The sequence below is a fragment of the Streptomyces sp. NPDC056373 genome (assembly GCF_042262425.1).
Taxonomy (GTDB): Bacteria; Actinomycetota; Actinomycetes; order Streptomycetales; family Streptomycetaceae; genus Streptomyces.
In genome coordinates this window covers 1-57,013 of the sequence record NZ_JBHJPX010000016.1, presented here as the reverse complement: position 1 = coordinate 57,013, position 57,013 = coordinate 1, and the positions used below count along the sequence as shown (strand labels likewise).

At 72.0% G+C, this 57,013-nt stretch carries 48 protein-coding genes (1 of these 48 cut by a window edge); 23 read left to right on the top strand and 25 right to left on the bottom strand.

All coding sequences use genetic code 11. The features are described from left to right. On the top strand, positions 1-979 hold the final stretch of the coding sequence (locus ACFCXS_RS30285; protein WP_376646540.1) for a phosphocholine-specific phospholipase C. It extends 1,073 nt beyond the left edge of the window; 979 of the gene's 2,052 nt are visible here — the last part of the coding sequence; the start codon falls outside the window, past its left edge; its stop codon occupies positions 977-979. On the opposite strand, the gene ACFCXS_RS30280 is transcribed toward ACFCXS_RS30285, so the two are convergent. Together ACFCXS_RS30280 and ACFCXS_RS30275 are read right to left on the bottom strand one after the other, a co-directional pair. Next, positions 966-1,916: a hypothetical protein gene (locus tag ACFCXS_RS30280; RefSeq protein ID WP_376646539.1), complete on the bottom strand. Its 951-nt coding sequence runs from the start codon at positions 1,914-1,916 to the stop codon at positions 966-968. The two genes, ACFCXS_RS30285 and ACFCXS_RS30280, sit on opposite strands and share 14 nt — an antisense overlap. Further along, entirely contained in the window at positions 1,913-2,776 is an 864-nt protein-coding gene (locus tag ACFCXS_RS30275) for a phosphatase PAP2 family protein (protein WP_376646538.1), read from the bottom strand. The genes ACFCXS_RS30280 and ACFCXS_RS30275 overlap by 4 nt, the downstream gene beginning before the upstream one ends. Positions 2,777-2,943: 167 nt before the next feature. On the opposite strand from ACFCXS_RS30275, the gene ACFCXS_RS30270 reads away from it, so the two are divergent. Then, positions 2,944-3,552, top strand: a complete 609-nt coding sequence (locus tag ACFCXS_RS30270) for a TetR/AcrR family transcriptional regulator (RefSeq protein ID WP_376646537.1) — start codon at positions 2,944-2,946, stop codon at positions 3,550-3,552. 111 nt (positions 3,553-3,663) lie between these two features. Here ACFCXS_RS30270 and ACFCXS_RS30265 read toward each other — a convergent pair whose 3' ends face one another. Beyond that, the gene (locus tag ACFCXS_RS30265; protein ID WP_376646536.1) at positions 3,664-4,866 is read right to left on the bottom strand and encodes a DUF2510 domain-containing protein; all 1,203 of its coding nucleotides are present in this window, start codon (positions 4,864-4,866) and stop codon (positions 3,664-3,666) included. 560 nt (positions 4,867-5,426) lie between these two features. On the opposite strand from ACFCXS_RS30265, the gene ACFCXS_RS30260 reads away from it, so the two are divergent. Further along, positions 5,427-8,111 carry an AAA family ATPase gene (locus ACFCXS_RS30260; RefSeq protein ID WP_376646535.1) on the top strand — a complete coding sequence of 895 codons (2,685 nt, stop codon included), beginning with the start codon at positions 5,427-5,429 and terminating at the stop codon, positions 8,109-8,111. On the opposite strand, the gene pcaD is transcribed toward ACFCXS_RS30260, so the two are convergent. From pcaD to ACFCXS_RS30225, 7 genes are all read right to left on the bottom strand, one after another. Then, positions 8,112-9,227 (bottom strand): 3-oxoadipate enol-lactonase, encoded by a 1,116-nt coding sequence (pcaD, locus tag ACFCXS_RS30255; protein WP_376646534.1) that lies wholly within the window; start codon positions 9,225-9,227, stop codon positions 8,112-8,114. Next, positions 9,224-10,519 carry a 3-carboxy-cis,cis-muconate cycloisomerase gene (gene pcaB / locus ACFCXS_RS30250; protein WP_376646533.1) on the bottom strand — a complete coding sequence of 432 codons (1,296 nt, stop codon included), beginning with the start codon at positions 10,517-10,519 and terminating at the stop codon, positions 9,224-9,226. Before pcaB ends, pcaD begins: the two co-directional genes overlap by 4 nt. Further along, positions 10,516-11,121 carry a protocatechuate 3,4-dioxygenase subunit alpha gene (gene pcaG / locus ACFCXS_RS30245; RefSeq protein ID WP_376646532.1) on the bottom strand — a complete coding sequence of 202 codons (606 nt, stop codon included), beginning with the start codon at positions 11,119-11,121 and terminating at the stop codon, positions 10,516-10,518. Before pcaG ends, pcaB begins: the two co-directional genes overlap by 4 nt. 6 nt (positions 11,122-11,127) lie before the next feature. After that, on the bottom strand, positions 11,128-11,901 hold the full coding sequence (gene pcaH, locus ACFCXS_RS30240) for a protocatechuate 3,4-dioxygenase subunit beta (RefSeq protein WP_376646531.1): 774 nt from the start codon (positions 11,899-11,901) through the stop codon (positions 11,128-11,130). Between the two features lie 115 nt (positions 11,902-12,016). Then, entirely contained in the window at positions 12,017-13,219 is a 1,203-nt protein-coding gene (locus tag ACFCXS_RS30235) for a thiolase family protein (RefSeq protein ID WP_376646530.1), read from the bottom strand. After that, a complete protein-coding gene (locus ACFCXS_RS30230; protein ID WP_376646529.1) occupies positions 13,216-13,860 on the bottom strand; it encodes a CoA transferase subunit B in 645 nt (214 codons plus the stop codon). The genes ACFCXS_RS30235 and ACFCXS_RS30230 overlap by 4 nt, the downstream gene beginning before the upstream one ends. Continuing rightward, positions 13,860-14,615, bottom strand: coding sequence for a CoA transferase subunit A (locus ACFCXS_RS30225; protein WP_376646528.1), 756 nt, complete (start codon positions 14,613-14,615; stop codon positions 13,860-13,862). The genes ACFCXS_RS30230 and ACFCXS_RS30225 overlap by 1 nt, the downstream gene beginning before the upstream one ends. 246 nt (positions 14,616-14,861) lie before the next feature. Here ACFCXS_RS30225 and ACFCXS_RS30220 point away from each other — a divergent pair, with 246 nt between their 5' ends. Further along, positions 14,862-15,326, top strand: coding sequence for a MarR family winged helix-turn-helix transcriptional regulator (locus ACFCXS_RS30220; protein WP_376646527.1), 465 nt, complete (start codon positions 14,862-14,864; stop codon positions 15,324-15,326). Positions 15,327-15,365: 39 nt separating this feature from the next. Here the strand turns inward: ACFCXS_RS30220 and ACFCXS_RS30215 are convergent, their stop codons facing one another. Then, positions 15,366-16,349, bottom strand: coding sequence for a DUF3048 domain-containing protein (locus ACFCXS_RS30215; protein ID WP_376646526.1), 984 nt, complete (start codon positions 16,347-16,349; stop codon positions 15,366-15,368). 199 nt (positions 16,350-16,548) lie between these two features. On the opposite strand from ACFCXS_RS30215, the gene ACFCXS_RS30210 reads away from it, so the two are divergent. Continuing rightward, positions 16,549-17,739: a zinc-dependent alcohol dehydrogenase gene (locus ACFCXS_RS30210; RefSeq protein ID WP_376646525.1), complete on the top strand. Its 1,191-nt coding sequence runs from the start codon at positions 16,549-16,551 to the stop codon at positions 17,737-17,739. 120 nt (positions 17,740-17,859) lie between these two features. Here ACFCXS_RS30210 and ACFCXS_RS30205 read toward each other — a convergent pair whose 3' ends face one another. After that, positions 17,860-18,924, bottom strand: coding sequence for an ATP-dependent DNA ligase (locus ACFCXS_RS30205; RefSeq protein ID WP_376646524.1), 1,065 nt, complete (start codon positions 18,922-18,924; stop codon positions 17,860-17,862). Positions 18,925-19,085: 161 nt separating this feature from the next. Here ACFCXS_RS30205 and ACFCXS_RS30200 point away from each other — a divergent pair, with 161 nt between their 5' ends. Then, positions 19,086-19,277, top strand: a complete 192-nt coding sequence (locus ACFCXS_RS30200) for a hypothetical protein (protein WP_376646523.1) — start codon at positions 19,086-19,088, stop codon at positions 19,275-19,277. A 52-nt stretch (positions 19,278-19,329) separates the two neighbouring features. Further along, on the top strand, positions 19,330-20,361 hold the full coding sequence (ligD, locus tag ACFCXS_RS30195) for a non-homologous end-joining DNA ligase (protein WP_376646522.1): 1,032 nt from the start codon (positions 19,330-19,332) through the stop codon (positions 20,359-20,361). Here ligD and ACFCXS_RS30190 read toward each other — a convergent pair. Both ACFCXS_RS30190 and ACFCXS_RS30185 read right to left on the bottom strand, forming a co-directional pair. Continuing rightward, positions 20,348-22,492 (bottom strand): OmpL47-type beta-barrel domain-containing protein, encoded by a 2,145-nt coding sequence (locus ACFCXS_RS30190; RefSeq protein ID WP_376646678.1) that lies wholly within the window; start codon positions 22,490-22,492, stop codon positions 20,348-20,350. The two genes, ligD and ACFCXS_RS30190, sit on opposite strands and share 14 nt — an antisense overlap. Positions 22,493-22,536: 44 nt before the next feature. Continuing rightward, positions 22,537-25,017, bottom strand: a complete 2,481-nt coding sequence (locus ACFCXS_RS30185; protein ID WP_376646521.1) for a ThuA domain-containing protein — start codon at positions 25,015-25,017, stop codon at positions 22,537-22,539. 189 nt (positions 25,018-25,206) lie between these two features. Between ACFCXS_RS30185 and ACFCXS_RS30180 the strand changes: the two genes are divergently transcribed. Together ACFCXS_RS30180 and ACFCXS_RS30175 are read left to right on the top strand one after the other, a co-directional pair. Next, positions 25,207-26,250, top strand: a complete 1,044-nt coding sequence (locus ACFCXS_RS30180; RefSeq protein ID WP_376646520.1) for a multicopper oxidase domain-containing protein — start codon at positions 25,207-25,209, stop codon at positions 26,248-26,250. Positions 26,251-26,344: 94 nt separating this feature from the next. After that, on the top strand, positions 26,345-27,382 hold the full coding sequence (locus tag ACFCXS_RS30175) for a LacI family DNA-binding transcriptional regulator (RefSeq protein ID WP_376646519.1): 1,038 nt from the start codon (positions 26,345-26,347) through the stop codon (positions 27,380-27,382). 104 nt (positions 27,383-27,486) lie between these two features. On the opposite strand, the gene ACFCXS_RS30170 is transcribed toward ACFCXS_RS30175, so the two are convergent. Next, positions 27,487-28,272, bottom strand: coding sequence for a VOC family protein (locus ACFCXS_RS30170; protein WP_376646518.1), 786 nt, complete (start codon positions 28,270-28,272; stop codon positions 27,487-27,489). A 224-nt stretch (positions 28,273-28,496) separates the two neighbouring features. On the opposite strand from ACFCXS_RS30170, the gene ACFCXS_RS30165 reads away from it, so the two are divergent. Next, on the top strand, positions 28,497-28,742 hold the full coding sequence (locus ACFCXS_RS30165) for a WhiB family transcriptional regulator (protein WP_376646517.1): 246 nt from the start codon (positions 28,497-28,499) through the stop codon (positions 28,740-28,742). A 105-nt stretch (positions 28,743-28,847) separates the two neighbouring features. Here ACFCXS_RS30165 and ACFCXS_RS30160 read toward each other — a convergent pair whose 3' ends face one another. The 4 genes from ACFCXS_RS30160 to ACFCXS_RS30145 all read right to left on the bottom strand — a co-directional run bounded on the left by ACFCXS_RS30160 (position 28,848) and on the right by ACFCXS_RS30145 (position 35,523). Beyond that, the gene (locus ACFCXS_RS30160) at positions 28,848-29,825 is read right to left on the bottom strand and encodes an acyl-ACP desaturase (RefSeq protein ID WP_376646516.1); all 978 of its coding nucleotides are present in this window, start codon (positions 29,823-29,825) and stop codon (positions 28,848-28,850) included. Positions 29,826-30,014: 189 nt separating this feature from the next. Beyond that, complete coding sequence (ddaH, locus tag ACFCXS_RS30155) at positions 30,015-30,791, bottom strand: dimethylargininase (protein WP_376646515.1); 777 nt, start codon at positions 30,789-30,791, stop codon at positions 30,015-30,017. A gap of 258 nt (positions 30,792-31,049) precedes the next feature. Then, positions 31,050-33,539: an Orn/Lys/Arg decarboxylase N-terminal domain-containing protein gene (locus ACFCXS_RS30150; RefSeq protein WP_376646514.1), complete on the bottom strand. Its 2,490-nt coding sequence runs from the start codon at positions 33,537-33,539 to the stop codon at positions 31,050-31,052. A 358-nt stretch (positions 33,540-33,897) separates the two neighbouring features. Next, on the bottom strand, positions 33,898-35,523 hold the full coding sequence (locus tag ACFCXS_RS30145) for an ABC-F family ATP-binding cassette domain-containing protein (protein WP_376646513.1): 1,626 nt from the start codon (positions 35,521-35,523) through the stop codon (positions 33,898-33,900). Positions 35,524-35,833: 310 nt separating this feature from the next. Between ACFCXS_RS30145 and ACFCXS_RS30140 the strand changes: the two genes are divergently transcribed. Continuing rightward, a complete protein-coding gene (locus ACFCXS_RS30140) occupies positions 35,834-36,487 on the top strand; it encodes a GPP34 family phosphoprotein (protein WP_376646512.1) in 654 nt (217 codons plus the stop codon). 133 nt (positions 36,488-36,620) lie between these two features. On the opposite strand, the gene ACFCXS_RS30135 is transcribed toward ACFCXS_RS30140, so the two are convergent. Beyond that, positions 36,621-37,037: an SsgA family sporulation/cell division regulator gene (locus tag ACFCXS_RS30135; RefSeq protein WP_053674905.1), complete on the bottom strand. Its 417-nt coding sequence runs from the start codon at positions 37,035-37,037 to the stop codon at positions 36,621-36,623. A gap of 257 nt (positions 37,038-37,294) precedes the next feature. Between ACFCXS_RS30135 and ACFCXS_RS30130 the strand changes: the two genes are divergently transcribed. The 3 genes from ACFCXS_RS30130 (at position 37,295) to ACFCXS_RS30120 (ending at position 39,551) form a co-directional block, all read left to right on the top strand. Beyond that, complete coding sequence (locus tag ACFCXS_RS30130; RefSeq protein ID WP_376646511.1) at positions 37,295-38,389, top strand: WD40/YVTN/BNR-like repeat-containing protein; 1,095 nt, start codon at positions 37,295-37,297, stop codon at positions 38,387-38,389. 70 nt (positions 38,390-38,459) lie between these two features. Further along, positions 38,460-38,783 (top strand): plasmid stabilization protein, encoded by a 324-nt coding sequence (locus ACFCXS_RS30125; RefSeq protein ID WP_376646510.1) that lies wholly within the window; start codon positions 38,460-38,462, stop codon positions 38,781-38,783. A gap of 75 nt (positions 38,784-38,858) precedes the next feature. Continuing rightward, positions 38,859-39,551: an endonuclease V gene (locus ACFCXS_RS30120; RefSeq protein WP_376646509.1), complete on the top strand. Its 693-nt coding sequence runs from the start codon at positions 38,859-38,861 to the stop codon at positions 39,549-39,551. Here ACFCXS_RS30120 and ACFCXS_RS30115 read toward each other — a convergent pair. Continuing rightward, positions 39,539-39,733 (bottom strand): hypothetical protein, encoded by a 195-nt coding sequence (locus ACFCXS_RS30115; protein WP_376646508.1) that lies wholly within the window; start codon positions 39,731-39,733, stop codon positions 39,539-39,541. The two genes, ACFCXS_RS30120 and ACFCXS_RS30115, sit on opposite strands and share 13 nt — an antisense overlap. A gap of 180 nt (positions 39,734-39,913) precedes the next feature. Between ACFCXS_RS30115 and mmpA the strand changes: the two genes are divergently transcribed. Next, a complete protein-coding gene (gene mmpA / locus ACFCXS_RS30110; RefSeq protein WP_170320889.1) occupies positions 39,914-40,060 on the top strand; it encodes a morphogenic membrane protein MmpA in 147 nt (48 codons plus the stop codon). A gap of 48 nt (positions 40,061-40,108) precedes the next feature. Here mmpA and ACFCXS_RS30105 read toward each other — a convergent pair whose 3' ends face one another. Then, positions 40,109-41,287, bottom strand: a complete 1,179-nt coding sequence (locus ACFCXS_RS30105; protein WP_376646507.1) for a saccharopine dehydrogenase family protein — start codon at positions 41,285-41,287, stop codon at positions 40,109-40,111. 91 nt (positions 41,288-41,378) lie between these two features. Between ACFCXS_RS30105 and ACFCXS_RS30100 the strand changes: the two genes are divergently transcribed. From ACFCXS_RS30100 to ACFCXS_RS30085, 4 genes are all read left to right on the top strand, one after another. Beyond that, the gene (locus ACFCXS_RS30100; RefSeq protein WP_376646506.1) at positions 41,379-41,759 is read left to right on the top strand and encodes an MmcQ/YjbR family DNA-binding protein; all 381 of its coding nucleotides are present in this window, start codon (positions 41,379-41,381) and stop codon (positions 41,757-41,759) included. A gap of 110 nt (positions 41,760-41,869) precedes the next feature. Then, positions 41,870-43,015, top strand: a complete 1,146-nt coding sequence (locus tag ACFCXS_RS30095) for a CaiB/BaiF CoA transferase family protein (protein ID WP_376646505.1) — start codon at positions 41,870-41,872, stop codon at positions 43,013-43,015. An 11-nt stretch (positions 43,016-43,026) separates the two neighbouring features. Then, positions 43,027-44,241: an acetyl-CoA C-acetyltransferase gene (locus ACFCXS_RS30090; RefSeq protein WP_376646504.1), complete on the top strand. Its 1,215-nt coding sequence runs from the start codon at positions 43,027-43,029 to the stop codon at positions 44,239-44,241. A 34-nt stretch (positions 44,242-44,275) separates the two neighbouring features. Then, entirely contained in the window at positions 44,276-46,462 is a 2,187-nt protein-coding gene (locus ACFCXS_RS30085; protein ID WP_376646503.1) for a 3-hydroxyacyl-CoA dehydrogenase NAD-binding domain-containing protein, read from the top strand. Here ACFCXS_RS30085 and ACFCXS_RS30080 read toward each other — a convergent pair. Further along, on the bottom strand, positions 46,448-47,170 hold the full coding sequence (locus ACFCXS_RS30080) for a MerR family transcriptional regulator (protein WP_376646502.1): 723 nt from the start codon (positions 47,168-47,170) through the stop codon (positions 46,448-46,450). The two genes, ACFCXS_RS30085 and ACFCXS_RS30080, sit on opposite strands and share 15 nt — an antisense overlap. A gap of 230 nt (positions 47,171-47,400) precedes the next feature. On the opposite strand from ACFCXS_RS30080, the gene ACFCXS_RS30075 reads away from it, so the two are divergent. Beyond that, the gene (locus tag ACFCXS_RS30075; RefSeq protein ID WP_376646501.1) at positions 47,401-48,867 is read left to right on the top strand and encodes an amino acid permease; all 1,467 of its coding nucleotides are present in this window, start codon (positions 47,401-47,403) and stop codon (positions 48,865-48,867) included. 75 nt (positions 48,868-48,942) lie between these two features. Here the strand turns inward: ACFCXS_RS30075 and ACFCXS_RS30070 are convergent, their stop codons facing one another. Both ACFCXS_RS30070 and ACFCXS_RS30065 read right to left on the bottom strand, forming a co-directional pair. Continuing rightward, a complete protein-coding gene (locus ACFCXS_RS30070) occupies positions 48,943-49,830 on the bottom strand; it encodes an arginase family protein (RefSeq protein ID WP_376646500.1) in 888 nt (295 codons plus the stop codon). A gap of 274 nt (positions 49,831-50,104) precedes the next feature. Then, positions 50,105-51,598, bottom strand: coding sequence for a M1 family metallopeptidase (locus ACFCXS_RS30065; protein ID WP_376646499.1), 1,494 nt, complete (start codon positions 51,596-51,598; stop codon positions 50,105-50,107). Between the two features lie 210 nt (positions 51,599-51,808). On the opposite strand from ACFCXS_RS30065, the gene ACFCXS_RS30060 reads away from it, so the two are divergent. From ACFCXS_RS30060 to ACFCXS_RS30050, 3 genes are all read left to right on the top strand, one after another. Then, positions 51,809-53,773, top strand: a complete 1,965-nt coding sequence (locus ACFCXS_RS30060; protein ID WP_376646498.1) for a Xaa-Pro dipeptidyl-peptidase — start codon at positions 51,809-51,811, stop codon at positions 53,771-53,773. Continuing rightward, positions 53,770-55,044 (top strand): M14 family metallocarboxypeptidase, encoded by a 1,275-nt coding sequence (locus ACFCXS_RS30055; RefSeq protein ID WP_376646497.1) that lies wholly within the window; start codon positions 53,770-53,772, stop codon positions 55,042-55,044. Before ACFCXS_RS30060 ends, ACFCXS_RS30055 begins: the two co-directional genes overlap by 4 nt. A gap of 82 nt (positions 55,045-55,126) precedes the next feature. After that, entirely contained in the window at positions 55,127-56,851 is a 1,725-nt protein-coding gene (locus ACFCXS_RS30050) for a BCCT family transporter (RefSeq protein ID WP_376646496.1), read from the top strand. Positions 56,852-57,013 lie beyond the last annotated feature (162 nt).

Below are 57,013 nucleotides of genomic sequence, written 5' to 3'. Positions count from 1 at the left end.
GCCCCCGAAGGACGCCTCACGCGGCCTGTCCACCGTGGACGTCTCCCTCGACCTCTTCCCGGGGGACGCCAAGAACACCGCCGGTCCCTACGGCCTGGGCCCCCGGGTCCCGATGCTGGTCGTCTCCCCGTGGAGCAAGGGCGGCTACGTCTGCTCCGAGACCCTCGACCACACCTCGATCCTGCGGTTCATGGAGCGCCGCTTCGGTGTGCGCGAGACCAACATCTCGCCGTGGCGCCGGGCCATCTGCGGTGATCTGACGTCCGCGTTCGACTTCTCCCGCAAGGACGCGCGCCCGGCCCCGCTGCCCGGCACCGACGCGTACGAGCCGCAGGACCGCGAACGCCACCCCGACTACAGGCCCGTCCCGCCGGCCGACCCGCGCATGCCCCGCCAGGAGCGCGGCCTGCGCCGCACCCGGCCGCTGAAGTACGCCCCGCACGTCGACGCCTCGGTCGACAGCGGGGCCGGGAAGCTCACCCTCACCTTCGCCTCCGGCGCGAAGGCGGGCGGCGCCTTCCATGTCACCTCGGGCAACCGCACCGACGGCCCCTGGACGTACACCACCGAGGCCGGCAAGACGCTCTCCGACACCTGGAACTCGGCGTTCTCCGGGGGCTCCTACGACCTGACCGTGCACGGCCCGAACGGCTTCGTGCGCGTCTTCAAGGGTTCGAACAAGGCGGCCGGCGGCGAGGTCACCGCCCGTCACACCGGCGACGACATCGAGCTGACCTTCACCAACAAGGGCTCCGGCACGGTCCGTCTGAAGCTCACCGACGCCTACGGCGGCCGGCCCGCGACCGTCTCCGTCCGTCCCGGGGCGAAGGTGTGCCGGACCGTCGAACTCGCCGCCGGCCACCGCTGGTACGACCTGACCGTCACCGCCGAGGGCGACAAGGCGTTCCTGCGGCGTTTCGCCGGGCACGTCGAGAACGGCCGGCCGGGGGTGAGCGACCCGGCGATCACCACCGCGTAGCGGGTGTGAGGTGCCCCGGATCGTGCGGCCGGGGCACCAGAGCCGGTTCGGGCGTGGCCGAGCCGGGCTCCAGGGCCAGGACGGCGGCCACCGGGTGGGCGTCGTCGACCGGGGACGCCGCGGGTGTGGTCCGGGTCAGCAGCACCACGCCCCAGGACGCGAGGCCCGCACCCGCGAGCGCGAGCAGCACACCCGCAGGGCCGCCCTGAAGGCGTTCGCCCAGCAACGACAGGCCGATCACCGCGGCGGCCAGCGGGTTGGACAGGGTCACCATCGCGAGGGGCCCGCCCAGACCTCCCCGGTACGCCGTCTGTGACAACACCAGCCCGCCGGCCGCGAAGGCCGCAACGATCAGGGCCACACCGACCACCTGGACGCTCAGCACCGGGCCGGACCGGTCCGTCGCGGCCACCGTCACGGTCTGCGTGAGGGCCGAGGCGACCCCGGAGGCGAGACCGGACGCGGTCGCGTGCCGCAGGCCGGGGCGGGCGCCGGGCCGGGACAGCATCCCGATGAGCGCCGCGGTGGCGCCGGCCACCGCCAGTGCCTCGGGGACGCTCAGCACACCGTCCGGCGCCGGACCGGACGCCGAAACCAGGATCGCGCCCAGACCGAGCAGCGTCAGCGCGGTGCCCTTCCACTCGACCGCGCTCACCCGCCGTCCCGCCATCCGCGCCCCCATGGGCACCGCCGCGACCAGGGTGAGCGCGCCGAGCGGCTGCACCACGGTCAGCGGGCCGTACCGGAGGGCGACGACGTGCAGCAACGCGGCGGACGCGTTCAGCCCGACCGACCACCACCAGGCTCCGCTGCCGAGCAGCCGCAGCGTGCCCGCTCCCGGGGAACGGGAGGCGAGCCGTTCCTGCGCGACCGCGGCGGCGGCGTAGGCGACGGCCGAGACGAGGGACAGGGCGAGGGCGATCCCGACGGCGCTCATCGGCCCGCCCCCGCGAGTGCCTGCTCGTCCCGCTGCGCCGGTACGAGGCTGTCCTGCGCCGGTACGAGGCTGTCGTGCGCACGCCCTGCCGTGCTCGCCGTGCGGTGCCGGGAGCGAAGCGAGACGGGGGTCCCCCCGGACGGGGTCTCGGGCCGGATCACCGCGAGCGCGAGGCCGAGCAGGGCCGCCGCGACGATCGCGTCCAGCCAGTAGTGGTTCGCCGTGCCGACGATCACCAGCAGCGTCAGCAGCGGATGCGCCAGCCACATCAGGCGCCACCGGGAGTGGGTCGCGACGATCAGGCCGATCGCCACCATCAGCGCCCAGCCGAAGTGCAAGGACGGCATCGCCGCGAACTGGTTCGACAGGGAGTCCGTCGCGGGATCGCCGTACACCGACGGCCCGTACACCCGTGCCGTGTCGACCAGGCCGGTCGCCGCCAGCATGCGCGGCGGTGCCAGCGGGAACAGCAGATGCAGCACCAGTGCGGCGGCCGTGACCGCGGCCAGGACCCGGCGGGCCCAGACGTAGTGCACCGGGCGGCGCAGGTAGAGCCAGATCAGGAAGGCGGCGGTGGCGGGAAAGTGGACGGCCGCGTAGTAGGTGTTCGCGACGTGCACCAGACCGTCGCCGTGCAGCAGCAGGGACTGGACCGCTCCCTCGGCGGGGAGATGGACCACCCGCTCGAAGTCCCAGACGCGGTGTGCGTCGTGGAAGGCCTCGCCGGTGTGGCCGGTGGCCAGCTGCCGGCCGAACTTGTAGACGAGGAAGAGCCCTGCGACGAGCAGGAGCTCCCGGACGAGCGGCGGTCGCGCTATCGCGTCGGACCCCGCCGGCGCAGGCTCGGTGCGGGCATTCATCCCCCGGCCCCTTCGGTGACGGTGGTGCTCTTATCGGTACGAGAGCGTACCGATACGCCAGTGTACCGATACGGCTGCGTACCGGTACACTGGCGTATCGATAGACGTAGGACACACCTCCGACCGGGAATTTTCCGGCCGCCTCGAGAAAGGCAGGAGCACCGCCGATGACGTCGCAGGCTGCGGACCGGCCCGAGCCGCTCGGTGCCACGCGCCGCTCCAAGATCACGCCCGAGCGTGAGCAGGAGTTCTACGACGCGGTGCTGGAGCAACTCCGGGAGTGCGGCTACGACTCCGTCACCATGGAGGGGATCGCCGCCAGCACCCGGTGCAGCAAGTCCACGCTCTACCGCCAGTGGAAGACCAAGCCCCAGTTCGTCGCGGCCGCGCTGCGCTCGCACCGGCGGACGCGCTGTATCGACACCGGCTCGCTCGCGGACGACCTGCGTGAGGCGGCCCGGGCGGCGGGAGAGCTGTCGGGCCGGGACACCAAGCTTCTCCAGGCGCTCGTGCACGCGGCCCCTCAGGACCCGGAGTTGCAGCGCGCGTTGCGCGAGGCGCTCGTCGAACCGGAGATCGCCGCGCTGAAGGAGATCATCCGGCGTGGGGTCGAACGGGGCGAAGTGCCCGCCGGCCACCCGGCGCTGGAGTACATCCCGGCGCAGATGTTCGGCGTCCTGCGCATCCGGCCCGTCCTGGAGGGCGAGTACGCGGACCCGGACTACCTGGTCCGCTTCGTGGAGGCCGCCGTGCTGCCGGCACTGGGCCTGACCTGAGACCCGGGGGGGCCCCCCCCCCCGGGGGGGCGGGGGCCCCCCCCCGCCGCCCCCGGGGGGGGGGGGGGGGGCGCCCCCCCCCCCCCCCGACCGGTGTGCGGGTGCCGGGCGTCAGACGGTTTGGCCGTTGCCGCTGCCCGTCGCCACCTTGATGCCCTTGGTGATGTCGTCGAGCAGGGTCTCCTTCTGGTCCGCGTCGACGCCGAACCGCACGATCACCATCTGCTTGGCGTTCGCGGGGGAGGGGAAGGCGAGCGACTCCACGATGCCGTCGGCGCCCTTGCTGGTGACGGCCTTCCAGCGGACCTGGTAGCCCTGCTGCCCGGCCACGGTCACGGCCTTGGCGTCGAGCACGTCGTGGGAGGTGATCCCGCCGTAGGACTTGCCGCCGTAGGACTCCTCGGCGTTCTTCGCGATGTCCGCCTTCGCGATCTCCTCTGCGGTGGCGCCCTTGGCGCCGAGCAGCAGGGCCGGGGCCGAGTAGGCGCCGCCCTTCGTGCAGGTCGCGGAGGTGTCGCCGGGGCACTTGTAGGAGTCGTCGGACGTCACCTGGGCACCGGCCTCGGCCTGCTGGCCGTACCAGCCCTTCGGGATCGGCAGACTGATGCCGCTGACCACATCGGTCACCGACCCGCTCCTGACCTTCGGCGGCTGTGACTGCTCGGGTCGCGGACTCTGCCCACCGGACCCGCCGTCGCCGCCGTTGCCTCCGGATCCGCCCGAGCCGCCCGAACCTCCGGATCCGCCCGACCCTCCGGATCCGCCCGGTCCGCCGAACGGGCCGCCCTGGCCTCCGGGGGCGCCCGGCCCGCCGGGCCCCTGCGAGGTGGGCGAACCGCCACCGCCGCTGTTGTCCGTCAACGCGTAGACGCCCACGCCGATGCAGGTGAGGACGGCCACGGCAGCGGCGACGGCGGCACCTGTCCGCAGCCGCCGCCCGTTTCCGCCGGGAGGCGCGGCGGGATGGGCGGGATAGGCGGGACAGGGGGCGTGCCCGGCAGCACTCGCATGCCCGGCGGCTCCGGAACCCCAGCCCCCCGGGTGCTGCCCGACTCCCGGCTGCTCGGCGGGGTTCGGCTGCCCGGCGGGGGCCGGTTGCGCCGGGGTCTCGGCGGGCGGCGCGTCGGATGCCGTCTGCTGCGTCGATACGGTCTCGGCGGACGCCGGGCCCGTCGGGGGACCCCAGGTCGCGGGCGGCTGCACCGGGCGGGTGCGGTCCGTCCAGGCCCGGCCGTCCCACCAGCGCTCGGTGGCGGGCCCGTCAGTCGTCTGTCCGGGATCGGCGTACCACCCGGGAGGAGTCTCCTGCGTCATGCCCCCACCGTATGAGGCGTCGGTGAAAGAGGCATGAGAGGAGTCGGAACCGGCTGTTCCGGCTGCAGCCGCATCGACCGCCGGGCCGCCCTCGGCGGAAGCCGGGACCGGCGCCGTACGCCGCCCGACCCGGTGGCCCCGACGGCCGAAAAGCGCCGCCCCGACCGGACGGAGGACGAAGACGAGGGCGACCGGCCGGCACGTCACGACCGGAGCTCTGTCTCCTTGCCGCCCGCCGGCATGACGAACCGCCCCGCGATGACGGTCGCCACGTGGCCGTGGACACCGACTCGTACCCCTCGATGCGAGGGCCGCAGCACCGCCCCCGCGCCCGTCGGCCGCGCCGTGTGTGTGCCCTCTCGTAGCTGAGTGGACGTCACCACCCTTGACTTTGCGAGCCGTTGACTCGAAGGCGGCTGGTGACGGGCCAGGCGCGTCGCCCGGCCGCACCCGGTGTCACCCGTCACGGCAAGAGGTGCCCCGACCACCCTCCACTCGGGCAATCGGACGGCTAGGCTCGATGTCTGTACGTCGTTCGGGCGACTTGGGGAGGTAGCGGGATGACGGAGGTACGGCCCACGGCCGCCGCCTCGGCTTCCCTGTGGGAGCGGGACAAGGAGGTCGCCGCCGTCGAGCGGGCGGTGGACCGCCTGTGCGTGGACCGTTCCTCGTCCGGCGGACTGCTGGTCTTCCGCGGCGAGGCCGGACTCGGCAAGACCGCCCTGCTGGCCGAAACCCGCCGCATCGCCGAGGCGCGCGGCTGCACGGTCTGGTCCGCGCGCGGCGGTGAGACCCTCAGGTCGGTCCCCTTCAACGTGGTACGGCAGTTGCTGCAGCCGGCGCTGGTGTCGATGCTGCCGGAGGAGGCCCGCGAGTATCTCGGCGACTGGTACGACATCGCCGGACCCGCCCTCGGCATCGCCGAGCCGGGCGACCGGCAGGCCGACCCGCAAGGTGTGTGCGACGGCCTGGTAGCGGCCGTGCGCCGGCTCGCCCGCCGCGACTGGCCGCTGGTGCTGATGATCGACGACGCCCACTGGGCGGACCAGGAGACCCTGCACTGGCTCGCGGGACTCGCCGAGCGCCTGGACGAGATGTCCGTCCTGGTCGTCGTCACGCGCCGCCCCGAAGAGGTCTCCGGTGCGAGCGCCCGCCACCTCGACACCGTCGCCGCCGCCGCGCACGGCCCCGCCACGGCCCTGAGCGCCCTCACCCCGGACGCCACGGCCGGACTCACCCGCGCCGCCCTCGGGGAACACGCCGCCGCCGCGTTCTGCCGAGAGGTCTGGGCCGTCACCGCGGGCAACCCCTACGACGCCGTCGAACTGCTCGCCCGAGTGCAGGACAGCGAGCTCGAACCGGTCGAGGCCCGCGCCGGCGAACTGCGCGACCTGAACCGCTCGGCCCGCGGCGGCGGCCTCGTCGCCCGCCTGGAGGAACTGGGCATCGACGCCACCAGGTTCGCCTGGGCCGCCGCCATCCTCGGCACCGGCATCTCCGTCGACCTGGTCGCCAAGCTCGCCACCCTGCGACCGGGCGACGCCCGCCGCTGCGCCGACCTGCTGCACACCGCCCGGATCCTCACCGCGCCCGACCCCGCGACGGGACGCAGCGCCGACGGCGATCTCGAATTCGTCCACCCGCTGATCGCCACCGCCGTCTACAACTCCATCCCCGACGCCCTGCGCACCGCCATGCACGGCATCGCCGCCCGGATCGTCTCCGACGAGGGACACGGCGCCGCGGCGGCCGCCCGCCACCTCCTGGAGGTCCACCCGGACGACGACGAGGAACTCGTCACGCAACTGCGCGAGGCCGCCCGCGAGCACCTCGCCGTCGGCGCCCCCGACGCGGCCCGCCGCTGCCTGGAACGTGCCCTGGAGGAACCGCCCCGGCCCGAGTCGCACCCGCAGGTGCTGTACGAACTGGCCGAGGCCACCTTCCTCACCGCGCCCGCCCGCACCATCGGCCATCTGCGCACCGCGCTCGGCATGCCCGGCCTCCAAGGCGGCCAGCGGGTCGACGCCGTCTTCCGGCTCTCCCAGGCGCTGCTCCACAACGACCAGCTGGAGGAAGCCGTCCGCACGGTCGAGGCGGAGGCCGCCCGGCTCCAGCCGGGCCCCGACCGGATGCGGCTGCAGGCCGCACAGTTCATGTGGGAGGGGCTGCACGCCGGCGAGGCCGCCTCACCCGGCCGCTCCCAGCGGCTCGCCGACCTCGCCCGCCCCTGCACCGGCCGGGACAACTCCGAACGCGCCCTGCTCATCCTGCGCGGCTTCGACGCCCTGATGCACGGCGAGAACGCCGAGGAGGTCGCCGAACTGTGCGACCGCGCCCTCGTCAACGGCCGCCTCGCCCCCGGACTCGGCTGGACCGACACCGAGTGGGGCATCGAACTGCTGCTGATGCTGGCCAACGCGTACGGCTTCACCGACCGTCTGGACCGCGCCGAGACCCTCTACAACGAAGCGCTGCGCGCCTACGAGACGGCCGGCTGGAGCGGCGGCCACCTCGCCCTGGCCCACGCCTACGTCGGGATCGGCCACCGCAGGCGAGGCCGGCTCAAGGAGGCCGAGGCGTCCCTGCGCGAGGCACTGCGCCTGGCCGAGCGCGTCGGCCGCGGCCTGCCCCTGTACTGGTCCGCGACCTGCAGCCTGGTCGACACCCTGCTCGCCCGCGGCCAGGTCGAGCAGGCCTGGGAGGTCGCCGAACGGCACGGCTTCGCCCCGCCCTACCCGTCCACCATCGTCCTGCCCGATCCCCGCTCGGTGCGCGGCCGGCTGCTGCTGGCCGTCGGCCGCACCAAGGACGGCATCAACGAACTGGAGGCCGCGGAGAAGGCGGCAGCGGCCCGTGGACACCACAACCCGGTGCTCGTCCCCTGGGCGGCCGACCTCGCCCGCGCCCTGCGCACCGAGGACCCGGCCCGGGCCGCGCGGCTCGCCGTCGACGTCCGCCGCCAGGCCGAGCGCTTCGGCACGGACACGGCGATAGGGGAAGCCCTGCGCTGCGCCGCCGACCTGGAGACGGGCCAGCGGGCGGTCCGGCTCTACGGCCAGGCCGTCACGTACCTGGAGGCGTCGCCCTGCCAGTACGAACACGCGGCGGCCCGCATCGAGTTCGGCATCGCCGCCCGTTCACCGGCCGACCTGTACCGCGGCCTGGACCTGGCGGTCTCGTGCGGGGCCGACGGACTGGCGGAGCGGGCACGTGCCGCCCTCAGGGCCGGTGCGGGCCCGGCGTAGTCACGCGCCGTCCTCTTCCGCCAGTACCCGCTGGGCCGTCGCGAACGCCGAGTTCGCCGCCGGTACCCCGCAGTACACGGCCGTCTGGAGGAGCACCGCGCCGATCTCCTCCGGGGTGAGGCCGCCCCGGCGGGCCGCGCGGACGTGCATGGCCAGCTCGTCGTAGTGGCCGTGTGCGACCAGCGCGGTGAGGGTGATCATGCTGCGCTCGCGGCGGGACAGCGTCGGGTCGGTCCAGATCTCGCCCCAGGCGTAGCGCGAGATGAAGTCCTGGAACCGGGCCGTGAACGCGGTCTGGCGGGTCTGAGCCCGGTCGACGTGCTCGTCGCCGAGCACCTCGCGCCGTACCGCCATGCCCAGGAGGGCGCCCTGGCCCAAGTGGGCGCGCAGGGCGGTCAGCACCGCCTTCGGGCACTGGGCGGGCGCGAGGTGCGAGGCGCCCGGCAGTTCCACGAGCGTCGCGCCCGGCACGGCGTCGGCGATCTCCCGCAGGTGCGCGGGCGGTGTCGCGGGATCCTCACGGCCGGCGACCAGCAGGGTCGGCACGGCGATCTCCGGCAGCCGGTCCCGCAGGTCGAACGCGGCGAGCGCGTCACAGCAGGCGGCGTACGCCTCCGGGTCGGCGTCCCGGTGGTCCCGGACCAGGCGCGGCACGGTGAAGTCCCCGGCGAACCAGCGCGCGCCGGCGTTGTCCGCCAGCCCGGCCAGCCCCTCACGCCGTACCAGCGCGGCCCGCTCCTCCCACGGCCTGGACCCGTTGAAGTGGGCCGACGAGCAGATCGCGGCGAGCGAGGTCAGGCGCTCAGGATGGTGCACCGCCAGATGCAGCCCCACGGCCCCGCCCAGGGACACACCCGCATACGCGAACCGCTCGATGGCGAGCGAGTCGGCGAGCGCCAGCACCCGCCCCGCGAGGTCACCGACGCTCGCGCCCGCCCGGATGAGACCGGCCGTCGAACCGCCGTGCCCGGGCAGGTCCCAGCGCACCACCCGATGGGTGATCGACAGCTCGGGCGCCACGTCGTCCCACAGGGCGTACGAGGTGCCGAGCGAAGGGCCGAGCAGCAGTGGGGGAGCGGAGGCGGGCCCTTCCGCATGGTGGTTCAGAAGTGTCAACGTCGCTCCAGAGCACGGTCGGTGAGGACTCCGGCGGAGCCCGTGTAATGGGCCGGATCGAGATCCACGTCGGCCAGCTCGGGTGCCTCGGCGAGCGGTCGCCCCTCGGACGCCAGCCGTGTGAGGAGCTCCTTGGCGCGGGCCCGGCCCAGCACCGGGGTCAGTTCGGCGGACAGCCGCTCCGAGACGATCAACCCGTGGGTGAGATCCAGGTGTTCGCGCATGGTCTTGGGCCTGACCCGCAGCCCCTCGGCCAGTTCGGCGGCGTCCCGGGCGGCACCTCCGGCCAGCCGCAGCAGATCCCGCAGCGGTTCCCACTCGGCGTGCCAGGCGCCGGCCGGGCGTTCGTCCTCCGCTGCCATCGCCCCGTACAGGGTCGCCGCGAGCTGGGGTGCCCGCCGCGCGGCGGAGGCGATCAGGGTGGACCGTACGGGGTTGGACTTGTGCGGCATGGCGGACGAGCCCCCGCCGCTGCCCTCCGTGACCTCGGCGATCTCGGTGCGCGACAGGGTGAGGACGTCCACGGCGAGCTTGCCGAGCGCGCCCGCCGTGAACGCGAGGCATCCGGCGAGGTCGGCGACCGGTGTGCGCAGGGTGTGCCAGGGCAGGTTGGGTGCCCGCAGACCGAGTTCGCGGGCGTACGCCTCCGGCAGCCCGGCCGGATCACCCGCGCCGTACGCCCCGAAGGCCGCCAGTGTTCCCGCCGCGCCGCCGAGTTGGGCGGGCAGCGACTCCCGGACTGCCCGCAGCCGGTCCCGCGCGTCGAGCACCAGTGACCGCCACCCGGCAGCCTTCAGCCCGAAGGTGGTCGGCACCGCGTGCTGGGTGAGGGTGCGCCCCGGCATCGCGGTGTCGCGGTGCTCGGCCGCCAGCCGGGACAGCGCCTGTTCGCCGCGGCCGAGGTCGGCGAGGACCACGTCGAGGGTCCGGCCGGCGACCAGCATCGTCGCCGTGTCCATGATGTCCTGGCTGGTCGCGCCCCGGTGGACGTAGGGCCCGTACGCCTCGCCCACGGCCTCGGTCAGATCCGCGACCAGGGGGATGACGGGGTTGCCGCCCGCACGGGCGCGCTCGGCGAGGGACCCTACGTCGAAGGCACCCGCCCCGGCCGCCGCCGTGACCGCCGTCGCCGCCTCGGCCGGGGCGAGCCCCATGGCGGCCTGGGCGCGGGTCAGCGCGGCCTCCGCGTCGAGCAGGGCCCGCAGATACGCCTCGTCGCCGGTGGCGGAGGAAGCCGCCGAATCGGCCCACCCGGGGGCGAGCAGGCCGGTGTCACCGCGGTGCGCTGTCACGTGAACTCCAGGAAGACCGTCTCGCCCTCGCCCTGAAGGCGGATGTCGAAACGGTACGTGCCGTTGCCCTCCTCCGCGGCGATCAGCGTGTCGCGGCGAGCTTCCTGCAGCCCGGACAGCAACGGGTCGGCCGCGAGTACCGCGGCGTCGCCCGGCAGATAGATCCGGGTGTAGAGGTGCACGAGCAGTCCGCGCGCGAACACGCACACACTGAGGTACGGGGCGCTGCGCCCCCGCGCGCCGGGCCGCAGCGTGCGCGCGTACCAGTGGCCGTTCGCGTCGGTCTGGATGCGTCCCCAGCCCGTGAACTCCACGCCGTTGCGCCCGAGGAAACCTCCGGAGGCCGGGTCGCGCCGCATGGAGCCGTCGACGGTCGGCAGGTTGCCGTCGGGGTCCGGCCCCCACAGCTCGATCAGGGCGTCCGGCAGCGGGTTGCCCTCGCCGTCGGTGACGTGACCGTGCACCGTGACGGTGTCGGGGTGCCCGAGGGGCGCGATGTCCTCGCCGCCGCGGAACGGCAGTGCGTGGCCGTAGAACGGTCCGACGGTGTGCGACGGGGTGGGCAGCACCTGGTCGGGCGAGCTGGTGTCGATCTTCGTCATGGCCGGTCAGCGCCCTTCTTCGATCCAGGTGGCCTGCGGGCCGTCCAGCACGATGTCCCAGTGGTAGCCCATGGAGAACTCCGGCACCGACAGGCTGTGGTCGTACGTCGCGACCAGCCGCTGCCGGGCGGCGTCGTCCGTCACGGACTGGATGATCGGGTCGTAGGGGAACAGGGGGTCGCTCGGGAAGTACATCTGGGTCACGAGCCGCTGGGTGAACGCCGTGCCGAAGAGCGAGAAGTGGATGTGCGCCGGCCGCCAGGCGTTGACGTGCTGGCGCCAGGGATAGGGGCCCGGCTGGACGGTGGTGAAGCGGTAGTGGCCGTCGTCGTCGGTGAGGGTGCGGCCCACACCGGTGAAGTTGGGGTCGAGCGGGGCGTCGTGCTGCTCGCGCTGGTGGGCGTAGCGGCCCGCGGAGTTGGCCTGCCAGATCTCCACGAGCTGACCGCGCACCGGACGGCCGTCGCGGTCCAGCAGCCGTCCGGAGACGGTGATGCGCTCACCGATCGGCTCGCCGTCGTGCTGCCGGGTGAGGTCGTTGTCGACATCGGTGATGTCCCGCTCCCCGAAGGCGGGGGAGAACAGTTCCACCAGCTCCGGGTCCTTGCCGACGTCGATGGTCACCGGCGGCTGCTCGGGGTGCCGGAGCACCGAGGACCGGTACGGCGCGTAGTCGCGACGCGGCTGGTGCTCGACGGGCCCCCCGCCGGCGAGCCGCTTCTCGTACGCGGCACGCTCGGCCGCCATCTCCTGATCGATGTCCTGCTGAGTGAGAGTCATGGGGATTCCTGAGGAGGTTCGTGAGGTTCTCGCCCTGAAAGGGGCGCGGGGCTGAATCGATGTGCGGCTCCGCCGCGCGGGCGTGACCAGCCACGGACGGCCCGCAGCCGAATGTCTAACGTTCCAGAACGAGCGCAAGGCCCTGGCCCACCCCGATGCAGAGTGTGGCGACGCCGACGCCGCTGCCACTCCGGGCCAGCTGATGCGCAACCGTCCCGGCGAGCCGCGCCCCGGACGCCCCCAGCGGATGCCCCAGCGCGATCGCACCACCCTGCGGATTGAGGATCGCCGGATCGAACTCGGGCCACTCGGCCACACACCCGAGCACCTGCGCGGCGAACGCCTCGTTCAGCTCCAGCACGGACAGGTCGCCGAACCCCCTGCCCGCCTTGGCCAGCGCACGCTGCACCGCCTCCACGGGCGCCAGCCCGAAGTACTGCGGGTCGGTCGCGGAGACACCCGTCGCGCTGACGCGGGCCAGCGGTTCGCGGCCCGTCGCCCTCAGCCCTTCCTCGTCGACGAGCAGCAGCGCCGCCGCACCGTCGTTCAGCGGGGACGCGTTGCCCGCCGTCACCGTCCCGCCCTCCTGGCGGAACGACGGCTTCAGCTTGGCCATCGCCGTCGGGGAGGCATCCGCGCGGACACCTTCGTCGGCGGTGAGGACCACCGGCTCGCCCTTGCGCTGCGGGATCGTCACGGGCACCAGTTCACCGTCGAACAGACCCTCGGCCTGCGCCCGTGCCGCCTTCTCGTGGCTGCGCAGCGCGAACTCGTCCTGCTGCTCGCGGCCGATCTTGTGCTTGTCGGCGATGAGTTCGGCCGACTCGCCCAGCGGGATCGTCCACTGCGGCTCCATCCGCGGGTTGACCATCCGCCAGCCGAGCGTCGTCGAGTACAGCTCGGTGTGTCCGGCCGGGAAGGGCTTGTCGTTCTTCGGCAGCACGTACGGCGCCCGGGTCATGGACTCGACGCCCCCGGCCAGCGCGATGGAGGCGTCGCCGAGCGCGATGGCCCGGGCCGCCTGGATCACGGCCTCCAGGCCGGACGCGCAGAGCCGGTTGACCGTCACGCCCGGGACGGACGTGGGCAGGCCCGCGAGCAGCGCGGCCATCCGGCCCACGTTGCGGTTCTCCTCACCGGCCCCGTTGGCGTTGCCGAAGTACACGTCCTCGACCCGGGCCGGATCCAGTTGCGGGGTGCGGTCGAGGAGTTCGCGGACGGCGTGCGCGGCCAGGTCGTCCGGACGCACACGCGCGAGGGCCCCGTTGTAGCGGCCGATCGGCGTGCGGACCGCGTCGACGATGTAGACGTCCTTCATTCCAGGCCCTCCGGCACGGTCAGTTCGGCGTCGGTCCCGGCCGCGATCTCGTCGGCGGTCACGCCCGGCGCGGTTTCCACCAGCACGAGCCCGTCGTCGGTGACGTCCAGGACGCCGAGGTCGGTGATGATCCGGTTCACGCACCCCTTGCCGGTCAGCGGCAGAGAGCACTCGGTGAGGATCTTCGGCGAGCCGTCCTTGGCGGTGTGGGTCATGACGACGACGACCGTACGGGCGCCGTGCACCAGGTCCATCGCCCCGCCGATGCCGGTGATCAGCTTGCCGGGGACGGCCCAGTTGGCCAGGTCGCCCCGCTCGGACACCTGCATGGCGCCGAGCACGGCCACGTCGATGTGTCCGCCCCGGATCATCGAGAAGGACAGCGCCGAGTCGAAGAAGGAGGCGCCCGGCAGGACCGTCACCGTCTCCTTTCCGGCGTTGATCAGGTCCGGGTCGACGGCGTCCTCGGTGGGGTAGGGGCCGGTGCCCAGAATGCCGTTCTCCGACTCGAGCACCACTTCGACGCCCGGGGGGAGGTGGTTGGGGATGAGTGTGGGCAGGCCGATGCCGAGATTGACGTACTGGCCGTCCCGCAGCTCCCGGGCCGCCCGTGCGGCCATCTCCTCACGCGTCCAGGCCATCAGGACCTCACCGTCCGCTGCTCGATCTTCTTGTCCGCCGCCTGCTCCGGGGTGAGGGCGATGACCCGCTGCACGAAGATGCCCGGCAGGTGCACCGTGTCCGGGTCGATCTCGCCGGGCTCCACCAGCTCCTCCACCTCGGCGATCGTGACCTTCCCGGCCATCGCGGCCAGGGGGTTGAAGTTCCGGGAGGACTTGTTGAAGACGAGGTTGCCGTGCCGGTCGCCGCGCGCGGCCCTCACCAGCGCGAAGTCGGTGCGGATGCCCCGCTCCAGCACGTACTCGGTGCCGTCGAACTCCCGGACCTCCTTCGGCGGGGAGGCGAGCGCCACCCCGCCCTGACCGTCGTAGCGCCAGGGCAGTCCGCCGTCGGCGACCTGTGTGCCGACACCGGCCGGGGTGTAGAAGGCGGGGATCCCGGCGCCGCCCGCCCGCAGCCGCTCGGCCAGCGTGCCCTGCGGGATCAGCTCGACCTCCAGCTCCCCGGCGAGGTACTGCCGGGCGAACTCCTTGTTGGCGCCGATGTAGGAACCCGTGACCCGGGCGATCCGGCCGGCGGCGAGCAGCACCGCCAGGCCCGACTCCATCGCGCCGCAGTTGTTGGAGACCACCGACAGCCCGGCCACGCCGCGCTCGTACAGCGCCTCGATCAGCACGTTCGGCACACCGCTCAGCCCGAAACCGCCCACCGCGAGCGACGCGCCGTCCGGCACGTCGGCCACCGCCTCCAGGGCCGTGGCGACCACCTTGTCCATCCGAGAAGCCCCATCTCTTCCAAGCGACCCGATCCGAGCGACCCGATCACAGCGGTCCGATCACAGCGGTCCGATCAAATTAATCAGGGCACTGAGTATTTCTGCGAGCTGCTCCTCACGCTGCCACCGAGCCGGGGCGACGTCAAGGCCCCGGTGAATGCGCCGGTGAACCTCTGCAGGACCGGCAGACAGTGGGCGTCGCGTTGAGTATTGTTCAGTGCACCGACGAACAAGCGAGGGGTGCACATGGCTGCCGCGGACCTCACCACCCACCCCGGGCACCTGGCCCGGCGGCTTCAGCAGGCGCACTACCTGCTGTGGAACGCGATGGTCTCCGAGGAGATCACCTCGCCCCAGTACGCGGTCCTCAACACCCTCGTCGCCGAGCCCGGCCTGGACCAGCGCACGGTGGGGGAGCGGGTGGGGCTCGACCGGTCCACCATCGCCGAGGTGATCAGCCGGCTCGGCCGGCGCGGACTGCTCGACAAGGTGCGTGACCCCCAGGACGGCCGCCGCTCCCTGCTGCGTCCGACGGACGAAGGGGTGCGCACGCACCGCAGGCTGACCGTGCGCACCGCCCGGATGAACCAGGTGTTCCTCGCCCCGCTGACCGCCGACGAGCGGACGGTGTTCTTCGACCTCATCCGGCGGGTCGCGGACGCGGCCGAGGGGCTTCGCAATCCTGAGGAGCCCGTGTCGGCGCCCCGCTGAGGGAGCCCGGCCGGGAGGTGCCAGGAGGCCGGGGGCCGGTCAGGGCGCCTTGGCGAACACCACCCACACCGGGCCCTCGGCGAAGTTCACCGGCGTCCCGTCACCCGTGGTGAAAGCGGTGCCGTCCGTGGCCTTCACCCGCTTCCAGTCCACGTCCCAGGCGCGTCCGTCGCGCAGCACCTGCGCCCTGCCCGAGCCGACCGTCTCGGTGTACGGCGTGTTGTTGCCGAGGAAGTCCCGGAAGGCGGACTCGCGCACCTTCACGTACTGGACGACGACCGTCGCGGCCGTCATCCGCTCGCCGTCGGCCGTCGTCGCGGGCGTGCCGTCCATTCCCAGGAGCCAGCGGTCGCGGGAGTCCGACCAGGTGAAGGTGAAACGGGCGGCCGGGTAGCGCACGGTCCGGGAGTCCGTCGCCGTGCCGCCCGCGGGTGCCGCTCCGTAGTGGAAACCGGTGGTCAGAGCGGCCTCACCCGGGGTCTTCGGCACAATGCGCTCGGGCCGCAGGTAGAGGTTGTGCGGGGCGGGCCTGCCGGAGCCGCGGAAGTAGGCGTCGGCGGCGTTGCCCGGTGTCTCCGCCCGCAGGGGCGCCTTGTCGATCAGCGGCAGGAGTTTCTTCTGCGCACCGGAGAAGGCGAGCGTGGGCCGGTCGAACTGGCGCAGCAGTTCCAGGTCCGACTCGCGCGCGCTGCGCACGGGCCCCACCGTCTCCGGCAGCCGCGTCGCGTACACCGCCATCAGCCGGCTCAGCCCGCCCTCCACCTGCTCCGCGTAGACCACGTCCGCCGCGTCGACGCCCGTGAGCGGACGGGCCGCGGCCGCGTTGTCGATCTTGACGACGAGTGCGGAGGGGCCGGTCGCCGACGGGGACGCGCTCTGTTCCGACTCCTTCGGGGAGCCCCGGCCGTCGTCGCGCGGACCGCCGGCGGCGGTGCAGCCCGCCGCCAGGGCGGCCGTGACCGTGGCGGCCAGCAGCGCCGCCGTCGTGGCGCGCCGTTCGCGCGCCCCACGTCTCCGTCTCACTGTCGCCACCGCGCCCCTTTGTCCTCGACGTGTCTTGATTGTGCGCTTATCTGAACATCGATGGCCATAGCCGATCGATCCGGCCGGGGAGGTGTCTTCGCCGCGTCCGTCGATCGGCTCAAGGTTCAGCGCGGGGCGTCCGGGTACCCGGACGGCGCCGTACGACCGACGCGCACGCTGACGGAGGGAGCGCGAGGCGATGAGGGCAGTGACCTGGCAGGGCAAGCGGGACGTCCGGGTGGAGAACGTGCCCGATCCGGCGATCCAGGAGCCGACGGACGCGATCATCCGCATCACCTCCACCGGGCTGTGCGGATCCGACCTGCACCTGTACGAGGTGCTCACCCCGTTCATGACCCCGGGCGACATCCTCGGCCATGAGCCCATGGGCATCGTCGAGGAGGTCGGTGCGGGCGTCCAGGATCTGCAGGTGGGGGACAGGGTCGTGGTGCCGTTCCAGATCGCCTGCGGCAACTGCTGGATGTGCCTGACCGGCCTGCCCACCCAGTGCGAGACCACCCAGGTGCAGGGCGAGGGCATGGGCGCCGCGCTGTTCGGCTACACCCGTCTGTACGGCTCGGTGCCGGGCGCCCAGGCCGAGTACCTGCGCGTCCCGCAGGCGCAGTTCGGCCCGATCAAGGTCCCCGAGGGCCCGGCCGACGACCGTTTCGTCTACCTCTCCGACGTCCTGCCCACCGCCTGGCAGGCGGTCGCCTACGCCGACGTCCCCGAGGGCGGCAGCGTCGCCGTGCTCGGTCTCGGACCCATCGGCGACATGGCGTGCCGTGTCGCGCAGGTGCGGGGTGCCGAGAGGGTGTTCGGCGTGGACCTGGTCCCGGACCGGTTGCGCCGGGCGAGGGACCGGGGCGTGGAGACCTTCGACCTGAGGTCCTTCGACGACGAGAAGGAACTCGTCGAGGCGATCCGCGACCGGACCGACGGCCGCGGCCCCGATGCCGTGATCGACGCGGTCGGTTCCGAGGCACACGGCAGCGCGGTCGCGCGTCTGGTGCAGAACGCCGCCTCGGTCCTGCCCCGCAAGCTGAGCGGCCCGATCGCCGAGCGTTTCACCGTCGACCGGCTCGCCGCGCTCTACACCGCCATCGACCTGGTCCGCCGCGGCGGCACCATCTCGCTGTCCGGCATCTACGGCGGCACGGCGGACCCGCTGCCGCTGCTCACCTTGTTCGACAAGCAGATCCAGATGCGCATGGGGCAGGCCAACGTCCGCCGCTGGACCGACGACATCATCCCGTTCCTGACGGACGAGGACCCCCTGGGCGTGGACGGCTTCGCCACCCACCGGGTGCCGCTGTCGGAGGCCCCGCACGCGTACGAGATGTTCCAGCGCAAGCAGGACGGCGCGGTGAAGGTTCTCATGCAGCCGTGAGGGCCGCCGGCACCGCCGGTGCCGCACCAGGCGACGTCCGCGCCCGGTCGCCACGCCCGGCACGCCGACAGCACGCAACGCACGCTGCTCCTTGACGGGCAGACGTCGCCCGCCGCGGCACTAGGCGCCGAGGATCTCCGCGAGGTCGTAGCGGACCGGCTCCTCCAGCTGCGCGTAGGTGCAGCTCTCGGGCGTCCGGTCCGGGCGCCAGCGGCGGAACCGGGCGGTGTGGCGGAAGCGCTGCCCGTTCTCCATGTGGTCGTACGCCACCTCGGCCACCCGGTCCGGCCGCAGCGGCACCCAGGACAGGTCCTTGCGGCCGGACCAGCGGCTCGGCGCCCCGGGCAGCCGGGCCTTCTCGTGGGCGGCCTCCTCCGACCAGGCCGCCCACGGATGGCCCGACACGTCGGCGAGCCGCAGCGGCTCCAGTTCCTCCACGAGTTCGGCGCGCCGCTTCATCGTGAAGGCGGCGGACACCCCCACGTGCTGGAGTGTCCCGCGGTCGTCGTACAGGCCGAGCAGCAGGGAGCCCACGACCGGGCCGCTCTTGTGCAGCCGGTACCCGGCGACCACGACGTCCGCCGTCCGCTCGTGCTTGATCTTGAACATGGCACGCTCGTCCGGCCGGTAGCGCACCGTCAGCGGCTTGGCGACGACCCCGTCCAGCCCCGCCCCCTCGTACTCCTCGAACCACTGCCGCGCCACCTCGATGTCGGTGGTCGCCGGGGCCAGGTGCACCGGCGGCCGCACCCCGGACAGCTCAGCGGTCAGCCGCTCCCGCCGCTCGGTCAGCGGCGCGTCCATCAACGACGCGTCGCCCAGTGCCAGGACGTCGAACACGACGAGCGAGGCCGGCGTCCGCTCCGCCAGCGTCCGAACCCGGGAGTCCGCCGGATGGATCCGTTCCGTCAGCGCGTCGAAGTCCAGATGCCCCTCCCGCGCGATGACGAGCTCCCCGTCCACCACGCACCGCTCGGGCAACCGCTCCCGCACGGCCGCGACCAGCTCGGGGAAGTACCTGGTCAGAGACTTCCCGGTACGGCTGCCCAGCTCGACCTCGTCCCCGTCGCGGAACACGATGGCCCGGAAGCCGTCCCACTTCGCCTCGTACTGCATGCCCGCGGGGATCGCCGCCACCGACTTGGCGAGCATCGGCAGGACGGGGGGCATCACCGGCAGATCCATGCTCCGACTGTAAAAGCCTCACGTGCGGCCCGCCTGTTGAAGGCGCGAGGAAACCCGCAGGTCAGGGCGAGATCACCCGGGGACGCGGATGCGGAGTCCCGCCACCGGCGACACACTGGGACGTGGTGTGCTCCGATGCGGGGGCGGAGAGGAGGATCAGCGTGGGCTTCGACCAGCTTCCCCTGAGGTCGCTGCCGCAGGGACATCGACTCCTCGTTGCGGCGCCTGACGCACCTGTTCCTCGACACCGACGCTCCCCTGGAGGAGTCGTCGACGCCCTGGTCGCCCGCCGCGTGCACGGCACCACCGAGGACGACGGCACCCTCCTCGCCACGCGCCTGCGCCCCACGTGACACCGCGACGCTCCGAGTGCGAGGTCCACGCCCTGCGCCTACCGTGTCGAGCATGGGTGACGCGGTGGAACTGGAGGTGGACGGCCGGACCGTACGGCTGTCCAGTCCGGACAAGATGTTCTTCCCGGAGCGCGGCTTCACCAAGCTGGACCTCGCCCGCTACTACATCGCCGTCGGCCCCGGCATCCTGCGCGCCCTGCGCGACCGGCCGACCACCCTGGAGCGCTACCCGGAGGGCGTGAACGGCGAGAACTTCTTCCAGAAGCGGGCGCCGAAGAACATGCCCGGCTGGATCCCGACCGCGCACATCACCTTCCCCAGCGGCCGCAGCGCCGACGAGATGTGCCCCACCGAGGCCGGAGCGGTGGTGTGGGCCGCCCAGTTCGGCACCCTCACCTTCCACCCCTGGCCGGTGCGCCGCGACGACGTCGACCACCCGGACGAACTCCGCATCGACCTCGACCCGCAGCCCGGCACGGACTACGACGACGCCGCCCGCGCCGCCCACGAACTGCGGTCGGTGCTCGACGAGTTCGGCGGGCTGCGCGGCTTTCCCAAGACCTCGGGCGGCCGCGGCCTGCACGTGTTCGTGCCCATCGAACCGCGCTGGACCTTCACCCAGGTGCGGCGCGCCGCCATCGCCGTCGGCCGGGAGATGGAACGGCGGATGCCGGAGCAGGTCACCATCAAGTGGTGGAAGGAGGAGCGCGGCAGACGCATCTTCATCGACTACAACCAGACGGCACGCGACCGCACGATCGCCTCCGCCTACTCCGTACGCCCCCGCGCACACGCCCCTGTCTCCGCGCCCCTGCGCTGGGACGAGGTGGGGGTCGCGCACCCCCAGGACTTCGACCTCGCGACCATGCCCGCGCGCTTCGCCGAACTCGGCGACGTGCACGCGGACATGGACGACAAGCGCTACTCCCTGGAAGCCCTGCTCGACCTCGCCCGCCGCGACGAACACGACCACGGACTGGGTGATCTGCCGTACCCGCCCGAGTATCCGAAGATGCCGGGGGAGCCCAGACGGGTACAGCCGAGCAGGGCCCGCAAGGAGAAGGAGCCCCCTACAGCTCCTTGATCCGGATGTCGCGGTACGAGACCACGTCCGTCGTGCCGTGCACCTGGAGCCCGATGTAGCCGGACGCGAACCGCCGCCCGTCCGTGCCCGGGTCGTCCGAGCGCGGCGGGCTGAACTCCTGGCCGCCGGTGTTGTCGAACTCGTTGATCAGCACGCCGTTGCGCAGCACCGAGTAGTGCTGGCCCTCCACCCGGATCTCGTAGTCGTTCCAGGTGCCCTTCTGCGTCACGCCGGCTCCGGCGAGACCGACACGGTCGAATCCGTAGACCGAGCCCGTCTTGTACATGTCGCCGTCGGGCCGGTCGAGCACCTGCACCTCGTGCCCGTACTTGATGGCGACCCACTCCGGGCGGGACTCCTCCGGGTGGTCGTGGACCCCGGGGAAGCGCACGAAGACGCCCGAGTTGGCGTTGCCGGTGCCCGGGGCGTCGTCACGCCACTGGAGCTTCAGCGAGAAGTCGCCGTACTTGCGCTGCGGGAACCACAGCATGCCCATGCCGGGCGTGGTGGTGCCGGAGGTGATCGTCCCGTCGGGGTTCAGCCCGAAGGAACCGCCGCCCACCTGCTGCCACTTGGCGAGGGACTCCGCGGTGCCGTCGAAGAGCGAGCGATAGCCCTCGGTCTGCCCCGGCTTGCCGATGCCCGACTGCCGGGCGGCCTTGCGGATCGCCTTGGATTCCCGCTCGTCGACCACGCCTTCCTTCAGCAGAGCCTCCAGGACGGAGTCCACGTGCTTGAGGAACAGCGCCTGGGACGTCCACTCCTTCTCGTCCTCGATCAGCTCGCCGACCCGGCACCGGTTGTCGGTCACCCGGTTGCGCACGCCCGAGTCGACCGTGCCGACGATCACCGTCAACCGCTCGTCGTACTCCGGGCAGTTCGGCGCCGGGACCTGGCCGGAGACGACCGTGAAGGTCACCGTGCGCGCCGCGGCGGTGTTCCCGGCCTTGTCCGTCGCCCGGTACGCCACGGTGTGCGCACCCGCCCGGTCGACCAGCACCGGCGCCGAGTACGACAGGTAGGGCCCGCCGTCGAGCGAGTACTCGATCTTCTCGACGCCCGACCCGTGCGCGTCGGTCGCCGTGACGGTCACCCGCGCGCCGTTGACGTATGCCCCGGCGGAGTTCCTCGTGCCCTCGACGGTCACGCCCGTCACCGGCGGGGTGGTGTCCGCGGGTGGCGCCGCGACGACCGTGAACCTCACGCTCTTCTCCGCCGCCACATTGCCCGCCTTGTCGGTGGCCCGGTAGCGCACGGTGTGCTCACCCACCTGGTGGACCATCACGGGCCCCGTGTACGGCTGCCAGGCACCCGAACCGACCGCGTACTCGATCGTGTTGATCCCGGACCCCGTGTCGGAGGCCGAGACGGTGACCGTCGCCATGTCGATGTACGCCCCGGCGGCGTCGCGCTCACCGCTCACCGTCGCCGAGGTCTCCGGCGCGGTGGCGTCGTCCGACTGGGGAGCGACGACGGTGAACGCGGCGCTCTTCTCGGCGGAGACGTTCCCCGCCTTGTCGAACGCCCGGTAGCGGACCGTGTGGCTGCCGACCTGGTCGACGACGACCGGCGTGGTGTACGGCTGCCAGGCACCCGCCTCACCGATCGCGTACTCGATCCGCTCGACGCCGGAGCCGCCCTCGTCGGTGGCGTGCAGCGCCACGCTCGCCGAGCCGACGTACTCGCCCTGCGCGTTCTGCGTGCCGCTGACGTGCGCCGACGCCTCGGGCGCCGTGGTGTCCTCGCCGGTGCCCTCGGTCACCGTCAGGATGCCCTGCATCTGGCCGTGGCCGGGGATCGTGCAGTGGTAGAAGTACCGGCCGGGCGTGAGCGTGACCTGGGCGGTGTGCTTGCCGCCCTGGGCGTCGTTCGGATTGGCCAGGATGTTGAGCTGCACGTCGTCGTTGAACTCGGGGTCGCTGGTCACGAACGTCAGCGTGTGCGGCATGCCCGTGGTGTTGCCGGTGGCCGCGCTGTTCTCGAAGACGATCGTGGCCGTGCCGGCGACCGCCGTCCTCGGTACCGAGAGGTACTTGTCGATGTCGTTGCCGGCCGTCCAGGTGAGCACCTGGTCGGCGGCCTCCTTCGCGGGTTGCCCGGCGGCGGGCAGCGCCTGCACGCCGAGCATCATCAGCAGGGCGGCCAGCAGGGCGGCCCACACTCTTCGTTGCCGGATCACTCGGTCCCCCTCGCCAACTGGCCGACGGCCGGGGTGGGGCCGCCGCCCTTGTAGGTGACCCGCCACAGGGCCGACTTGGAGTCCGAGGTGAAGAAGCCGCGCCCGTAGTCGAGGACGTACAGCGCGCCGTCCGGACCGAACTTCCAGTCCATGAGGTTCCTGATGCCGTCGTTGCCGACCGGCACGATCTTCTTCAGCGACTCCGCGTGCACCGGCAGACCGCCGTCTCCTTGCGTCTTCGGGTCCATGAGCACCGCGTTGCGCGGCTGGTCGGCGTCGTAGAAGTCACCGACGAACCACTTGCCGTCCCAGTACGCCGGCCACTTCACGGCACTGTCGGCCGCGGCCGTGCCGTACCGGTAGACCGGCCCGTTCATCGCGGCCTGCCCGCCGCCCTTCAGCCAGGGCAGCCGGTAGGTGGCCTCCGCCGGCTTGTAGGACGGCACGCCGTTCGCGTCCCGCGGGTAGTCCGGGCCGCCGCCCGAGGGCGAGTACCAGATGTTGTTGCCGGTCACCGGCGGCAGGTTGACCAGGCCGTCGTTGTTCGGCGACTCGTTCTTCGGGTGGTCGCAGTCGTACCAGCCCAGCGGCTTGGACGGGTCCGGCAGATTGCGGTCCCGGTAGGGCTGCTTGTTGCCCATGCAGTACGGCCAGCCACGGTTGCCCGCCTCGGTGATGGCGGCGAACGTGTCGTACTTGGCCGGGCCCCAGGTCGTCGAGGGCGTGCTCGCGTCCGGCCCGACCCAGCCCGCGTAGAGCACGTCGGTGGACCTGTCGACGAAGATGCGCGCCGGGTTGCGGACGCCCATCACATAGATCTCGCCGCGCGTCTTGCCGCCGCCCTCGTCGGGCTCCCTGCCGGTGAAGAGGTTTCCCCCGGGGAGCGTGTACGTCCCGTCCGGCTCCGGGTGGATGCGCAGGATCTTGCCGTTGAGGTTGTTGGTGTTGCCCGCGGTGCGGCGCGCGTCCGCGAAGGAGACGCCCTTGTAGTTCGGCTCCGGGTTGTTGCCCGAGTAGCCGGAGCTGAAGCCGCTGGAGTTGTTGTCACCGGTGGCGATGTACAGGTTGCCCTTGGAGTCCCAGGCCATCCCGCCGCCCGCGTGACAGCAACTGTGGATCTGCACCGGCCACTTCAGCAGGACCTTCTCACTGGCGAGGTCCAGCTTGTTCGTGGCCCGGTCGAGTGTGAACCGGGAGACCCGCCGCTCGGCCATCCGCGTCTCACGGTTGATCCTGTCGTGCGGCGTGTAGTGCAGATACACCCAGCCGTTCTGCGCGAACCCCGGGTCCAGCTCGATGCCGAGCAGCCCCTCCTCGACCTTGACCAGCTCGTCCCCGCCGCCCTTGTTGCCGAAGACGGTGAGCGCGCCGGCCAGGGTGACCTGCTTGGTCTTCGGGTCGTAGACGTGGATCTCGCCCTTGCCCTTGCCGATGTCGGGGTTGTTCCAGTCGGTGATCACGGGCTGCGAGGAGTCCGCGCCGCCCCGGCCGATGTAGAACACCCGGCCGTCGGGCGCGGTGACCAGCCCGTGCGGCTCGCCGATCTGGTCGTTCTGCCCCGGCTGGTTGGGCCTGGTCAGCCGCTCCGCCGCGTAGTTGGCGTTGATGGTCGCCTTGCAGTCGGCCTGCTCCAGCCGGGTCGTCCACATCAGGGCGCCGCGCAGATGATCGCGGAAGTCGGTCTCGTCGTACGACGACACCGTCCCGCCCATGGCGGTGTAGAAGGACCGGCCGCCGTCGTAGTCACGGCACCAGCTGACCGGATGGTCCCAGCCGTTGGAGCCCGAGCCCGGCTGGTACGTCGACTCGCGGACCCGGGCCACCGTGTGCACGTCGCCCGAGGGGTTCTTCACCCAGTTCAGCCACCGGTCCGGGCGTTTCCACTGCACGGGCAGGCCCTTGGTGGCGGGGTGTCCGCGGTCGCCGACCTCGACGGCCGCGCGCTGCACGTTCGTGGGGCCCGACGCGGCCGGACGGGCGCCCACCAGCCCGGTGAACCAGTCCGAGTACGGCTCCGCACGCGCCGCGTCATGGATGCCGACGAATCCGCCGCCGGCCTCCATGTAGGCCTCCAGGCCCGCCTCCTGCTCCGCGTCGAGGACATCGCCCCCACCGGTCAGGAACACGATCGCGTTGAAGCGGCCGAGCCTCGTCTCGTCGGTGAACACCGAGGCGTCGTCCGTGGCCCGGACCTTGAAGCGGCGGTCCGCCGGGCCCGACAGACCGATGTCCTCGATGGCCTCGATCCCGGCGTTCACCACCGGAGACTCCTCCCCGGCCGCAGCGGAACCGTGGAAGATCAGCACCCGTACGTTCGCGCCGCCCGGCGGCGACTTGATCGACATCGTTGTCAGCGGGGGTTCGGGGAAGGGGCGCGCGTTCGCGGCGGGCCCCGACAGCAGCCCGGCGGTCACGACCCCGGCGGCGACGGACGCCGCCCAGACGCGTCTTGACTTGCTCCACCCTCGTAAGTGCATGGGCACCTCCTCGGTCACAGCAACACCGCCAAGGAAGCTAAACCGCTTTGCATGTCTCGCCAATACCTATGACCGGTATGGCGCTAACTTTGTCTTGAGTGTGGATAAACGGGAGCGCGGCCGGTACCGTCTCACAGGTTCATCACAGGTACGCCTCCGTAAAAGCCTTACCAGGGTGGGGAGTTCCGCATGGACAGACGCAGCTTCAACCGGCGGGTCCTGCTCGGCGGCGCGGCCGTCGCGACGTCGCTGTCCGTGGCGCCGGAGGCCGTGAGCGCCGCCGGGCCCGTGAAGACGGCTCCCGCCGGGGGCGAGGTGAAGCGCATCAAGCTGTACGCCGAGAAGCTCCCCGACGGGCAGATGGGCTACGGCCTGGAGAAGGGCGAGGCGAGCGTCCCGGGCCCGCTGATCGAGCTCAACGAAGGCGACACCCTGCACGTCGAGTTCGAGAACACCATGGACGTGGCGGTGAGCCTGCACGTCCACGGCCTGGACTACGAGATCACCAGCGACGGCACGAAACTGAACCGCAGTCATGTCGAGCCGGGCGGCACCCGCACCTACACCTGGCGCACCCATGCCCCCGGCCGCCGCAAGGACGGCACCTGGCGTTCGGGCAGCGCGGGCTACTGGCACTACCACGACCACGTCGTCGGCACGGAGCACGGCACCGTGGGGCTGCAGAAGGGTCTGTTCGGCGCGGTCATCGTCCGCCGCAAGGGCGACGTCCTGCCCGACCGCACGCACACCGTCGTCTTCAACGACATGCGCATCAACAACAAGCCGCCGCACTCGGGGCCGAACTTCGAGGCCACGGTGGGGGATCGCGTCGAGTTCGTCGTGATCACGCACGGCGAGTTCTACCACACGTTCCACATGCACGGTCACCGCTGGGCGGACAACCGCACCGGCATGCTGACCGGCCCCGAGGACCCCAGTCAGGTCATCGACAACAAGATCACGGGCCCGGCGGACTCCTTCGGTTTCCAGGTGATCGCGGGGGAGGGGGTCGGCGCCGGTGCCTGGATGTACCACTGCCACGTCCAGAGCCACTCCGACATGGGGATGGTCGGTCTGTTCCTGGTGAAGAAGCCGGACGGGACCATCCCGGGACACGAGCCGCACGGACACGGCGACGAGCCTGCGGGCAGCATCCACGAGCACGGCGACGAGCCTGCAGGCAGCATCCACGAGCACGGCGACGAGCCTGCAGGCAGCATCCACGAGCACTGACGGGCGGCGCCGCCCTCCCGAGCGCACGAGAGCGCTCTCACCACGCTGTGTCACGGAGCTATCCTGATCCGCAGCCGCAGGTGAGGAGCCCGAAGTGACCGACACAGCGCCGCGTCCCACCCTGGAGGCCGTGGCCGCCCGGGCCGGTGTCTCGCGGGCCACCGTGTCCCGCGTGGTCAACGGCGGGGACGGCGTGCGCGAGGTCCTGGTGGAGCGGGTCCGCAAGGCCGTCGACGAACTCGGGTACGTGCCCAACCAGGCCGCCCGCTCGCTGGTCACCCGGCGCCACGACGCGATCGCGGTCGTCGTCGCCGAACCGGAGACCCGGGTCTTCGCCGACCCGTTCTTCGCGCTCCAGCTGCGCGGTATCAGCAAGGAGCTCACCGCCCACGACAACCAGCTCGTGCTGCTGCTCACGGAGGGCAGGGACGACCACGCCCGGGTCGGCCGCTACCTCGCCGGCGGGCACGTCGACGGCGCACTCGTCTTCTCCCTGCACCTGGACGACCCGCTGCCGGAGCTGATCCAGCGGGCCGGTGTCCCGACCGTCTTCGGCGGACGCCCCGGCTGGAGCGGCGACCGGCGCGACGTGGTCTACGTCGACAGCGACAACCGCGGCGGCGCCCGTGACGCCGTCCGGCACCTGGCCGGACTCGGCCGAACCCGGATCGCGCACATCACCGGCGCCCTCGACCAGACCTCCGCCGCGGACCGCCTCAACGGCTACCGGGACGTCATGGTGGACGCCGACCCGCGGCTGGTCGCCGAGGCCGACTTCACCCCGGCCGGCGGCGAACGGGCGATGCGCGAGCTCCTGGAGCGCTGTCCGGACGTGGACGCGGTGTTCGCCGCCAACGACCTCACGGCCGCGGGCGCGTTGCGCGTACTGCGCGCCTCGGGCCGCCGCGTCCCCGACGACGTGGCCGTGATCGGCTTCGACGACATGCGGCCCGTCGCGGAACAGACCGACCCGCCGCTCACCACGGTCCGTCAGGACATCGAGGAGATGGGCCGCCTGATGGCCCGCCTGCTGCTGCGCGGCCTCGACCGGGACGCCCCGCGCGAGGGCGTCGGGGCGCCCCCGTCGAGCGTGGTGCTGCCGACGACGCTGGTGCGGCGGGAGTCGGCCTAGGCGTGACGTCCAGGGACGGCCGACGACGGGCGACCCGCCTTGAGCGGTCCTTGGACGAGAGGAGCCCCGGCGGGGCCGGTCCGGACGGTGTGCCCCGGTCGGGCTCAGCCCTGCCGTGGTTCGCTGTGGATCACCGCGAAGCGGGCGCCGTAGGGGTCGGCGAGCTTGGCCAGTCGGCCGACGGACGGCAGGTCGGTGGCCGGGAGGCGGACCGTGCCGCCCAGCTCCTCGGCCCTGGCGACGATGGCGTCCGTGTCGTCGACCTCGAAGTACGGCAGCCAGTACGCCTCGTTCTCCGCCGGGTCGCCGGCCAGGGGGACGACACCGCCGAACATGGCGTCCTCGCTCTCCCCGGCCGGGTTGAACGTGGTGTACGTGCCGCCGGCGAAGTCCGCGCCGAAGGTCTCCAGACCGAGCACGGAGTGGTAGAAGGCCGCCGCGGCCGGGACGTCCGCCGTGCACAGCTCGACCCAGCACAGCGAGCCGTGCTCCTGGACCACCTCCAGGCCCTTGTTGCGGCCCGGCTGCCACAGCCCGAAGGGCACCCCGGCCTGGTCGGCGAGGATCGCCATCCGGCCCTGGTCCTGGACGTCCATCGGCTGCACCCGCACCGCACCGTGCGCCTGCTCGGCCGCCCGCGCCGTGGCGTCCGCGTCCGGCGCCTGGAAGTACACCGTCCAGGACGGCGGGCCCTGCGCCGGTGAAGTCTGCATGCCCCCGGCGGCCGTCCTGCCGCCGAGCCGGAACAGGCCGTACCCTCCGACCTCCGGGCCGCCCGGCTGGAACCGCCAGCCGAACAGCCCGCCGTAGAAGGCGGCGGCGCCGTCGATGTCGGGAGTGCCGAGATCGATCCAGTTCGGAGCGCCGGTGACAAAACGGGTGGTGAGCATCGTCGCCCTCCTCGCACAGGGGCCCGTCGTCCACTGCCGAGTCTTTCACCGCGTGGTGCCGACCGCCGCCGGAGCGGTGCCGCGGCATCGTTTCGGATGTTTCCGCGTGCCGCCGTGCGCCGGCCCCGTCCTGCGGGCGACCATCGAGGCGGCCGGGGGCCCGTGAACGCGGTGTTGATCCCGCGTTGATCGAACGTTTTTCGCTGCCCGCGACGCTCTTGGGCATGCACATCGACACGATCACTTCGCCCGAACTCGAATGGCAGCAGGAGGCGTTGTGCGCGCAGACGGGGGCGGACTTCTTCTTCCCCGAGCCGGGCAGTTCGGTGCGGGAGGCGAAACGGATCTGCGGTATGTGCCCGATCCGGGCGGCCTGCCTGACGTACGCGCTGGAGCACGACGAGCGCTTCGGCGTCTGGGGCGGTCTTTCGGAGAAGGAGCGCCTGGAGCTGCGGCGGGTGCCGCGGTAGCCGGCAGGGGGGTCTTCCGTCCCGCGCTGTCCGCCGCCGGGTGTCGCACGAGGCCCCGGCCGCTCGTGGCGGCCGGGGCCTCGTGGCCGTGCGGGCGGGTCGGCGTCAGGCGCCGGCCCGGGCGGCCATGCGCGCCTTGCGGGCGGCCAGCTTCTCGTCGAACTTCGACGCCTCGGAGTCCAGACCGCCCATGAACAGACCGAGCTCCTCCTGCGCCTTGCGGCCCTCGGTGCCCAGGCCGTCGATCTCCATGATCTTCAGGAAGCGCAGCACCGGCTGGAGCACGTCGTCGTGGTGGATGCGCATGTTGTAGATCTCGCCGATCGCCATCTGCGCGGCGGCCCGCTCGAAGCCGGGCATGCCGTGGCCGGGCATCCGGAAGTTCACGACGACGTCGCGCACCGCCATCATCGTCAGGTCGGGCGCCAGCTCGAAGGCCGCCTTCAGCAGGTTCCGGTAGAAGACCATGTGCAGGTTCTCGTCGGTGGCGATGCGCGCCAGCATGCGGTCGCAGACCGGGTCCCCGGACTGGTGGCCGGTGTTGCGGTGCGAGACGCGGGTCGCGAGCTCCTGGAAGGCCACGTAGGCGACCGAGTGCAGCATCGAGTGCCGGTTGTCCGACTCGAAGCCCTCGCTCATGTGGGACATCCGGAACTCCTCCAGCTTGTCCGGGTCCACCGCGCGCGAGGTGAGCAGGTAGTCGCGCATCACGATGCCGTGCCGGCCCTCCTCCGCGGTCCAGCGGTGCACCCAGGTGCCCCAGGCGCCGTCGCGGCCGAACAGCGAGGCGATCTCGTGGTGGTAGCTGGGCAGGTTGTCCTCGGTGAGAAGGTTGACGACGAGCGCGATGCGTCCGATCTCGGTGACCTTGGACTGCTCCTTCTCCCAGGCCTGGCCGTCCTCGAAGACACCGGGGAAGTTGCGACCGTCGGTCCACGGCACGTACTCGTGCGGCATCCAGTCCTTGGCGACTTTCAGATGCCGGTTGAGCTCCTTCTCGACCACTTCCTCCAGGGCGTACAGCAGCTGAGCGTCGGTCCAGGCGCCGGCCGGGCTGCCGAGGTGGGGAGTGGTGATCGTCATGGACTCTCCAGGGGGACAAGCGTACGAGCGGTGAGCGGTAAACCTACGGCATCGTAGGCTACGTATCCGTAGGTTACGAAGCCGTAGGTTAAGGGTGCTGTAAAGGCCGCTGATCAGCAGGGTCGCCCGGTGCTCCGTCGGCTCCCCGGAGCCGCAGGTCGAGGGGCCGGCCGGGGGCTCGCGGGCCGTTCAGACGTACAGCTCCCGCAGCCGCACCGAGAGGCACGTCACACATCCCTCGAGCTTCTCGAACTCGCTGATGTCCACGACGACCGGTTCGTACCCGAGGTCGGCGAACAGCTCGGCGGTCTTCGGCGCGCTCGCCGCCATCAGCAGCTTGTCGCCGCCGAGCAGGACCACGTGCGACCCCGCCTCCTCCGGGACCGGCAGGAAGCGCGCGAACAGCGACGGGGTGTCCATCTTCGGGATGTGCCCGATGACCGTGCCGTCGGGCAGCGCCGTGACCGCCGACTTCAGGTGCAGCACCTTGCTCACCGGCGCCGAGACGACCCGCGCGCCGAGCGGCTCGAACGCGGCGCGCAGCTGCCGGACACCTTCGGCGTTGGTACGGCCGCCCCGGCCCACATAGATCGTGTCGCCGATCTTGAGGACGTCTCCGCCCTCCAGGGTGCCCGGCTCCCAGATCCAGTTCACCGAGCAGCCCAGACCGGCCACGGCCTCCTCCACTGCGGCGGTCTCCTCCCGCCGGGAGTCGGCGCCGGGACGCGCGATCAGGGCCACGTTCTTGTACATCACGACCGTGTCCTCGACGAACACCGAGTCCGGGCAGTTGTCTGCGGGGTCCACCTCGATGGTCTCCCAGCCGTGCGTGCGCAGGGCCTCCACGTACGCCTCCCACTGCTCGACGGCGAGGTCGGCGTCCGCCTTCTCCCGTTCGATGTGCGTCACCAGCCCTTCGGCGAGACGCGGGCTGGGGCGGCGGACGAGGGCCTTCTTGCTGGGCACGAGCGTGACTCCGTATCGGATGGGAGGGTCGGGACCGCACCGACGGAGCCTCCGGGATCGACCGGAACCCATCGGGCGTCGGCCGACCATCATGCAGGGCGAACGAGGGCGAGGACAGCCCCGGGGAGGGGCGGAGCGGGTGGAGGGGCCGAGCCACCGCCCGTCGGGTACCCCGTCGCTCGCCCCCTCCGACCCGGCCCCACCGTCCCGGCCCGTTTCGCCTTCCCCTCGGCTCGCCCGGGACCGCGTCCCCGCGGCTCAGCCCGGCGACCCGGCCTCCTCCAGCCCTCGCCGCTGTGTCGGCGTCACCGCGCCGGCGGCGGTTCGGCCCTGCTCGTCCGGACGCAGGCACTCGATCAGGTAGTCGCCCGTGCCGGGGTCGCGGGTCACGCCGTGGGTCTCGCTGCCGAAGCCGGGGAAGTGGCGGTCGAAGGACTCCAGAGCGCCGAGGTAGCGCAGGAGAGGGCCGTCCGCCTCGCCGGTGCTCTCGCCCGGCATGAGGACCGGGATGCCGGGCGGGGTCACCGTGACCATCGCCGCGGCCGTCCGTCCTGGCGCGTCCGTCAGGCGGATCCGTTCCGTGCCGCCGCGGATCAGGCGTTGGTAGCACAGCTGGGGCGGGGCGACCGGCTCGGGCAGGTGCTGGAAGGCGGTGTCGAGCAGTTCGACCAGGCGGGCCCCGCGCAGATGGCCGTGCATCTCCTGGCACAGCTCGCGCAGGGTCAGCCCGCCGTAGCGCCCCGGGTGCTCCGCCACCAGCGCGGGCAGCACACGCTCCAGTGGGGCGTCACCGTCGTAGAGGTCCTTGAAGTCCATCAGGGCGTCCAGCAGGGTGCCCCACTTGCCCTTGGTGATGCCCATGGAGAACAGCACCAGCGTGGTGTAGCTGTCGGTCTTCTCGACGACGATGCCACGCGTCGTCAGATACGCGGTGAGCACCCGGGCCGGGATGCCCCGCTCGGACATCTCCCCGGTCGCGTCGAGCCCCGGGCAGGTCAGGGTGACCTTGATCGGGTCGAGCATGCAGTAGCCGTCGGTCAGGCCGGGGAAGCCGTGCCAGTCCGCGTCGGGCGCGAGGTGCCAGCAGGACGGCTCGGTGCGCAGCAGATCGGCCGGTGCCTCGTCGAAGGGCAGCCGTTTCCCGCTCGCCGGGTCCGTTACCTCGTCCGGCTGCCACACGCCGAAGAACCACGGCGGCCGGTCGCCCGCCGCCTCGATCCGCCGTCCGATCCGCACCATCTCCTGGCGGAACCGGATCGCCTCGGTCACCGCCTCGTCGACCAGCCACTGCCCCTGCGGGCCGTCCATCATGGCCGTCGCCACGTCCAGCGAGGCGATCATCGGGTACAGCGGCGACGTGGTCCCGTGCATCATCAGTGCCTCGTTGAACCGGTCGTGCTCGACCGGTGCCCGGGGCGCGGGCCTGATGTGCACCATGGCCGCCTGCGACAGGGCCGCCAGCAGTTTGTGGGTGGACTGGGTCGCGAAGACCGTCGGCCGGTCGGGGCCGGGGAAGGCCTCCTCGCCCACCGACATGCCGTAGCGCCCGGCGTAGAGCGGGTGGAAGCGGGCGTAGGCGAACCACGCCTCGTCGAAGTGCAGCCGGGGCGTGGCCGCGGCGAACGCCCGGGCCGCCGCCACCGCGTCGTAACACAGCCCGTCGTACGTGGAGTTGGTGAACACGGCGTACTGGGCACGCGAGGAGACGGCATCCGATGTCAGCGGATTCGCGGCGATCCGCGCGGCCACCGAGTCCGCCGCGATCTCGGCGGGCGGCAAGGGCCCGGCGAGGCCGAAGCCGTTGCGGGTCGGGACCAGGTACACCGGGCGCGCACCGGAGACGACCAGGCCGTGCAGGACGGACTTGTGGCAGTTGCGGTCGACCAGGGCGATCTCGTCGCGGGTGACGCTGAAGTGTCCGACCAGGCGGTTGCAGGTGGAGTCGCCGTGCAGGACGAAGTAGGTGTGCGCGGAGCCGAAGACCCGCGCGGCGTTGCGCTCCGCCTCGCCGATCGGCCCGGTGTGCTCGAACAGCGAGCCGAGCTCCTCCACGGAGATCGACAGGTCGCTGCGCAGCAGCCGCTCGCCGAAGTACGTGTGGAAAGCCCGGCCCACGGGGGACTTGAGGAAGGCGACGCCGCCGGAGTGGGCGGGAGTGTGCCACGAGTATTCGTGCGCGTCGTCGAAGCGCCGCAGCGCCTTGAAGAACGGCGGGAGCAGCGCGTCCTGGTAGGCGCGTGCGGCGGTGGTGATCCGCCCGGCGATGAACGCCGGCGTGTCCTCCAGCGGCCACACGTAGCCCACCACCGACTGGGACACCCACAGCGGCAGCTCGCGCAGCCCCTCGTCCGCCATGACGAGGAACACCGGCAGGTTCTGGAACCGGCGCCCGATCCGGCGCAGCACGGTCGCACCGCCCGGTCCGTCCCCGGCCCCCGGGCGCAGCACCGTCGCACCCCCCGGCCCGCCACCGGCCCCCGCTTCGCCCTCGGCTTCGGGCCGGGCCAGGGCTCCGCCCCGGCCCCCGGCTCCGCCCCCCGGTCCCGACGGAAGGTCCCAGGCGACCACTGCGGCGGCCAGCCCGGCCTCGGTCCGCAGCACCGCCTCGGCGTCGGCGGCGCTCACCACCCACCGCACCTGTAAGCCGCGCTCCCGGATGCCCTCGGCGACGCGCGTCAACTGCTCCGCGCCTACGCCCCCGTCGTCCGGATGCTCCGCCACCGCCACCAGAACCGTGCCGTCGGCCATGCCGTCCCCCCTCCACGGTGGCCCGCGCCACCTTCCTCCAGTATTCGCGGGCCCGCACGCATGATCGGTCGGCACCGGGCCAAACCACCCCATCGGTCCAACGCCCAAGTCCGCGCGTTGACGATCGGCCCGCCCGCGACGCTTCATCGACGATCGGCGTGGCCCGGCTCACCGGCGGTCCCGCACGGCCCGCCGCGGATGCTCCCCGGTGACAGGCCTTCAGCCACCGGCAACTGCCGCTGACCGACGACGATCGCGGGGACGACATCCTCCGGGTTGTCCGCGCGCGGCCGCTCGAAGCCGGGCGTCCGGTTGCGGACGAGCCAGGAATTGCGGGAAGCCGGTCATGCCACCGGCGCTAGGAGGAAATCCCGACAGCCTCCGGCGTGGTTTCCCTCAGTTCTCCTTCCTCCAGCAGCAGCCAGCGCGTGATGCCGATCGATTCCAGGAACGGCAGGTCGTGGCTGGCCACGACCAGCGCCCCCTCGTACGACTCCAGGGCCGTGGTGAGCTGCCGGACGCTCGCCATGTCCAGGTTGTTGGTCGGCTCGTCCAGCATGAGCAGCTGCGGCGCGGGCTCGGCCAGCATCAGCGCGGCCAGCGCGGCCCGGAAGCGTTCGCCGCCGGACAGCGTCGACGCCTTCTGATCGGCGCGGGCGCCCCGGAACAGGAAGCGCGCCAGCCGCGCCCGGATCCGGTTGTTGGTGGCGTCCGGCGCGTACCGGGCCACGTTCTCGGCGACGGACAGCTCCCCGTCGAGGACGTCGAGCCGCTGCGGCAGGAACCGCAGCGGGACGTGCGTGTGCACCTCGCCCGACTCCGGGGCGAGCTCGCCGGTGATCGTGCGCAGCAGCGTGGTCTTGCCCGCGCCGTTGCGCCCGATCAGCGCGACCCGCTCGGGCCCGCGCAGGTCGAAACCGCCCTTCACCCGGGCGCCGTAGCGCAGCCCGAGATCCTGGAGGGTGAGCACGGTCCGCCCCGGCGGCACGGCCGTGTACGGCAGGTCGACACGGATCTCGTCGTCGTCCCGTACGGCCTCCACCGCCTCGTCGAGCCGTTCCCTGGCCTCGGTGAGCCGCTCCTCGTGCATGATGCGGTGCTTGCCCGCGGACTCCTGCGCCGCGCGCTTGCGCGCCCCCATGACGATCTTCGGCTCACGCTTCTGGTCCCACATCTTCTGCCCGTACCGCTTGCGCCGGGCCAGTTTGACCTGGGCGTCGGCCAGTTCGCGCTTCTGTTTGCGGAAGTCGGACTCGGCGACGCGCACCATGCGCTCCGCCGCCTCCTGCTCGATCTCCAGTGCCTCCTCGTAGTCGGAGTAGTTGCCGCCGTACCAGGTGATCTCTCCGGAGCGCAGATCGGCGATCTGGTCGACGAGGTCCAGCAGTTCGCGGTCGTGGCTGACGACGACCATCACGCCCGGCCAGGACTGCACGGCCGCGTACAGCCGCCGACGGGCGTACAGGTCGAGGTTGTTGGTCGGCTCGTCCAGCAGCAGCACGTCGGGCCGGCTCAGCAGCAGTGCGGCCAGCCGCAGCAGGACCGACTCGCCGCCGGACACCTCGCCGATGGTGCGGTCCAACTGGACGTGCCCGAGGCCGAGTTCGCCCAGGGTGGCGAGGGCTCGCTCCTCGACGTCCCAGTCGTCGCCGACGGTCTCGAAATGCGCCTCGGAGACGTCGCCCGACTCGATGGCGTGCAGGGCGGCGCGCTGAGCGGCGATGCCGAGGACCTCGTCGACACGCAGGGCGGTGTCGAGCGTGACGTTCTGCGGCAGGTAGCCGACCTCACCGGCCACCCGGACGGTGCCGTCGGCGGGTGCGAGTTCACCGGCGATCAGCTTCAGCAGGGTGGATTTTCCGGACCCGTTGACGCCGACCAGGCCGGTCCGGCCGGGGCCGAACGCGACGCCCAGGCCCTCGAAGACGGGACTGCCGTCGGGCCAGGTGAACGCAAGGGAGGTGACGGTGATGGAAGTGGGCATGGGGCCTCATTCGCGGTTGCTCGAAGCGGTCAGGGGCAAACGCGTGTCGAGACACCTGCGACCAGGGGAAGGAGGCTCCGTGGGCACGTCACGGACATGAGGAATGCCCTGCACCGGGAGGACGGCTCGAACGCCGAGGTCGCACGCAGCGCACACCACAGAGGGGTGTGACGCGGTGTCTCAGGACCTCAGACGAGCAACGTCCTTCTCCAATCGGCGGCAACAGGACGCTGTACACGCTACGAAGGCCCTGGGGACCTGTCAACGCATTAACGTGCGACCCGATCTTCCCGCTCCGAGGAGGCCTCCTGTGCCGCACGGCCCGCTCTCGCTGCCGGCCCGGCTCTGCCTGCTGGCCTGGGACGCCGCGCGCCCCGCGGCCGACCGCACCGCCCTGCGACCCGGCCCGGTGCGGGCCGGTGCCCTGGTCGAGCTGGCCCAGCGCGGGCTGCTGACCGACGTGGGCGGTATCGCCACGCCGGTGGACCTTGACGCGAACACGGGCGACCCGGTCCTCGACGGGCTGCTGGACCTCGTCCGAGAGTCGCGCCCTCACGCCTGGCGGACCTGGGTGACACTGCGGGCGCGGGTGACCTCCGACGCCGTGCGGGAGCAGCTGGTGGCCGAGGGGTACCTGCGGGCGGAGAAGCGTCGGGTGCTCGGGGTGTTCCCGTCCGTGGAGTACGCGCTGGGGCGTGCGCCCGTCGTGGCGGCGCTGCGGGAGGAGACTCGGCAGGTGCTTCAGGGGCCGCTGCCCGCCGCCGGGATCTCCGAGCGCGACGCGGCGGTCGCCGCCCTCGCCGCCGCCGCGGGCCTCTTCGGAGACGGCACCCCCGCACATCGCACCCGTGCACTGACCGAACGGGCCGGAGCGGCGACGCGCGGACTGGGGAGCGTCGTCCGCGAGGTGACGGCGGCGGTCACCGCGGGGAGGCCACCTCATCAGGCGGCAGCCCCAGGATGACCCCGGTGCCCGGTGCCCGGTGCCCGGTGCCCGGTGCCCGGTGCCCGGTGCCCGGTGGCCGGTGGCGTGACAGTCGGCCGCGACGGTCGGCCGCGACGGAACAGCCGGCGCCGGCCGGCATGCGCCCGTCAGCTCAGCACGCGTCCCGCATCAGCTCCGCGAGGCCGTGGTCCAGATCCAGCTGGAGGTGCTCCAGACCGACCGGCACGAGTTCGCTCGTGGCCTCGAGGAACCGGCGGATCTCGCTGGAGCGGACATGGACCACGGCCGTGCCCTCGGGGGCGTGGAACTCCAGCACCGTGCGGTCGTAGCCGTAGGGGCGCACGCGCACGTCGCCGTGCCCCTCGGCGCTCTTCTGGCCCGCGGCGAGCAGCTCGCGGGAGAAGGTCCAGCAGACCTCGACGCCCTCCAGCGTGGCCGGGGCGGGGAAGGTCATGCGGACCGCGAAAGGGTCACGCCGGTCGTAGTGCAGCGTCGCGGGAATGCTCGGCATACGCGGCGCGGCGGCGACGAGGCGGGCCTCCACGGGCTGCTCGATGACGATGGACAACGCCTTGCTCCCTTGTGACGGCTGGACGGACACTTCCGGGCGGATGAGGCCGGGCACTGGAAGAGACGACGGAATCAGCCAATCCGTGCACACGAATTGCGAGTGACCTCTGTCACCGCGTTCATGCACCAGAGTGACGTGACTCTCCTTGTGTGCCTCCCAAGGCAGTTGTGGCTCCCACCGCACCTTCCGCGGCACCCGCGAGGCCATCTGGACGGCACCCGGGCGGTGGGCTAGCTTCCCCCGCCATGAGGCGCATGGGGAGCACGCGACGGACGGGACGAACACCGGGCAGGGCGACCGCGATGGCGGCCTGCGCGGCGGCACTGGCGGCCCTGACCGCCGTACCGGCGCAGGCGCACGAGCCTGAGCACCGGCCGCCGCACTGGGAACTCAAGGACACCGGCACCCCGCAGGCACGCTTGCGGGGTCTGGCCGCCGTCAGCCGGAACACCGCCTGGGTCGCCGGCACCGGCGGCACGGTTCTGCGCACCACCGACGGCGGGAGGAGCTGGCGGAACGTGTCGCCGCCCGGCGCGGGGGAGTTGCAGTTCCGGGACGTCGAGGCGTTCGACGCCCGCCGGGCCGTGGTGCTGGCCATCGGTGAGGGAAAGACGTCCCGGGTCTACCGCACCGAGGACGGCGGCGCGACCTGGACGGAGTCCTTCCGCAACCCCGACCCCAAGGCGTTCTACGACTGTCTCGCCTTCTTCGACCGCCGTCACGGTCTGGCGATGAGCGACCCGGTCGACGGGAGGTTCCGCATCCTGTCGACCGGTGACGGCGGCCGTACCTGGAAGGTGCTGCCGGACCGGGGGATGCCGGCCGCGCAGGAGGGCGAGGCCGGGTTCGCGGCGAGCGGCCAGTGCCTGGTGACGTCCGGGACGAGGGACGTCTGGCTGGCCACCGGCGGGGCGGCACGCGCCCGGGTCCTGCACTCCGCCGACCGCGGACGCACCTGGACGGCCACCGACTCGCCCCTCCCGGCGGGCGACCCCGCCCGGGGCGTCTTCGCGCTCGCCTTCCGCGACCGCACCCACGGTCTCGCAGTCGGCGGCGACTTCCGTCCCGACCAGCCCTCACCCCAGGCCGCCGCCCGTTCCTTCGACGGCGGACGCACCTGGCTCCCGGCCGCCGCACCCCCGCCCGCCTACCGCTCCGGCGTCGTCTGGCTCCCGCACAGCCGCACCGCCGCCCTCGCCGTCGGCCCGACCGGCACCGATCTCACCACGGACGCCGGCCGGACCTGGCGGACCGTGGACACGGGCTCCTACGACACCGTCGACTGCGCCCCGGACCACGGCTGCTGGGCCGCCGGCGAGAAGGGCCGGGTTGCCCGCCTGGAGCACTGAGAATGCGGGGTGCCCTGATCGTTGGCAGTGTGGGTACTCGTTCACTGATCGGGAAAGGAAGTGAGCGGGCATGCCACGCGGCTCGAGCCCCAAGCGGGAGCGCCAGTACGAGCACATCAAGGAAAGTGCGAAGGACCGGGGCGAGAGCACCGGCCGCGCCGAGGAGATCGCCGCGCGGACGGTGAACAAGGAACGCGCCCGGTCCGGCGAGTCCAAGACCGCCAGCCGCACGTCCACCAAGGACATGTCCTCCGGCAAGCGGGGCGGTCAGCGGTCGGGACAGGGCTCCCAGGGGCCCACGTACGACCAGCTGTACCAGGAGGCCAAACGCAAGGGCGTCGAGGGCCGTTCCCACATGAACAAGAGCCAGCTGCAGCGCGCGCTGGGCAAGTAGGGCGCACGCCTTCCGAGGCCGGCGGGACCGTACCGTCCCGCCGGCCTCGGCGCGGCCCGTAGGCTCGGGGCCATCATGACGACCGTACGCATCCCCGAGGACTGGCCCGCCACCGAGGAACAGGCCCGTGCCGTCCAGGACGCGCTGCGCGCCCGTGTGATCCTCGACGAACCGGGACCGCCGCCCCGGACAGGCCATGTGACGGGGGTGGACGTCGCGTACGACGACGAACGGGACGTCGTCGCGGCGGCGGCGGTCGTCCTGGACGCGTCGAGCCTCGACGTCGTCGCGGAGGCCACCGCGGTGGGCCGGGTCTCCTTCCCCTACGTGCCCGGGCTGCTCGCCTTCCGCGAGATCCCCACGGTTCTCGCCGCCCTGGAGGCACTGCCCTGTGCGCCCGGCCTGGTCGTCTGCGACGGCTACGGCCTCGCCCACCCCCGGCGCTTCGGCCTGGCCAGCCACCTCGGCGTCCTGACCGGCCTGCCCACGATCGGCGTCGCGAAGAACCCGTTCGCCTTCTCCTACGACGACCCGGACACCCCGCGCGGCAGTACTGCCCCGCTGCTCGCGGGCTGCGAGGAGGTCGGCCGGGTCCTGCGCACCCGGGACGGCGTCAAGCCTGTCTTCGTCTCCGTGGGCCACCGGGTGACACTGGACGACGCCTGCGCGCACACCCTCGCGCTGACCCCCGCCTACCGCCTCCCGGAGACCACCCGCCGGGCGGACGCGCTGTGCCGCGAGGCAATCAGGAAGACCTACTCGGCCTGACCGTCCACCCGCCAGCGGCCCACCTCGCGGTACTCCGAGTCGTAGATCGCCGACTCGTCCCCGGGGGCGAGCTCGTAGTGGCGCAGATTGCCGGCCCAGTACCTGAGGATCCGGCCCAGTTCGCCCGCCGGGTCCTTCGTCAACGCCGCGTCGTCCAGGGAAACTTCCAGAAGGAATCTCATGCCTTCAAGGGTTTCATTGAACTCCTTCTTGGCACTTTCCGAGCCGTCTGCGCAGGCGGAACGCCGAAAAGCCTCAAGTGGCAGGAGAGGCGCGGGCCGGGCCGGGCGAGCACATCTGAGTACCGGCCCTGAGTACCCGTACGGATGCCCGGCGGCGGCAGCGCCGACAGGCTGGGGCGCATGACAACGCACCGCGCGCCCAAGCCTGTTGCCGCCCCGACCCAGACCGTCGAGCGGGCCGTCACCATAGGGCTGATCCTCGCCGTCCTGGCCGGGCTCGGCTGGATCGCCGGGATGATCTACACGCTCGCCGAGTGGCCGCTGTAGGCCACCGGCGGACCCTCAGTAGGCCCTCAGCGGGTCCTCGATAGGCCCTCAACGGGCCGCCGCGACACGGAAGCGGATGCCCGCCGCGCGCAGCCGGCCGATCAGCGCGTCGCCCATCGCCACCGCAGTGGTGACCTGACCCGTCGTCTTCGGAAGCTCGTCGAAGGCCAGGCACAGCGCCGACTCGGCGAACATCTTGGCCGTCTCGTCGTAGCCGGGATCGCCGCCCGAGACCTCCGTGTACACCCGCGAGCCGCCGCCTTCGCCCACGAAGCGCACGGAGAACCAGCTCTTCGCCCGCTTCTCGGGGCTCGGCCCGTCCCCGGGCTTGAGCCGGTCCGACAACCAGCGCCGCGCGGGCGGCACCTGAGCCGCCGCGACCAGCGTGCCGACCGCCGCGACCCCGCCCACGGCGACGGGCAGACGCCGGACGGCCGCGTACTGCCGGTAGCGGAAGTCGGGCCCGTACCGTTCGAGGGCCGACGCGGAGCGCCGCACGATCTGCGGGTCGATGGTCGGCATCGGCAGTGCCCACGCGCCGACCTCCTTGGCGAACCGCGGCCCGCCGAGCGGCGCCGACGCCCGCCGGCCCACCAGTCGCGGCTCGTGCCGCCGCCGGTCCCGTGCGGCCGCCGCCATCTGCCGCTGCCGTGCGAACTGGCCCAGCGCGGAGGCGAAGGTGCCGCCGGAGAAGGCCGCGTCAGCGGTGACGAAGCCCTCCACGGTCAGCGGCACGTCCTCGGGCAACTGCTGCACGGTGAAGTACACGCCCAGGTCGTGGGGGACGGAGTCGAACCCGGCGGCGTGCACCAGCCGTGCCCCGGTCTCCCGGGCACGTGCGTCGTGCCGGACGTACATCAGGTCCACGAACTCGGGCTCGCCGCACAGGTCCAGGTAGTCGGTCCCGGCGTCGGCGCAGGCGGCGACGAGTTCCTCGCCGTACGTCACGTACGGGCCGACGGTCGTGGCCACCACGCGTGCCTGAGCGGCGAGGTCGCGCAGCGAGGCCGGGTCGGAGACGTCCGCCCGCAGTACCCCGATCTCCGCGTCGGCGGGCAGCCGCTCCCGCAGCCGCTCCAGCTTCTGCGCGCTGCGGCCCGCGATCGCCCAGCGCAGCCCCTCGGGCCCGTGGGCGGCCAGGTACTCCGCGGTGAGCGCCCCGGCGAAACTGGTCGCTCCGAAGAGCACGATGTCGTACGGACGGTCCGTCCCGCTTTGCCTGCTCATGACACCCCTCGGTCGTGCAGCCCGTGCCGCTGTCGGTGGCCGAGGCTAGCGTGAGGAGTGCGGAGCCCGACGACGAGCCCGGAGGACGACGATGGCCGTGCCCAGGAATGCCCTGAAGAAGTGGGAGAAAGTGCGCGCGTTCGCACTGGGGCTGCCGGACGCCGTCGAGGAGTTCCCCTGGGGCGAGTCCGTCGCCAAGGTCAACAAGAAGGTGTTCGTCTTCCTCGGGGTCGACGACGGCAGTTACCCCCTGGGGGTGACGGTGAAGCTCACGGACGAGACGGCGCACGCGCACGCGCTGGCCTGCCCCGGCGCCGGGCCCGCCGGGTACGGCCTGGGCAAGGCGGGCTGGGTGAGTGTCCCCCTGGAGCCGCAGGGTGCCCCGGCCGCGGAGGTGCTCTGCGACTGGGTGGAGGACAGCTACCGGGCCGTCGCGCCCAAGCGGCTGATAGTGGTGCTGGACGGGGCCTGACCTCGTCCGGCAGATTGCTGAGCGCTTGCTCGTTCGGGTCTTGTGCCGAGTGGAACACGTTCTTAGCATCACTGGTGTTACATCAGATGTGTCACAGCACTGGGGGCTGGATGACCACGGCAGGGACGCCAGGACACGGCCCGCTCACCGGCGTGCGCGTCGTCGAGCTGGCGGGCATCGGGCCCGGCCCGTTCGCCGCCATGCTCCTGGCCGACCTCGGTGCCGACGTCGTGCGCGTGGACCGCCCGGGCGGCCCCGGACTCGGGATCGACCCGGCGTACGACGTCACCAACCGCAACAAGCGCTCGGTGATCGTCGACCTGAAGTCACCCGACGGCCGGGAACAGGTGCTCGACCTCGCGGCCCGCGCCGACGTCCTGGTCGAGGGCTACCGCCCCGGCGTCGCCGAACGCCTCGGCGTGGGCCCCGAGCCCTGCCTCGCCCGCAACCCGCGTCTCACCTACGGCCGGATGACGGGCTGGGGCCAGGACGGCCCGCTCGCCCGTCGCTCCGGGCACGACATCGCGTACATCGCCCCCACCGGCACCCTCGGCATGATCGGCAGGCCGCAGGAGGCGCCGCCGGCCCCCGCCAATCTGCTCGGCGACTACGCGGGCGGCTCCCTCTACCTCGTCGTCGGCGTCCTCGCGGCCCTCCACCACGCCCGCGCGACCGGCACCGGCCAGGTCGTCGACGCCGCCATCGTCGACGGGACCGCCCACCTCACCACCATGATCCACGGCATGCTCGCCGCCGGGGGCTGGCAGGACCGCCGGGGTGCCAACCTCCTGGACGGCGGCTGCCCCTACTACGGGACCTATGAGACGGCCGACGGCCGGTACATGGCCGTCGGCGCCCTGGAACCGCAGTTCTACGCCGAATTCCTGAGCCTTCTCGGCATCGACGACCGAGCCGAAGCGCGCAAGGACGTCACCCGCTGGGACGAACTGCGCGAGGAGATCGCCGTCCGCTTCAAAGCGCGGACGAGGGACGAGTGGACGGCCGTCTTCGACGGCTCCGACGCCTGCGTGGCGCCCGTGCTGTCGCTGCGCGAGGCGCCGCACCACCCGCACCTGGCCGCCCGCGGCACCTTCACCGACCACGGCGGCATCACCCAGCCCGCCCCGGCCCCCCGCTTCTCCGCGACCCCGACCTCCGTCCGCACCGGCCCGGCGCGGCCGGGCGCCGACACGGCGGACGTCGCCCGGGACTGGGACGTCCCCGGGCTCCTCCCGTCGTCCCGAAACCCTCAGTGAAAGGCCTCCTCGTGAGCACCGAAGCGTATGTGTACGACGCGATCCGCACCCCGCGCGGCCGCGGCAAGGCAGGCGGCGCCCTGCACGGCACCAAGCCCATCGACCTGGTCGTCGGACTCATCCACGAGATCCGCGCCCGGTTCCCGGACCTCGACCCGGCCGCCGTCGACGACATCGTCCTCGGCGTCGTCGGCCCGGTCGGCGACCAGGGCTCCGACATCGCCCGGATCGCCGCCATCGCCGCGGGCCTGCCCGACACGGTCGCCGGTGTGCAGGAGAACCGCTTCTGTGCCTCGGGCCTGGAGGCCGTCAACCTGGCGGCGGCCAAGGTGCGTTCCGGTTGGGAGGACCTCGTCCTCGCGGGCGGCGTCGAGTCGATGTCCCGGGTGCCGATGGCCTCCGACGGCGGGGCCTGGTTCAACGACCCGATGACCAACCTCGAGGTCAACTTCGTGCCGCAGGGCATCGGCGCCGACCTCATCGCCACCGTCGAGGGCTTCTCCCGGCGCGACGTCGACGAGTACGCGGCCCTCTCCCAGGAGCGGGCCGCCACCGCGATGAAGGACGGCCGCTTCGAGCGGTCCGTCGTCCCGGTCAAGGACCGCAGCGGCCTCGTCGTCCTCGACCACGACGAGTTCCCCCGCCCCGGAACCACCGCCGACTCCCTCGCCAAGCTGAAGCCGTCCTTCGCCGACATCGGCGAACTCGGCGGCTTCGACGCCGTGGCCCTCCAGCAGTACCACTGGGTGGAGAAGATCGACCACGTCCACCACGCGGGCAACTCCTCCGGCATCGTCGACGGCGCCTCGCTCGTCGCGATCGGCTCCAAGGAGGTCGGCGAGCGCTACGGCCTCACCCCTCGCGCGCGGATCGTCTCCGCCGCGGTGTCCGGCTCCGAGCCGACCATCATGCTCACCGGCCCCGCCCCCGCCACCCGCAAGGCCCTCTCCAAGGCCGGACTGACCATCGACGACATCGACCTGGTCGAGATCAACGAGGCGTTCGCGGCAGTCGTCCTGCGCTTCGTGCGGGACATGGGCCTGCCCCTGGACAAGGTCAACGTCAACGGCGGCGCGATCGCCCTCGGCCACCCCCTGGGCGCGACCGGCGCGATGATCCTCGGCACCCTCGTCGACGAACTCGAGCGCCAGGACAAGCGCTACGGCCTCGCCACGCTGTGCGTCGGCGGCGGCATGGGCGTAGCCACGATCGTCGAGCGCATCTGACCCCCTCCCGACGGATCACACGGAGCACCTCCACATGAGCACTGAGTCCACCACCATCCGCTGGGAACAGGACCGCACCGGCCTCGTCACCCTGGTCATCGACGACCCGAACCAGTCCGCGAACACCATGAACCAGGCGTTCCGCGACTCGCTGGCCGCCGTCACCGACCGTCTGGAGGCCGAGAAGGACTCCATCCGGGGCGTCATCATCACCTCCGCCAAGAAGACCTTCTTCGCCGGCGGAGACCTCCGCGACCTCATCCGCGTCACGCCCGAGACGGCCCAGGAGCTGTTCGACGGCGGCATGGCCATCAAGCGGAACCTGCGCCGCATCGAGACCCTCGGCAAGCCCGTCGTCGCCGCCCTCAACGGCGCGGCCCTCGGCGGCGGTTACGAGATCGCCCTCGCCTGCCACCACCGCGTCGCCCTCGACGCACCCGGCTCCAAGATCGGCTGCCCCGAGGTCACCCTCGGTCTGCTCCCCGGAGGCGGCGGCGTCGTCCGCACAGTCCGCCTGCTGGGCATCGCCGACGCCCTGCTGAAGGTGCTCCTCCAGGGTACCCAGTACAACCCGCGCCGCGCCCTGGACAACGGCCTCGTCGACGAGGTGGCCGACAGCCAGGAGGACATGCTCGCCAAGGCCCGCGCCTTCATCGACGCCAACCCCGAGTCCCAGCAGCCCTGGGACAAGCCGGGCTACCGCATCCCGGGCGGCACGCCGTCGAACCCCAAGTTCGCCGCGAACCTGCCCGCCTTCCCGGCCAGCCTGCGCAAGCAGACGAACGGCGCCCCCTACCCGGCCCCGCGCAACATCCTGGCCGCCGCCGTCGAGGGCTCCCAGGTCGACTTCGAGACCGCGCAGGTCATCGAGGCCCGCTACTTCGTGGACCTCGCGGCCGGCCAGACCTCGAAGAACATGATCCAGGCCTTCTTCTTCGACCTCCAGGCCGTCAACTCCGGCGTCAACCGCCCCCAGGGCATCGAGCCCCGCAAGGTCCGCAAGGCCGCCGTGCTCGGCGCCGGCATGATGGGCGCCGGCATCGCCTACTCCTGCGCCCGCGCCGGCATCGACGTCGTGCTGAAGGACGTCTCCCTGGAGGCGGCCCTCAAGGGCAAGGGCTATTCCGAGAAGCTGTGCGCCAAGGCCGTCTCCAAGGGCCGTACGTCCCAGGAGAAGGCCGACGCGCTGCTCGCCCGCATCACCCCGACCGCCGAGGTCCAGGACCTGGCCGGCTGCGACGCCGTGATCGAGGCCGTCTTCGAGGACACCTCCCTCAAGCACAAGGTGTTCCAGGAGATCCAGCACGTCGTGGAGCCGGACGCGCTGCTGTGCTCCAACACCTCCACCCTGCCCATCACCGCCCTCGCCGAAGGCGTGGAGCGCCAGGGCGACTTCATCGGCCTGCACTTCTTCTCGCCCGTCGACAAGATGCCGCTCGTCGAGATCATCAAGGGCGAGCGCACCGGCGAGGAGGCCCTGGCCCGCGCCTTCGACCTGGTCCGGCAGATCAACAAGACGCCCATCGTCGTCAACGACTCGCGCGGCTTCTTCACCTCCCGCGTCATCGGCCACTTCATCAACGAGGGCGTCGCCATGGTCGGCGAGGGCATCGAGCCCGCCTCGGTCGAGCAGGCCGCCGCCCAGGCCGGCTACCCGGCCAAGGTGCTGTCCCTGATGGACGAACTGACGCTGACCCTGCCCCGCAAGATCCGGGCCGAGACGAAGCGGGCGGTCGAGGAGGCGGGCGGCACCTGGACGGCCCACCCCGCCGAAGCCGTCATCGACCGCATGGTCGACGAGTTCGGCCGCACCGGCCGCAGCGGCGGCGGCGGCTTCTACGACTACGGCGACGACGGCAAGCGCACCGGCCTGTGGCCCGGCCTGCGCGAGCACTACACCAGGCCGGGACATCAGATCCCGTTCCGGGACATGCAGGAGCGCATGCTGTTCTCCGAGGCGCTGGACACCGTCCGGCTGCTGGAGGAGGGCGTGCTGACCTCCGTCGCCGACGCCAACATCGGCTCCATCTTCGGCATCGGCTTCCCGGGCTGGACCGGCGGCGTGCTCCAGTACATCAACGGCTACGAGGGAGGCCTGCCCGGCTTCGTGGCACGCGCGCGTGAACTCGCCGAGCAGTACGGGGAGCGCTTCGCCCCGCCCGCGCTGCTGGTGGAGAAGGCGGAGAAGGGGGAGCGGTTCAGCGACTCAGCCCGCGGCTGACCCGCCGGAGCCCGACGGCCCGGTGAGCCACTCGCCCAGCTCTTCCCTCAGCGACCGCTGAAAAGCGGTGAGGAGCGCCTGCACCACCAGCGGGTGCATGTGAGCCGACAGGGACCGCACGTCCCGCGCGTCACGCTCCGCCACCTCACCGCGCAAGAGCTGGGACAGCTCCCGGGCCGCGGCGCGCGCCTGCTCGACGAGCACCTTGCGCGCCGCGAAGATCGCCTCCGGCGACAGCGGCACGTCCAACAGCCCGGCCCCCAGCCGGAGCAGCCCCAGATCGGCCTCCCACAGCTCGTCCGCGGGCCGCACCACGCCCATCGCGACGAGCCGCTCCACGTCCTCGTCGCCCAGCGGCCGCCCGGCCCGTCCCTCCAGCTCCCGGCGCGACACCGTCTCGACGGCGCCCGGCGCCCAGGACGCCACCACCGCGCGGTGGACGGCCAGTTCGTGCGCGCTCAGGTCCGGCGGCAGTTGCCGCAGATAGCGCTCGATGCCGGCCAGCGTCATGCCCTGCTGCTGCAACTCCTCGATCAGCGCCAGCCGGGCCAGGTGCTCGCGCCCGTAGTGCCCCACCCGCCGTGGCCCGAGCACCGGCGGGGGCAGCAGCCCCTTCGTGCCGTAGAAGCGGACCGTGCGCACGGTGACTCCGGCCCGGGCCGCCAGCTCGTCGATCGTGAGGGTCGGCTCCTCGGCGTCGGTCGTCATGTGCAGCAGTATCGCTGTCTCACCAGTGCTGTGAAACCTCTGGAGGTCTTCAGGACGTCAGGGGGGGTCCGGTGTGAGAAGTCGCGCTCTGTGACGTAGGCCACCGCGTGAGCCGCGGAGCGTGGGGGAAGGTGGCCCCTTGGTCCGTGCCTTTACCGAGGGCGCGGACCTTATGTACGTCCGGAAAGCCGAGCGCGACCCGCTCGGGAGCACCAGAGAGTGGATCCACCGTGAGCAAGGACGCCGTGAACACGGCAGCAGCCGCATCCTCCAGTGACGCGGCCCAGGTGCCCGCGGACGCGGGCGACGCCGGCTACAGCAAGGACCTCAAGCCCCGCCACGTCAACATGATCGCCATCGGGGGCGCGATCGGCACCGGGCTCTTCCTGGGGGCGGGCGGCCGCCTGCACAACGCCGGCCCGGCCCTGGCGATCGCCTACCTGGTCTGCGGCGTCTTCGCCTTCTTCGTGGTCAAGGCCCTCGGCGAGCTCGTGCTGTACCGCCCCTCCTCGGGCTCCTTCGTCTCCTACGCGCGCGAGTTCCTCGGTGAGAAGGGCGCGTACGTCGCCGGGTGGATGTACTTCCTGAACTGGTCGACCACCGGCATCGCCGACATCACGGCGATCGCGCTCTACACGCACTACTGGAGCCTGTTCACCGACATCCCGCAGTGGGTGCTCGCGCTGGTCGCCCTCGCGGTGGTCCTGGTGGTGAACCTGATCTCGGTGAAGATCTTCGGCGAGATGGAGTTCTGGTTCTCGATCATCAAGGTCGCGACGCTCGTCGGCTTCATGCTCATCGGCATCTTCCTGCTCGCCACGCAGCAGAAGGTCGGCGGTGGGACGCCCGGCCTGAGCGTCATCACCGACAACGGCGGTGTCTTCCCGCACGGCATGATGCCGGTCGTCCTCGTCATGCAGGGCGTGATCTTCGCGTACGCGGCGCTGGAGCTGGTCGGTGTCGCCGCGGGCGAGACCGCCGAGCCGGAGAAGATCGTCCCCCGCGCGGTGAACTCGATCATGTGGCGCGTGGGCCTCTTCTACGTCGGCTCGGTCGTCCTGCTGGCACTGCTGCTGCCGGGTTCGGTCTACTCGGCCGACCAGAGCCCCTTCGTCACGGTGCTGTCGAAGATCGGCGTCCCGGCCGCGGGCGACGTGATGAACCTGGTGGTCCTCACGGCCGCCATGTCCTCGCTCAACTCCGGCCTGTACTCCACGGGCCGCATCCTGCGCTCCATGGCGATGGCGGGCTCCGCGCCGAAGTTCACCGCCCGCATGAACCGCAGCCAGGTGCCCTACGGCGGCATCCTGCTCACCTGCGCGGTGTGCGTGCTCGGCGTCGGCCTGAACTACCTGGTGCCGGCCCAGGCCTTCGAGATCGTGCTGAACGTGGCCTCCCTCGGCATCATCAGCACCTGGGTGATCATCATGGTCTGTCACCTGGTCTTCGTCCGCCGCGCCAAGGCGGGCCTGATCAGCCGCCCCTCGTTCCGTCTCAAGGGCACCCCGGTCACGGAGATCGCCACGATCGTCTTCCTGCTGGCCTGCCTCGGCATGATGTGGAACGACCCCGCGGTCGGCCGCAAGACCCTCCTGCTCGTCCCGGTGATCGCGGCCATGCTGGTCGCCGGCTGGTTCGGCGTCCGCCGCAGGGTCTCCCGGACGGCCGACCAGGAGCTGTCACAGGTGACGAAGTAGCGGGACGGGCCCGACGTACGGACCGGGCGCCTGCGGGCGCTTTCTCCGCACAGGCGGAGCCGGCCGGTCGCCGGGTCAGCCCTGGCTGTCGAAGGCCGCTGCCAGGCAGGCGGTGAGGCGCCGCGTGAGGGTGCCGTCGGGGTCCAGGCGGGGGTTGAAGATCGTGACGGTGAGTCCGACGGCCCCCTCGCCGGCCAGGGCCGTGCGCAGAGCGGTCTCCAGCTCCTGCCAGGTCAGGCCGTCCGGCTGCCGGTGGTCGACGGCGGGCATGAGCGTGTCGTCCAGCACGTCGACGTCGAGATGGACCCAGTACCCGGCGTCCGCGCCGCCGCCGCTCAGCAGCCCGACCGCGCGGCGGGCCGCCTCGGCCGCCCCCAGCGCGCGCACGGTGTCCAGTTCCAGCGCGTGCAGTGCGGGCGGCAGCGGCTGCATCCCGTGTGCCGCGGACTCCTCCGCGTCCCGGAACCCCAGGGCGACGACGTCCTCGTCCCTCACGAGTGGGCCCCGGCCCTCCAGGTCGGCCAGAACGCGCGGGCCGCGCCCGGTGGCCAGTGCGAGTTCCATGGAGGCCGCCTCGCCGGCCGGCTCGGCCGAGGGCTGGTAGAAGTCGGTGTGGCCGTCCAGGAAGAGCAGACCGTGCCGGTCGCGACGGCGCAGCGCCAGCAGGGTGCCGAGCAGCACGCTGCAGTCGCCGCCGAGCACGACGGGGAACCGGCCGTCGTCGAGGACGTCGCCCACGGCGCCGGCCAGCGCGGCGGAGTACGCGGCGATGCCACCGGCGTTCAGAATCCCGGTGTCCGGGTCCCGCTCAGGGGCGTACGGGGGCGGCTCGACCCGCCCCACGTGCACCGCCCCCAGCCCCTCGGCCAGCCCCGCCCCGAGGAGCGCCGCCGGCAGATCCTCCACACCGGTGGGGCGCAGCCCGAGCACGGACGGGGCCTCGATGATCGCCGATTTCCGCAACGCAGGCTCCCTCGTCGGCAGCCGCGGCCTCACTCGTCACGGCGCATGGCCTCACCGTAACGAGCCGGGCCCGGTCCGGCAGGCCGGGCGCCTCCTGCCGGGGCAGGGTGCGGACGCTCCGAGCCTCTACGCCCGACGCCCCGACGCCCCGACGCCCCGACGGCGCGCCGGGCCCGGTCCGGCAGCCCGTGCCTCCTGACGGGGGCGAGGTCCCGGCGCCCCGGCGCGGCGAGCCGCCCCGGCCGGGGCGCGCCGGGCCCCCTGCGCGACGACGTCAGTGCCCGTGCACCCCGTTCGTCGCCGCGATCCGCTTCCACGACCGGGGCTGCGGAACGACCTTCGCCCCCTCGGCCACCGCCGCGGCCCGGGCCGCGGGCACCCCCGGCTTCGACGGCTGGAACAGCCACGTGTCGAAGAGCGCGGCCAGCGGCTTGCCCGAGACCTCCTGCGCGTACCGCTGGAAGTCCGCCACCGACGCGTTGCCGTGGGCGTACTTCGACGGCCAGCCCTTGAGGATCGCGAAGAACGCCTCGTCACCGATCTTGTTGCGCAGCGCCTGGACGGCCAGTGCGCCACGGTCGTAGACCGCGATGTCGAACTGGTTCTCCGGGCCGGGATCCCCGGGCTTCACCGTCCAGAACGGGTCGTCTGCGGGATGCGAGGTGTACACGTGGTCGGCGAGTTCCTGAGCGGTGCCCTCGCCCTCGTGCTCGGACCACAGCCACTGCGCGTACCGGGCGAAGCCCTCGTTGATCCAGATGTCCTTCCAGCCCTTGACCGACACCTCGTCGCCGTACCACTGGTGGGCCAGTTCATGGACGACGACCGACACGTTCGACCCGTTCGCGAACTGCCGCGGGCTGTAGAACGGCCGGGTCTGGGTCTCCAGCGCGTACCCGGTGTCCGTGTTCGGCACATACCCGCCGAGCGCGCTGTAGGGATACGGCCCGAAGTACCCGGCGAGCCAGTCCGCGATCTCCCCGGTCCGTTCGATGCTCGCCCGCGCCGCCCCGGCGTTCGCCCCGAGATCCTTGCTGTAGGCGTTGAGGACCGGGATGCCGCCCTCCGTCGTGCCGGTCGTGATGTCGAACTTCCCGACCGCGAGCGTGGCGAGGTACGTGGCCTGCGGCTTGTCGGACCGCCAGTTCCAGCGGGTCCAGCCGAGCTTCGAACTCGTCGACTGGAGCGTGCCGTTGGAGATGGCCTGCGTACCGTCCGGGACCAGCACGGACACGTCGTAGGTCGCCTTGTCCAGCGGATGGTCGTTGGCCGGGAACCACCACGCGGCCGCCTCGGGCTCGTTCGCCGCGACACCGCCGTCCGGGGTGCGGTGCCAGCTGGTGAAGCCGAAGGCCTGCTTCGACGACGGCACCCCGCGGTAGCGCACGACGACAGTGACGGGCGCACCCTTGGCCAGCGGCGTCCTCGGCGTGATCTCCAGCTCCTGCTCGCCCGAGGTCCGGAACGAGGCCTTCGCCCCGTTGACCCGCACCTCGCCGACGTCCAGCAGGAAGTCCAGGTCGAAGCTCGTCAGGTCCTGCGTGGCGCGGGCCACGAGCGTCGCCGTGCCCTCCAGCTCGTCCGTGGCCGGCTGGTACTTCAGGCGGAGGTCGTAGTGGGAGACGTCGTATCCGCCGTTGCCGTAGGCCGGGTAGTAGGGGTCGCCGATACCCGGCGCGCCGGGGGAGAAGGAGGCGGCCGATGCCGGGATCGCCAGCAGGAGAACGGCCGCCGCCAGGGCTCCCGGCGCGATGATTCTGCGATGCACGCGAGGCTCCAAGTCATAGGGTCCCGAGGTCTTCCGGGTTCTGTCCGGAGCCTATTGACTCCTGTGTCCCTGATCATGTCCATGGCCCCTGCTGTCACACGAACGCCATTCGGCCGACATGAGACACCCGCCCCGAACGGCCGTCCCGGACACGCCGGTCCGTCAGCTGCCCCCTTCTGAACGGGAGTTCACCGATGTACCGTCCGGCCCATGCCGAAACGCACGCGCTTCACGACCTGGAGACCGCTCGCGACGGCGGCCGCGGCCGCCCTCTTGGCGACCTTGCTCACCCCCGCGGCAGCACAGGCCGCACCGGCCGCCCCGCGCGGGAGCGAACCCGTCTACTCCTACGAGAACGCCATCCGCGAGGCCGTCTGGGTGGACACCGGGCTCGACGGCGACCGCGACGGGAAGACCGACCGGGTCGCCGTCGACATCGTCCGCCCCCGCGAAACCGCCCGGCAGGGCCGCAAAGTCCCGGTCATCATGGACGCCAGCCCGTACTACTCCTGCTGCGGGCGCGGCAACGAGAGCCAGAAGAAGACCTACGACGCGCAGGGCCGCGTCGTCCAGACGCCGCTGTACTACGACAACTACTTCGTCCCGCGCGGCTACGCCTTCGTCGGCGTGGACCTGGCCGGAACCAATCGCTCCGACGGCTGCGTCGACGTGGGCGGCCGCTCCGACATCCGGTCCGCGAAGGCCGTCGTCGACTGGCTGAACGGCCGTGCCAAGGCCTACACGAGCCGCACCGGCACCACCCGCGCCCAGGCCGGCTGGACCAACGGCCGCACCGGCATGATCGGCAAGAGCTGGGACGGCACCATCGCCAACGGCGTCGCCGCCACCGGCGTCAGGGGCCTGAAGACCATCGTCCCGATCAGCGCCATCTCCTCCTGGTACGACTACTACTTCCAGCAGGGCGCGCCGCTCTACGACTCGGGCCCCGAGTGGCTGTCGGACTACGTCGACAGCCCCGACGCCCGCGCCAGGTGCCAGGCCGTCCAGCAGAAGCTCGTCGACGGCGCGCCGCGCACCGGCGACTGGACCCCTCTGTGGACCGAGCGCGACTACGTGAAGGCCGCGCGCAAGGTCAAGGCCAGCGTCTTCCTCGTGCACGGCATGCAGGACCTCAACGTCCGCATGAAGCACGTCGGCCAGTGGTGGAACGCCCTCGCGAAGCACGGCGTCGAGCGCAAGATCTGGCTCTCCCAGACCGGCCACGTCGACCCCTTCGACTTCCGCCGGGGCGCCTGGGTCGACACCCTGCACCGCTGGTTCGACCACGAACTCATGGGCTACGACAACGGCATCGACCGCGAGCCCGTGGCCGACGTCGAACGCGCCCCCGACCGGTGGGAGACCTCCCGGACCTGGCCGCCGAGCGGCACCCGCACCGCCACCCTGCGCCCCGACCGGGGCACCCGGGCCGGCGTCGGCACCCTCGGCCTGCACCGCGGCCACGGCACCGAGACCTTCACCGACGACCCCCAGCGGGGCGAGACCGACTGGGCCGGCCGGCTCGACGAGCCGACACCGGACAAGGCCGGGTTCAGCACCGGACCGCTCACCCGTGACCTGCGCCTGGCCGGCTCCTCCCGGGTCACCGTCACCGCCACGCCCTCCACCTCGACGGCCCACCTCTCCGCCGTCCTCGTGGACGTCGGCCCGGCCACGATCCGCGACTACGCGGACGCCGGCGAAGGCATCGCCACCCTCACGGACCGGGCCTGCTGGGGCGCGAGCACGACCGGCGACAGCTCCTGCTTCAAGGAGACGAAGGCCAAGACCACCGACGTCGGCTTCACGGTCGTCAGCCGCGGCTGGGCGGACCTCGGCAACCACGCCTCGGACCACAAGGGCTCCCCGCTCACCCCGGGCAAGAGGTACACGATCACCCTCGACCTCGCGGCGACCGACCATGTCGTCCCGAAGGGGCACCGCCTGGCGCTGATCGTCGCGGGCACCGACCAGGGCCTCATCGACCCTCCCGCCGACAAACCGAAGCTCGCCCTCGACCTCTCCCGCACCTCGGCGCGCGTCCCGTTCACCGGCGGAGCCGCCGCCTTCGCCCGCGCCACCGCGGGCGCCGCCTCCGCCGCCCCCGACGCCACGGTCCTGGACGGCGTTCGGGAGCCGCGCACCACCCACCGTGTCCCGGAGGCGAGCCAGTGATCCGTGCAGGCGCCCTGACAGCGGCCACCGCCGCCCTCACGGCCTCCCTGGTCGCCGCACCGGCACAAGCGGCCGGCGACACCCCGCCCCGCACCGGCTTCGAGCAGTCGGACGGCGCCCGCTGGACCACCCAGCCCGAGGAGCAGGACTTCCTCGAGGCCGTCGACCGGTCCAGCGGCCGCGTCTCCATGACCCGCTTCGGCACGACGAAGCAGGACCGCCCGCTCCAGCTGGTGCGGATCGGAAACCGCACGAGCCCCGGCAAGGTCCTGTTCGTCTGCAGTCAGCACGGCGACGAGCCCTCCGGCCGTGAGGCCTGCCTGACCACCCTCCGCGACCTCGCGTACGCCCGCGACAGCCGCACCCGGCGCTTCCTGGACCGCACCACGGTCCTGGTGGTGCCCACCGCCAACCCGGACGGCCGGGCTGCGAACACGCGAGGCAACAGCGACGGAGTCGACATCAACCGCGACCACCTCGCCCTGAAGACCGCCGAGGGCCGCGCCCTGGCCGCCGTCATCCGGGACCAGCGCCCCGACATCGTCTACGACCTGCACGAGTACGGCGCCACACCCCGGTACTACGACAAGGACCTCTTCGACCTGTGGCCGCGCAACCTCAACACCCACGAGGCGGTCCACGACGAGGCGCGGACCTTGTCCGAGGCGTACGTCCGCCCCGCCGCCGAGCGGGCCGGCCACTCGACCGGCACCTACGGCATCTGGACCGACCCGGAAACCGGTGAGCCGGTCAAGCAGGTCGCCGGAGACGGACAGGAGCGCATTCTGCGCAACATGTCCGGTGTGAAGCACTCCGTCGGGCTGCTCATCGAGAGCCGCGTCGATCCGCTCACCGAGGCGGAGAAGGCGGACTCGGCGCTCAACAACCGGCGCCGGGTCACCTCCCAACTGGACGCGCTCAAGGGCATGTTCGGATACGCCGACCAGCGCCGCGCGCGCATCGGGGCGGCGACGGCACGGGCCCGGCTCGCGGGCTACACCGACACCGGACCGGTCTACGTCGGCGGCGCCGACAACGAGGCCCCCGAACCGGACGAAATCATCCCGAACCCACCCTGCGGTTATCGGCTCACCGCCGCCCAGTACGCCGAGGTGGGCGACGAACTCGCCCTGCACGGCGTACTGGTGCGCAAGGACGGCGAGGGTGTGCTCGTCCCGCTGCGCCAGCCCCTGCGGGCGCTCGTGCCGCTGCTGCTCGACGACCGGGCCGAGTACCACCTGACAGGAGGTTCATACGAAACCTCATGTTGAGAGGGGTGAAATTACGCCACCCGTGGTAGCAGCGTTTACGGAGGGCCTACATCCTCCTCTGTCCCGATGAAAGGTTCCGCCTGTGACGCAAGAACGACCAAGCGACAAGGACTCCCCGGAGGGAGCCACGCTGCCGGGGTCGGAAGCGGGCCTGCCCGGTCAGGACCGGCCGCAGACCGACCGCATCGTCTTCGGCGTCACGGCGGCCCTCACCCTCGCCTTCGTGATCTGGGGCGCGACGGCGACCGACTCGCTCGAAAGCGTCTCCACCAGCTTGCTCGGGGGCCTGCTGCACAACGGCGGCTGGGCGTTCATGCTCGCGGCCTCCGGCTTCGTCGTCTTCGCCCTCTGGCTCGCGATCAGCCGCTACGGCCGGATCCACCTCGGCGCGGAGGGTGAGGAGCCCGAGTTCCGCACCGTGTCGTGGGTCGCGATGATGTTCAGCGCGGGCATGGGCATCGGCCTGATGTTCTACGGCGTGAGCGAGCCGCTGTCGCACTACGGCACGCCCCCGCCGGGCACGAACCCGGCCGACTCCGGCGAACGCATGGAGACGGCCATGGCCACCACCCTGTTCCACTGGACGCTGCACCCGTGGGCGATCTACGCGGTGGTGGGTCTCGCCATCGCCTACAGCACCTTCCGCCGGCGCCGCCGGCAGACCATCAGCGCCGTCTTCACCCCGCTCATCGGCAGGAAGAACGCCAACGGCGGCATCGGCCGGGCCATCGACGTCCTCGCGATCATCGCGACGGTCTTCGGTTCAGCCGCCTCCCTGGGCCTGGGCGCGCTCCAGATCGGCTCCGGTGTGCAGGAGCTGAAGTGGATGGACAAGGTGAGCACCGGGCTGCTCGTCACGATCATCGCGGTGCTGACCCTGGCCTTCGTCGCGTCCGCGGTCTCCGGTGTGGAGAAGGGCATCCAGTGGCTGTCCAACACCAACATGGTGCTGGCGCTGATCCTCGCCGTGTTCGTGTTCGTGGCGGGCCCGACCATCATCGTCCTGGACCTGCTGCCCACCTCCGTCTTCGCCTACCTCGGCGACCTGCCCCAGCTGGCCGGCCGGACCGAGGCGAGCGGCGGCAAGGGCGTCGCCGACTGGCTGGGCAGCTGGACGGTCTTCTACTGGGCGTGGTGGATCTCCTGGACGCCGTTCGTCGGCATGTTCATCGCCCGCATCAGCCGGGGCCGCACCATCCGCCAGTTCGTCGGCGGTGTCATCCTCGTGCCCAGCACGGTCAGCCTCATCTGGTTCGCGATCTTCGGTGGCTCGGCGATGAAGATGCAGGAGGATGGCCAGCTCGGCAAGGAGGCGACCCCGGAGGGCCAGCTCTTCGGCGTGCTCCAGCAGTTCCCCCTCGCCACCGTCACGAGCCTGCTGGTGATGATCCTCGTCGGCATCTTCTTCGTCTCGGGCGCCGACGCGGCCTCCATCGTCATGGGCACCCTGTCGCAGAAGGGCGCGCTCGAACCCGGCCGCTTCGTCGTCGTGTTCTGGGGCGTGGTCACCGGCGCGGTGGCCGCGATCATGCTGCTGGTCGGCAGCGGCCAGGGCGACGCGCTCACGGGTCTGCAGAACCTCACGATCCTCGCGGCCGCGCCGTTCGTCGTAGTGATGATCTTCATGTGTGTCGCCCTCATGCGCGACCTGCGCCGGGACCCGGTGATCGTGCGCGAGCAGATGGGCTCCGAGGCCGTCGAAATGGCAGTCATGGAAGGCCACAAGAAGTACGACGGCGACTTCGAGTTCCGCGTCGGACCGGGCCGAGGGCCGGACGTGGAGGGAGACCCGATCGGCAAGCACTGATCCGCACGGCAAGGGCGGCCCGGGTTCCACGAACCCGGGCCGCCCCCGCGTCTCACCGGCCGACTAGCTTGGGCTTTAACGTGCGCCGTCGAACGGTGCGTCGTACTTGATCACTCGGTTCGGTGTCCGCCGTACACGGAAGCGGCCTTCGTCTGAACATGT

Excerpts from the sequence above, each read along its gene's own strand:
- ACFCXS_RS30120 (WP_376646509.1), top strand. The coding sequence starts at position 38,859 with ATGACGACCGTACGCATCCCCGAGGACTGGCCCGCCACCGAGGAACAG.
- ACFCXS_RS30275 (WP_376646538.1), bottom strand. The coding sequence starts at position 2,776 with ATGAATGCCCGCACCGAGCCTGCGCCGGCGGGGTCCGACGCGATAGCG.
- ACFCXS_RS30185 (WP_376646521.1), bottom strand. The coding sequence starts at position 25,017 with ATGCACTTACGAGGGTGGAGCAAGTCAAGACGCGTCTGGGCGGCGTCC.
- ACFCXS_RS30170 (WP_376646518.1), bottom strand. The coding sequence starts at position 28,272 with ATGCTCACCACCCGTTTTGTCACCGGCGCTCCGAACTGGATCGATCTC.
- pcaH (WP_376646531.1), bottom strand. The coding sequence starts at position 11,901 with ATGACTCTCACTCAGCAGGACATCGATCAGGAGATGGCGGCCGAGCGT.
- ACFCXS_RS30125 (WP_376646510.1), top strand. The coding sequence starts at position 38,460 with ATGCCACGCGGCTCGAGCCCCAAGCGGGAGCGCCAGTACGAGCACATC.
- ACFCXS_RS30165 (WP_376646517.1), top strand. The coding sequence starts at position 28,497 with ATGCACATCGACACGATCACTTCGCCCGAACTCGAATGGCAGCAGGAG.
- ACFCXS_RS30180 (WP_376646520.1), top strand. The coding sequence starts at position 25,207 with ATGGACAGACGCAGCTTCAACCGGCGGGTCCTGCTCGGCGGCGCGGCC.
- mmpA (WP_170320889.1), top strand. The coding sequence starts at position 39,914 with ATGACAACGCACCGCGCGCCCAAGCCTGTTGCCGCCCCGACCCAGACC.
- ACFCXS_RS30205 (WP_376646524.1), bottom strand. The coding sequence starts at position 18,924 with ATGGATCTGCCGGTGATGCCCCCCGTCCTGCCGATGCTCGCCAAGTCG.
- ACFCXS_RS30230 (WP_376646529.1), bottom strand. The coding sequence starts at position 13,860 with ATGGCCTGGACGCGTGAGGAGATGGCCGCACGGGCGGCCCGGGAGCTG.
- ACFCXS_RS30105 (WP_376646507.1), bottom strand. The coding sequence starts at position 41,287 with ATGAGCAGGCAAAGCGGGACGGACCGTCCGTACGACATCGTGCTCTTC.
- ACFCXS_RS30190 (WP_376646678.1), bottom strand. The coding sequence starts at position 22,492 with ATGATGCTCGGCGTGCAGGCGCTGCCCGCCGCCGGGCAACCCGCGAAG.
- ACFCXS_RS30100 (WP_376646506.1), top strand. The coding sequence starts at position 41,379 with ATGGCCGTGCCCAGGAATGCCCTGAAGAAGTGGGAGAAAGTGCGCGCG.
- pcaG (WP_376646532.1), bottom strand. The coding sequence starts at position 11,121 with ATGACGAAGATCGACACCAGCTCGCCCGACCAGGTGCTGCCCACCCCG.
- ACFCXS_RS30270 (WP_376646537.1), top strand. The coding sequence starts at position 2,944 with ATGACGTCGCAGGCTGCGGACCGGCCCGAGCCGCTCGGTGCCACGCGC.
- ACFCXS_RS30130 (WP_376646511.1), top strand. The coding sequence starts at position 37,295 with ATGGGGAGCACGCGACGGACGGGACGAACACCGGGCAGGGCGACCGCG.
- ACFCXS_RS30095 (WP_376646505.1), top strand. The coding sequence starts at position 41,870 with ATGACCACGGCAGGGACGCCAGGACACGGCCCGCTCACCGGCGTGCGC.
- ACFCXS_RS30060 (WP_376646498.1), top strand. The coding sequence starts at position 51,809 with ATGCCGAAACGCACGCGCTTCACGACCTGGAGACCGCTCGCGACGGCG.
- ACFCXS_RS30225 (WP_376646528.1), bottom strand. The coding sequence starts at position 14,615 with ATGGACAAGGTGGTCGCCACGGCCCTGGAGGCGGTGGCCGACGTGCCG.
- ACFCXS_RS30210 (WP_376646525.1), top strand. The coding sequence starts at position 16,549 with ATGAGGGCAGTGACCTGGCAGGGCAAGCGGGACGTCCGGGTGGAGAAC.
- ACFCXS_RS30150 (WP_376646514.1), bottom strand. The coding sequence starts at position 33,539 with ATGGCCGACGGCACGGTTCTGGTGGCGGTGGCGGAGCATCCGGACGAC.
- ACFCXS_RS30280 (WP_376646539.1), bottom strand. The coding sequence starts at position 1,916 with ATGAGCGCCGTCGGGATCGCCCTCGCCCTGTCCCTCGTCTCGGCCGTC.
- ACFCXS_RS30260 (WP_376646535.1), top strand. The coding sequence starts at position 5,427 with ATGACGGAGGTACGGCCCACGGCCGCCGCCTCGGCTTCCCTGTGGGAG.
- ACFCXS_RS30145 (WP_376646513.1), bottom strand. The coding sequence starts at position 35,523 with ATGCCCACTTCCATCACCGTCACCTCCCTTGCGTTCACCTGGCCCGAC.
- ACFCXS_RS30220 (WP_376646527.1), top strand. The coding sequence starts at position 14,862 with ATGGCTGCCGCGGACCTCACCACCCACCCCGGGCACCTGGCCCGGCGG.
- ligD (WP_376646522.1), top strand. The coding sequence starts at position 19,330 with ATGGGTGACGCGGTGGAACTGGAGGTGGACGGCCGGACCGTACGGCTG.
- ACFCXS_RS30235 (WP_376646530.1), bottom strand. The coding sequence starts at position 13,219 with ATGAAGGACGTCTACATCGTCGACGCGGTCCGCACGCCGATCGGCCGC.
- ACFCXS_RS30265 (WP_376646536.1), bottom strand. The coding sequence starts at position 4,866 with ATGACGCAGGAGACTCCTCCCGGGTGGTACGCCGATCCCGGACAGACG.
- ACFCXS_RS30080 (WP_376646502.1), bottom strand. The coding sequence starts at position 47,170 with ATGACGACCGACGCCGAGGAGCCGACCCTCACGATCGACGAGCTGGCG.
- ACFCXS_RS30115 (WP_376646508.1), bottom strand. The coding sequence starts at position 39,733 with ATGAGATTCCTTCTGGAAGTTTCCCTGGACGACGCGGCGTTGACGAAG.
- ACFCXS_RS30160 (WP_376646516.1), bottom strand. The coding sequence starts at position 29,825 with ATGACGATCACCACTCCCCACCTCGGCAGCCCGGCCGGCGCCTGGACC.
- ACFCXS_RS30085 (WP_376646503.1), top strand. The coding sequence starts at position 44,276 with ATGAGCACTGAGTCCACCACCATCCGCTGGGAACAGGACCGCACCGGC.